This is a genomic window from uncultured Pseudoflavonifractor sp. (assembly GCF_944387275.1).
GTDB classification, from domain to species: Bacteria; Bacillota; Clostridia; order Oscillospirales; family Oscillospiraceae; genus Pseudoflavonifractor; species Pseudoflavonifractor intestinihominis.
The window spans coordinates 1-43,207 of record NZ_CALXEG010000027.1 but is presented as its reverse complement, the minus strand read 5'-3'; the positions used below and the strand labels follow the sequence as shown (position 1 = coordinate 43,207).

Genomic DNA, 43,207 nt, shown 5'->3' with positions numbered 1-43,207 from the left:
CCCAGAGCTGGAGCCCCCCTTTGTCTGTCTGTGCGTCTCCGGGGGGACCACCGCCATCGTGGATGTGAGGGACTACACCGAGATGGAGGTGCTGGGCTCCACCCGGGACGACGCGGCGGGGGAGTGCTTTGACAAGGTGGCCCGGGTGCTGGGCATCGGCTACCCCGGCGGCGCCCCCATGGACCGGCTCTCCCAGGGCGGGGACGACAGCAAATACCCCTTCCCCTCGGTCCATGTGGACGGCGCGCCCCTGGATATGTCCTTCTCGGGGCTGAAGACCGCTGCCATCAACCTGATCCACAACGCCCAGCAGAAGGGGGAGGAGCTGGACCTGCCCGCTCTGGCCGCCTCCTTCGGCGCGGCGGTGAGCCATATGCTGGTGCCCAGGGCCATGGAGGCCGCCCGGATGAAGGGGTACGGCAAGGTGGCCGTGGCGGGGGGCGTGGCGGCCAACAGCCGCATCCGGGCCGACCTGGAGCGCTCCTGCCGGGAGAGCGGCGACAAGCTCTACCTCCCCCAGCTGAGCCTGTGCGGCGACAACGGAGCCATGATCGGCTGCCAGGGCTATTACGAATACTGCGCCGGGAAGCGGGCGGGCATGGATCTGAACGCCTACGCCACCCGGGACATTGGAAAGGGCTGAGCAATCAGCCCTTTCTTTTTGCATAAGAGGGACGGAAACAATGCAGAAAAGAAAAATAATTAAATTATGTAAACCAAATGGGGTGAAAGGCGGTGCAAAACTGATGTGCAAAACTAAGTGGATAAGTGGAATAACTCTGAAAAATAAGGGGGAAACCGGTGTGAAAAACCCGGTGGAAAATGTGCATAACATCTAGTAGACGGCATTATTGGATGGTGTTACGTTAACAGAAGAAGCCCGCAGAAACGACAAAACAGCCTGGGGAAAAGCGGGGAGGAGCGGTCAAAAGGGAGAAAGGAGGAGGCGAAAAAACGGGGAGTACCGGGAACTTTGGCGGTATGGCTGGAAAAAAGAAGAATCCTGAGCGGAAAAAATGCAGGTTGTCTGGCAGAATGCAGAGTAAATATACCGTTAGTATATTAACAGCGGAAAAGAAAACCGGAGATTGACGGAGAGACGAAAATGTGGTATGATTACTTGTCGTCAGCAGACAGGAAAAGAGAATATGCTGGTATAGCTCAGTCGGTAGAGCAGCTGATTCGTAATCAGCAGGTCGTGTGTTCGAGTCACATTACCAGCTCCAGCAAGAGGACTTCCGCCGGGATGTCCTCTTGTTTTTTGCTTTGATGCGGCGTTTTCAGAAAGAGAAAATGCTCAGATCGGGATGGAGAAATTTCCGCTTCTGTGATATGATGAAAAGCCGCAGAGACAGGCCGCAGCACCGGCCTGCACATAAAAACAGCACAGCCGTCAGAAAGCCCAGGTGGAAAGCAATGCAGACAAGCCCAATTTCCGAGCGGGAGAACATCTTTCAGAATCTCCCCGTCCCATCCGCCCTGCGGAAGATGATCGTCCCGGCGGTGACCAGCCAGCTGATCGTCCTGATCTACAACATGGCGGACACCTTTTTTGTGGGGAAGACCAACAACCCCTACATGGTGGCGGGCGCATCCCTGATCCTGCCCGTGTTCAACATCACCCTCTGCCTGGCCGGACTGGCGGGCATCGGCGGCGGCTCCCTGATCTCCCGCCTGCTGGGCCAGTCCCGGGAGGATGAGGCCAGACGGGTCAGCGCCTTCTGCCTATACCTGGGGCTGCTGATCGCGGCGCTCTTCGCCGCGGGCATCGGGATCTTTATGGAGCCCGTTCTGCAGCTGCTGGGCGCGGGAGACAACACCTATCAATACGCCAGGCAGTACGTCACCTGCGTCATCGTCATCGGCGGCATCCCCACGGTGCTCTCCAATGTGCTGTCCAACCTGATCCGAAGCATCGGCCGCTCCAAGGAGGCCAGCGCAGGCATCATCCTGGGCGGACTGCTGAACATCGCCGCGGACTGCTGAACATCGCCCTGGACCCCCTGTTCATGTTCGTGCTGCTGCCCGACGGGCAGGAGGTGCTGGGGGCCGGTATTGCCACCTGCCTGTCCAACTGTGTGGCCTTCCTCTTTTTTGTGGGTGTGCTGGTGCGGATGGGCCGGGACAGGGCCATCACCTTTTCCTTGAAGGTGGGGCTGCCCAGTAAGGAGAGCGTCATCGCCGTGTTCGGCGTGGGCATCCCATCGGCCATCACCACCTTCCTCTTTGATCTGGACTATGTGATCATCGACAAGCTGATGGTCTCCTATGACGACCTGGCCCTGGCCGCCGTGGGCATCGTGCTGAAGGTGGAGCGCTTCCCGCTGAACGTGGGCATCGGAATTTGCCAGGGCATGATGCCGCTGGTGGCCTACAACTACTCCGCGGGAAATGAAAAGCGGATGAACGACGCCATCCGCCTCTCCCGCACCCTGGGCCTGGTGATCGCGGGCATCAGTATCGTGCTCTACGAGCTGTTTGCCGTCCAGTTCTCCCACCTGTTCATCGCCGACGTCCAGACCGTGAGCCTGGCCTCCCAATTCCTGCGCATCCGTGTGCTGGCCACGCCCCTGATGTTTATGAGCTTCTTCACCGTCTACCTGTTCCAGGCCTTCGGAAAGGGGCGGATCTCCCTCTTCTTGGGCGTGACCCGGTGGCTGGTGTTCAACATCCCCATGCTGTTCCTGCTCAATACCATCTTCGGCATGTTCGGCCTGGTCTGGTCCCAGGCCGCGGCGGATACCCTGACCGTGCTCCTGTCCCTCTATGTGTACTGGAGATACCGCCCCGCTGTGGGAAGCCTTCAGCGGAAGATCGACTGATCGGATGAGACGCCCCCTGCATCGAGCTTCGATGCAGGGGGCGTTTTGCGTCGAGGCGGCAGTCCCGGCAGCGAGAAGGGCGGATTGCGGTTGGAATACGCCGGCGCACGGTTGCAATTCCATTTCTGGGCGAATATTCCTTTGAAAGAAAAAAGAAAAAATATGATTTGTTTACTTTATATGGAAGTTACTTTTTACGATGATGCATTTTACATAAAATTCAAGATAGAAAATATATGTGTAACTTCCTTAATATAGAAAAAACACGAAAAAATTTTTTTAATATGCTAGCATGGTAGAGTGTTAGCCCTTGAAAGTACGGAAAAATTTTGCTATAGTAAACAGGTCGGGATTGCCTGCTAGTCAATATCCTGGAAAGGAGGACTCCCTTTTGCTGCAGAGACCAGGTGCAGTAGGCGGCAATCCATATTTTCTTTGGGTTGGAAGATTCACAAGGAGGGAAAAGAATGAAACGATGTAAAAAATGGCTGACGTGTCTGCTTGCGGTAGTCATGGCCGTCAGCTGCCTGTGTGTGCCTGCGATGGCTGTGGAGACCGAGAAGGTCCCCGCGGTGCAGCTCACCACGGCTGACTGGTACGAAGAAGGAAGCCAGGTGGAGGTGGCCATCAACGCTCTCGTCAGCGGCATGGTCGCCGACGGCAGACTGACTGTCAAGTATGACGCGGACAAGCTCTCCTACGCCTCCGCCGAGCTGGACAGCACCTGGGCCGAGCAGGCCAAAACGGTGCTCTCCGTCAACACTGACGTGCCCGGCCAGGTGACCCTGGCCTTTGCCGGCACGGAAGCCGTGGATGCGGGCGCGTTCATCACGGTTTGCTTCAACTCCGTGGCCGGCGGTACGACCACCATCTCTCTGGCCGGTGAGGCCGGCGGGGACTATATCTCCGGTCTGAATACCGGTGATGGCGGGTACACCCTGGCTGCAGAGGTGTCCACCGCCATCGGAGACCTTTATTCCCCGGTGCCCGGCGGATGGCCTTCGGATGACTCCGAGATTCCTGACGACGACACGCCCACCGGCGGCCAGCCCGGCGACAAGTGCGACGGCGGTGCCGACTGCCCCAGCCACAACTTCACCGATGTGAGCGTCGACTCCATCTACCATGAGGGCATTGACTTTATGGTGAAGAACGGCTACATGAACGGCGTGTCCGCCACCTCTTTCGCGCCTACCATGACCATGAACCGCGGCATGATCGTCACCATCCTCTACCGGATGTCCGGTGCGCCCGCTGTGACCGGCAGCAATCCCTTCACAGACGTGAAGAGCACGGACTACTGCTATGACGCAGTGCGCTGGGCTGTGGAGAGCGGCATCACCAAGGGCGTGTCCGCCACGGAGTTCAACCCCAACGGCCTGCTGACCAGACAGGAGATCGCCGCCTTCCTCTACCGGTATGCGGAGCTCGTGGGCTATGACACCACCAAGTCCGGCAATATCCAGCTGTACCAGGATGCGGATCAGGTGTTCGACTGGGCCCAGGATGCCATGAAGTGGGCGGTTGGCTCCGAGATCATCAAGGGTGCCAGCGCCACGCAGCTCAAGCCCGCGGACAATGCCACCCGTGAGCAGATCGCCGTTATGGTCTGGCGTCTCGTGACCGCCAACCAGGGCTAAGAAAGGCAGGTAGAGCGATATTATGAAGAAAAGAATCCCAGCCTTACTGCTGGCGCTGGTCATGACGTGCAGTACGCTGCCCATGTCCGCCATGGCGCAGGATATCAGCTTTGCTGCATCCAGAGAAGCGGTCACCGACGACTCCGTGGGTCCCCTGTCTCTGGCCGGCGTCGCCGAGGACAGTGACACCGCGCAGGTGGATACCCTCAGCGAGGACAACGCCCAGGACGACGTGAACGTGACCGCCGAAGAGGTGGACAACGACGCGAATACCGTGGGTCTGGACGTGGACGGGGAGAGCCCCGCCAAGACGCAGGAGCCCGAGGCGGACGACCTGGTCACCTTCGTGGTCAACCTGAAGCAGGACTCCCTGCTGGACGCCGGCTTCTCCGTGGAGGAGATCTCCGAGGGGACCAGCGAAGTGGAGTCCTACCGTGAGGAGCAGGAGGCCGTCCTGGACGACTTCATCGACGAACTCACCGCCGCCTATGGCGACGAGGAGGGCTTCTCCATCGGCTATACTTACACTGCCACCACCACAGGCCTCTCCGTGACCACCGCCTATGGCAACAAGAGCGAGATCGCGCAGATGCCCCAGGTGTCCCTGGTCTATGTGGCGCCCATGTTCCAGGTGCCCGAGGATCAGGAGAGCCTGTCTCCCATGACCACCAATGCCACTACCATGATCGGCTCCAATATCCTCAATGAGTCCGGCTACACCGGCAAGGGCATGCGGATCGCCATCCTGGATACCGGCATTTACATGGACAGCCCCAACTTTGCCCCGCTGAGCGATGACCAGCTGGACGATCCCCTGACCGTTGCGGAGCTGCAGTCCGTGTGGAACGATCTGAACGCCTCCCAGGGCAATGGCAACCCGGCCCTTACTTACCGCAACACCAAGATCCCCTTCGCCTATAACTACAACGACGGGAATCTGGATGCCTCCCACAACGGCACCGGCAGCGACCACGGCACCCACGTGGCCGGTATTGCCGCCGCCAACAAGATCGAGTCGGGCACCGGCTCCGACGTGGTGGGCGTGGCGCCCGAGGCCCAGCTGCTGGTCATGAAGGTCTTCGGCGGCGACGGCGCCGGCTGGGACGTGGTCATGGCCGGCCTGGAGGACTGCGTGTATCTGGATGTGGACGCGGCCAACCTGTCTCTGGGCTCCGCCGCCGGCTTTACCGACGCTGACGCCGACATGACCGCCATCCTCACCGCCCTGGAGGAGGCCGGCGTGCAGGTGGTCATCGCCTCCGGCAACGACACCAACAGCGCCCTCCAGAACCTCCACGGCTACAACATGTCCAAGATCACCGACCCCGATAACGGCCTGACCGGTTCTCCCGGTACCTTCTCCGCCGCCCTCTCTGTCGCCTCTGTGGACAACGACAAGAACACCATGATGTACTTCACCGTTGGCGACAAGAACATCGGCTACACCGACAACGGCAACCCCAACACGCTGGCGCGCCTGCTGAACACCAGCGGCCAGGCCGACTACGACTTTGTGGTCATCGACGGCTTCGGCGAGAGCGCCGAGGAGTTTGCCGCGGCTGAGGGCAAGATCGCCGTGGTCTCCCGCGGCGGCGGCGTGGCCTTCACCGACAAGCAGCAGAATGCTCAGGACGCCGGCGCGGTGGCCCTGATCATCTACAACAACGTGGCCGGCGCCCTGAACATGGGCATCAACACCGGCAGCGACTTCATCCCCTGCGTGTCCATCTCCAATACGGACGGCGCCTACCTGGCTGAGATGGGAGAGGGCACCCTGACCATCTCCGGCGAGTCCATGTCCTTCCAGCTGCCCAAGACCATCAGCGACTTCTCCTCCTGGGGCCCCACCCCTGACCTGAAGCTCAAGCCCGAGATCGCCGGCGTGGGCGGCAACATCTACTCCACCCGTGATCCCGAGTACGTCTCCTCCGGCTATGGCTACATGAGCGGTACCTCCATGGCCACACCCCAGATCTCCGGCGCTGTGGCAGTGCTGCGGCAGTATCTGGAGGAAAAGTATCCCGACATGTCCAAGAAGGACCTGCGCGTGCTGGAGGCCCAGCTGCTGATGAGCACCGCCGATCCCATTACCCTCAACGACCTGCCTGTCTCTCCCCGTGCTCAGGGCGCCGGCCTGGCCAATCTGGTGGAGTCCACCAGCACTGAGGCCTATCTGGCCAGCACCAGCAACAGCGAGAACCGGCCCAAGGGCGAGTTCGGCGACGATCCCGAAAAGACCGGCGTCTACTCCTTCCCCTTCACCGTGACCAACATCTCCGATGAGGCCCAGACCTACACCGTGGGCTCCGATGTGCTCACCGAGACCATTGCCTATGACGAGTACATCGCCAACACCGCTTACGGCCTGGCCTCCAAGGTGACTGTGACCGCCAACAACGCCGACTACCTGGACTACGACTTCAACGGCGACGGCAAGGTCACCACCGCCGATGCCCGGATGCTTCTGCGCCATGTGGAAGGCGTGGAGGCCATTCCCGACACCAACCCCTGCTATGGCAACCTGGACGTCACCAGCGACGGCGTGGTGGACGAGAAAGACGTCTCTGCGCTGACCGACCTGTGCGCTGGCAAGATTCTGGTTCCCGCCGGCAAGACCGTGAACCTGACCGCCCACATCGTCCTCACCGACGCGGACAAGGCGTACATGAACCAGTTCCCCAACGGCATCTATGTGGAGGGCTTTGTCTACCTCTATAATCAGGACGCCGAGGGCGTGGATCTGAACATGCCTTTCCTGGGCTTCTACGGCGACTGGTCCGCCGCTCCTGTCTTTGACGACGTGGACAATCCCAGCCTGTACGGCCGCACCGTGTACACCTTCAACCAGACCGTGCTGGGCACCAACCCCTACATCCGCAGCAGCAGCCGCACCGGCGAGGAGTACAACACCTTCTCCTACGCCAATCCTCTGGCTGAGCTGGACTTCGGTATGCTCCGTAACGCCAAGAAGCTCAGCTTCACCGTCACGGACAGCACCGACAGCAGCAAGCAGTACTTCAATTTCGAGACGGATTACGCCACCAAGAGTTACTACAACTCCACCTACGCGTTCATCTTCCCCTTCTACATCTATAACGCCGACGAGACGGAGAACTATGTCTGGCGCGGCCTGGATGCCGACGGCAATCAGCTGCCCGACGGCACCAAGGCGATCTACACCGTGAACGCCTGGCTGGACGACGGCGACGACATCGTGGACGACACCTGGTCCTTCCCCGTCACCCTGGATTCCGTCAAGCCTCAGATCCTCAACAGCGACAGCCTGCAGGATGCGGTCAACATCAACAAGGAGACCGGCGAGATCTCCCTGACCCTGGAGATGCAGGACAACACCAACCTGGCCGCCGTCCTCTTTGTGGACGAGGACAACAACCTGCTGGGCCGCTACGAAGTGGCCAACGAGCCCGGCGAGTCTGTCACCGAGACCTGCAACATCACCGGCTTCGGCCCCGACTTCACCATCGTGCTGGCGGACTACGCCTGCAACGAGCTGGAGCTGAGTGTGTCCCTGGAGCTGGGCGAGTACGCCGGCAAGAAGCCCGCGCCCAAAGCGCTGGATTCCGGCCGCCTGTACGGCAGCGAGGCCTCCGGCCTGTCCACCCTGGAGCAGGGCTGGTTCAGCATTGACAAGAACGACCTTACCGACCTGCGCAACGAGACCGGCGAGACCACCACTTACTTCTCCGCCGAGTACGTCAACGGCCGCATCGTGGCCCAGCGCAACAACGGCGACCTGGTCCTGCTGACGCCCTACAGCTCCTACTGGGAGACCTACACCATCGAGAAGAGCTCCAAGAGCGAGGGCCAGCCCGGCTTCGTGACCTACTACGACATGGCCCTGGACTATGTGGGTCAGGACGACGGCGACTATGTCTCCGTTGACCGCCTGTACGCGGTGGGCTGGACCTATGCCGGCGACACCGACGGCGACACCAAGGACGACGGCATCAACGGCCTGTACCGTCTGGACTTCTACACCAACGGCTATTTCAGCGCCAGCACCATCGCGGAGCTCACCGGCCTGAACGACGGCCAGGAGATCGTGACCCTGGCCTGCGACGACAACGGCCAGCTCTACGGCATCTCCACCGACGCCATCTTCTACAAGATCGACAAGGCCACCGGCGAGTGTACCGAGGTGCGTGCGCTGACCGAGTTCAGCGGCAAGCCCAACTACACCGGCCTGAACGTGGTCCAGTCCATGTGCTTTGACCACGAGCAGGACCTGATCTACTGGGTCGCCCACAGCCAGACGCCTACCGGCGGCACCTACATCGACGTCTGCTACGTCTACACCATCGACCCCGCCACCGGCGAGATGACCGAGCTGGGTACCTACGGTCCCACCGCCGCCTCCGCTCTGTTCATCCCCACCGACATGGAGTCCGACCTCATCAACTTCACCGACGCCAAGGCCACCAATGTCAGCCTGAGCCCCTATGAGACCTGGCTGTTGGAGGGCCGCAGCATGCGCATGGAGGCTCAGTGGACGCCCTGGAACGCTCAGACCCACCCGATCACCTGGGACAGCAGCAACAAGGACGTGGCCACGGTTTCCGCCAGCGGCTATGTGACCGCCCTGTCCGCGGGCGACACCACCATCTCCGCCACCACCCAGATCTATGACTGGGAGGGCAACCTGGTTGACACCACTGTTACCTCCACTGTCCACGTGGTTGCCTCCAGCGACGAGATCTTCGGCTACATTGTCACCGACGACAACAACAACGCCAACCAGTTCAAGTGGGTGACCTACAGCGATCAGACGCCCAACACCATCACCCATCTGTCCGCTCCCACCACCAGCGTCATCAGCGACGGCGAGGTCGTCACCAGCCCCGCTCTGTGGCAGGGCGGCGCCTACTATGACGGCTATGTCTACACCGTCACCATGGAGCAGTGGACCGAGGACAACTTGATCTACTCCGGCACCTCCCTCTACAAGACCCAGGTGACCAAGGGCGCCACCCCCGCTGAGACCGTCTTCGGCGAGCCCGAGAAGGTGGGCAACACCCTGGACATCGAAGTGGGCAACCTGGGCTTCGACTACAACACCGGTCGGCTCTACGGCGTGGACCTCACCCACAACGGCCTGTGCATCGTGGATCGGAGCACCGGCTCCGTGGATCCCCTGGTGGAGTTCTATGATCCCGACGGAAACTTCAACACCCTGATGACCGCCATGACCGTCATCTGCAAGGGCGATGACACCATCATCCTCTGCGCCGACATGGACGGCAAGCTCTACACGGTCAACCCCGACACCGGTGCGCTCAGCTGCGTCTACCAGGGCAACGGCCAGGAGTACTGGTACTACGCTGCCATGGGCTACGACTACAACACCGGCAACATCTACTGGAACCCCAGCATGGACTCCGGCAACAACCCCCTGAACCTGGTGGTTCTCCAGGAGAACGAGTGGGAGCCTGGCACCTACACCGCCCAGGTCACTGACATCGGCGATGTGGCCAGCAAGTACGGCGTGGAGCAGGTCGTCATCTTCACCATCCCCGATGACGAGCTGGAGGCCAAGACCATCCCCGTGGAGGGCATCTCCATCACCAACGGCGACAGCATCACCAACCTGGCGGGCGCTCAGGTCCAGCTGAAGACCCAGACCGAGCCTCTCCATCCCACGGTCCAGACCCGTACTTGGGAGTCCAGCAACCCCGACGTGGCCTCCGTGGACAAGTTCGGTATGATCACCTGCAAGCAGCCCGGCACCGCCACCATCACCGTGGAGCTGGAGGGCTTCACCGACACCATCGACGTGACCGTGCTCCCCTCCGCTGGTAATCTGGACGCCTTCGTGGTCTCCGACCAGGGCGGCAGCGGCTACTTCGACTTCTGGCTGAACGTCAACGACTATGCGCCTTCCTCCATCGAGCTGGCCGACAGTAAGATCGGCGTCTACAGCATGCGCACCGGCGCCTACTTCGACGGCGACTACTATGTCTACGACTCTGTGGGCAACTTCCTGCGCATCAACGCCGAGGACCACAACCAGTTCACCACCCTGGGCACCGTCAGCGACGTGGTCAGCGCCATGGCCTACGACTACACCACCAACACCATGTACGCTGTCACCCCGGCCACGCAGGCCTACAACAGCCAGACCGGCAACTACGATCTGGTCTGTGGCAAGCTGTGCACCGTGGACCTGAGCAACGGCGAGCTGACCGAGGTCGCCCAGCTGGACGCTCCCGTCTTTGCCCTGGCCGCTGACAACAACGGCACCCTGTACGGCATCGGCGGCATGGTCTTCAGCGACGACACGACCATCCCCACCAAGCTGGTCACCATCGACACCGCCACCGGCGCGTGCACCGAGATGACCGAGTACACCGACAGCCTGGCGTCCATGTACATCTGCGCCGACCCCTACATGGGTTCCTACCGGCCTCAGATGACCTATGACGCCGCCACCAACCGCCTGTACCTGGCGGCCACCGGCAAGGAGCTCACTCCTTACGGCTACTACGACAACGCCTCCTACGGCCTGGTGATGATCCAGCTGGGCGACAACGCCGCTGTGACCAACCTGGGCAAGATGGCTCTGGTGATCAGAGACCAGGCCAAGGTGGGCATGCTGTTCATGGGCCTGCTGTGCGCGGTGCCCGATGCCAGCGAGCTGCCCGAGAGCGAGGCCATTGCGGTTGAGATCAACAAGGACTACGCCGCCTGCGTCGTCAACGGCCAGACTCAGCTGCGCGCTGAGGTCAAGCCCTCCGGCGTGGACCAGACCGTTGCGTGGAGCACCAGCGACGATCAGATCGCCACGGTGGACGAGAACGGCATGGTGACCGGCGTCGCGCCCGGCGTTGTCACCATCACCGCCACTCAGGGCGATCTGAGCGACACCTGCCAGGTGACCGTGGCGGCCGCCACCAGCGGCTCCGTGGCCTACACCGTGACCCCCTCCGAGGGCCTCATCTCCTTCGACCCCGAGGCTCCCTATGAGTACACCGTGGTGGACAGCACCGTCAACGGCAACGTGGTGGGTATGGACATCAGCGGCGACACCATGTACTACATGGTGGAGGACCCCGACTATCAGTTCCCCTGCATCTACCGCTATGACCTGAACACCGGCATGAACACCTTCCTGGGCTGCATCATCACCAGCATCGTGAACTACTCCGATATGGCCTATGATGATGTGAACGACATCCTGTACGTGACCTCCGGCAACTACATCGAGCAGTATGCCCTGTCCAACCTGGGCACGGATCCTCTGCTGTACACCGCCGAGCAGCTCCTGCCTGACACGCCTCAGGCTCTGACTGTGGTGGACGGCACCCTGTACGTGGTGGTGCGTGAGAACACCGTTGCCGAGGGTACCTTCACCTCCCTCATGGTGGTGGACTTCAACGCCTCCGGCATGAAGTACCACTACGTGAAGCGGCACCTGGGTGTGGACACTGCCAACAACGTCTGTGAGATGGACTACAACCCCTTCACCGGCACGTTCATCTTCAGCGACGGCAAGAACTGCCTGTACTCCATCAGCCTGGACGGCGAGACCATCATCCCCATCGACTGCGTGGGCGACGTGCTGGAGATCAAGGGCATTGCCATCGGCAGCACCAGTACTGCCACTGAGCCGGATACCGGCGACGACAGCGACAACGGCGAGGCCAATGTCACCGACGAGACCGGCGCCGCTGGTGAGACCAGCGAGACCGAAGAGACCGTCTCCACCGGTGAAACCGGCAAGACCGACGAGACCGGCAGCACCAGCGAGACTGGCGAGACCGGCAGTGTGGAAGACACTGGGGATGCTGAGAATGCGGGCTGATTGATCAGCACCGATCTCATGATCCCAGCCTGACACAGCAAAAAAGGACAGACCGCCCAAACGGGCGGTCTGTCCTTTTTATGTGTACCGGAATACCAAGTTTGAAAAGCCAGGAGGCGAGGCAGACGGAACTGCTTCGTTTCCTGGCTTTTGTCGTGCTGATGCGCTGCTTAGAGCAGAGAGAGCGGTTTATTTACTGCGGGGGAAGGGGGCTACTGGAAAACGGCCGCCGAGACATCCACCGAGTGGCCGCAGCGGTTGTCAATGTCAATGCCGTTGCCGGAGAACACCGAGCCGTCAAAGTAGATGGTCATGTCGGTGGGCACATTCTCCAGCAGCACGGCGGTGCCGTTGTTCAGGAACTGGTTGTCCTCGTACAGGTCATGGGAGGCGGACTGGCCGGTGGAGTTGAAGTGGAAGCCCACCTGGTTGTCGGTGAAGGTGCACCCGGTCACGTTGACCCAGGCCTCGCCGTAAGCCAGCACGGCGGTCTTGTAGCCGGTAAAGGTGCAGCCCACGGGCCAGCACTTGGCGGGGGCGGAGATGCCGATGTCCGTGCCGTCCCCCACAAAGTCCATGTCATAGAAGTAGTTGATCCAATAATAATTCCCGCTTCCGAGAGTGACGCTGCCGCGGAGGACGGTGCGCGCCGCGCTGTCAGTGGAGCCGTAGAAGTCGATGGAGCGGCCGGGCAGCTCCAGATCGCCCTCATAGGTCACGGCGGGCAGGTAGACCTCCACCTGGTCGTTGGCGGCGGTCTCGCCGGCGATCTGGTCCAGCAGGGCCTGGAGCTCCTCGATGGTGTCCATGGGGTAGTCCTGCCAGTTGTAGACATGGGTGATGATGGGGGTGATGTGGATGTTCTGCCGCACCCGGATCACGTCGCCGTTCTTCATCTGAACGGTCCACACCACCTGGGGCTCGCCGGAGCTGCCGGTAAAGTCCAGGTAGGACACCATGGCGGCGTCAGGGGAGTAGTCGTCGTGGCTGGGGACCGTGGCCGTGAGGGGAGAGGCGGCGTTCTCGTCCTGGACCACCTCCACGGTGACCTGCTCCACCAGAGGTTCAAATTCAGTCCAGGCGTCCGCGCCGGTGGCGGCGTCGTTGACGTACCAGCGGGAGGGCCAGCGGTAGTTGTCATCCGGGCCGCCCTGCTGATAGATGTCCGGGGCGCTCTGGCAGCGGTCGTTGGGCCAGGCCACCAGCAGCTGATAGGTCCTGTCTTCACTGGCATAGTACACCTCGCCCACACCGTCGTACTCCTGGGGGACATAGGCGCCGAAACGGTTCCACAGGATGGCCGCGGCGGCAGCGATGACAATCAGCGCCGCCAGGCACAGCAGGAGCACCCTGCGGAGGGGAACCGGTTTTCCGGCCTTTTTCCGGGAATGGACATCCCGGGCACAGTGGGGGCAGAAGGCGGCGTTCTCTGGCAGGTCCGCGCCGCAGTGGGGACATTTGCGTTCCATGGTATTTACTCCTTGATATCAAAGGTGGCCTGGGACAGGTCCAGGGGCTGGTCGCAGCGGTTGTCGATGTCGGTCTGGTTGTTGGAGAATACCGAGCCCTGGAAGTCCATGGTCACGTCGGTGGGGACGGCCTCCAGCAGCACGGCGGTGCCGTTGTTGGAAAAATGGTTGTCGTTGAACAGGGAGTGGTTGACGTACTCTCCGGTGCTGTTGAAGTCAAAACCCACCTGGTTGCCGTCAAAGCGGCAGCCGATGACGTTGACCCAGCAGGTGCCATAGGCCAGCACGCCGGTCTCCCAGTTGGTAAAGGAGCAGTTGGTGGCCCGGAAGAAGGCAGAGGTGGACACGCCGCAGCCCGTCCCGCTGCCTACGAAGTCCAGGTCCTGAAAATACATGATGTCACTGTTGGGACAGGTGACAAAGACGGTGCCGGTGAAGGTGGTGCGGCTGCCGTCGGCATCCGTGGAGCCGTACACGTTGAAGGGGCGGGCCTGGATGGTGAGCTCGCCCTCATAGGTCACGGCGGGCAGATGGAGGTTCACCACGGTGGGCAGGGGGACGTCCTTCTCGATCTGGTCCACCAGGGCCTGGAGGTCCTCCATGGTGTCCATGGGGTAGTCCTCCGGGTAGTAGTCCCTGATCTCAATGAGTTCCGGCTCATAGGTCTGCCGCAGGCGGATGGTGTCCCCGTTCTTCATGTGAAGGGTCCAAACCAGCTCCGCCGGGGTGCTCTCTCCGGTGAAGTCCAGCAGGGAGATGAGGGCGGCGTCGGGGAGGGCCTCATTATAGGCGGGCTGGGAGCATACCATAGGGGAGGGGCTGTCCTCCTGGTGAATGAACTCAGCGGAGGCCGACTCAACCAGCTCCAGAAAGGCCTGGTTGGCGTCCTCGCCGGAGCCGCTGTTGTTGATGTACAGCCGGGAGGGCATCCGGTACTGGCCGTCCGCCTCACAGGAGACGGTCAGCTGGGGCTGGGGGGTGAAGCGGTCGGCGTTGGAGCCCAGCAGCACCTGATAGACGGTGCCGTCCCCGGCGGTGTAGATCACCTGGCCGTACTCGTCGTAGGTTTTGGGCTTCAGCTTCAGCCACAGCCCGCCGGCCACGGCGGAGACAATGACCAGAACCAACAGGACGGTCAGCGCCTTCCTCAGCATGGGCACCGGCACCTTGGCTGCCTTGCGGCGGTGCACGGTCGTGGCGCAATGGGGACAAAAAGAGGCCTCCTCCGGCAGGTCCGCGCCGCAGTGGGGACATTTTTGTTCCATGGCTTATCCTCCGTTTCCCTGGTAGTCCAGCATGGTGTAACCCAGCAGATTGTAGTCCGCGTCCAGCAGCAGATAGCACATCCAGCGGCCCTCGTTGGGCAGGAATTCCTCCAGCCGCTCGATCTCTCGGCACTGCTGTTCCATATCCGGGTCGTGGAACTGAAGCCACAGGCGGTAGATCTGGGAGTCATCCTTCCGCAGCACCGGGCCCCGGCCCGTGTTGTAGCCCTTCAGGAACCACACCACCCCTGAGGTCTCCAGCTCCTCCGGGGGGATGTAGGTGGAGAAGAGGTTCTGCCATTCGTTCTCGAAGGCGGCGCTCTGCTCCAGGTAGAGGTCAGTGAAGTCGTAGTCGCACAGCGTCACGTCCAGCTGCCACTGGCCATCTCCCGGGTTGGCGGCCGGCCCCACGGAGTAGCCCATCAAGTGGGTGTTGCTGTCAAAGAGCAGCAGATGCAGGCTGTCGCCCCCGGCGTTGCGGGCGTTGAACTGGCCCCACTCCCCGTCGGAGCCGCTGGTACCCTGGGAGGACACCAGCGCGGCCATCTGGAAGCAGCTGACCAGGTAGTCGTCGATGTTGTCGCTGGTCAGGGAGGTGGTGCCGAAGTTGATATAGGTCACCTTGGGGAAGAACTCCCGCATCAGCTCGGCGGTGACCTTGACCATGCCGTCCTCGTCCTCGGTGAGCACCACTTGATGGACCTCCCCTTCGGGCAGGCCGGTGGGGGCGCTGCTGCGGAGAAAAAGGGCCAGCAGCCCGGCGGCAACTGCCAGGAGCACAAGCACAAGGACTGCGATTTTCAGCCTTTTCCGCCACAGGTGGGCGGGAACCTGGGCCGGCCTCCGGGTCCGGACGCTCTGGGCACAGTGGGGGCAGAAGGAGGCGTCCGCTGGCAGGGGGGCACCGCAGTGGGGGCAAAGGTGTTCCATGGCAAATCCTCTCTCTGTTCCGCGTCTCTGCGGGTTATTCAAAGGTGGCGTAGGCGATGTCCACCGGGTGGCCGCAGGGGTTGTCGATGTTCACATCGTTGCCGGTGAAGCGGGAGCCGATGAAATTGATGGTCCTGTCGGCGGGTACCTGCTTGAGGAGCACGGCGGTGCCGTTATTGCGGAAGGTGTTGTACTCAAAACGGGTATAGTTGGCGTAATCCCCGGCGCTGTCAAAGCAGAAGCCCACGGTGTTGTCCTCAAACCAGCAGCCCACCGGGTCGCACCAGTCGTCGCCGGTGACCAGTAGCCCGGTGTCCCAGCCGGAGAACAGACAGTTCTCCACCCGGCTCTCGGCGGAGACGGTGAGCCCCACGCCGGAGCCGCTCCCCCGGAAGTCGATATTCTGAATAAAGGATACCGGCTTTTTCTCTGGGGCCATCACCACCGGCCCGGTGAAGGCGGTGCGCATGTTCTTCTCATCCACGCTGCCGTAGAGGCTGACGCCCCGGCCCCGGATGGTGAGCCCGCCCTGGTAGTGGACCGGGGGCAGGTGGAGATACACCATGGCGGAGGGGGAGACCGTTTCGGCGATCTGGTCCACCAGGGCCTGGAGCTCCTCGATGGTGTCCATGGGGTAGTCCTCCGGGTAGTAGTCCAGGGTCTCCACCTGTTCCAGGTACAGCTTCTGCCGCAGGCAGATGGTGTCCCCGTTTTTCATGTTGAAGGTCCACACCAGCTCCGCCGGGCTGCTCTGGCCGGAGAGATTCACCACGGTCACCAGGGCCGCGTCGTCGTAGGTCTGGTACATGGGCTGGGAGCAGGTCATGGGAGAGGGGCTGTCCTCCGGTTGGATGAGCTGGGCGTAGAAGGTGTCCACCAGTTGGAGGAACATCTGGCTGGCGTTGTGTCCGCTCTCCACGTGGGTGATGAACAGGTTGGAGGCCCGCTCATAGGCCACATACTTCTCCGCCTGCACTGTATATTCCGGCTGTGGGCCGGAGGCGTTGCTCTGGAAGGTGAGGTAGAGATGGTAGGAATTGCCGCCGTTGGAGTATATCACCTCGCCGTAGGCGTCGTAGACATCGGGGGTGACGGCCCGGTACAGCGCCGCCCCCAGCAGAAGGCCGCCTGCCGTCAGCAGCACAAGTCCCGCCAGCAAGAGAGCCCGCCGGACCTTTTTCCGCCACATGCGGGCCGGTACCGCCACTTCCTTCCGGGGACGGACAGCCTGGGCGCAGTGGGGGCAGAAGGAGGCCTCCTCCGGCAGCGCCGCGCCGCAGTGGGGGCACGGCCTGGTCCTGCCGCTCATGCTACAGGGCCTCCATCAGCCGCAGCACGTTCTTGTACCGCCGCTGGGGGTTGACGTGGGTGCACCGGTCCACAATGTGCCCCATCCGCCCGCCTGCCAGCTTCCTGGACGGGTGCTCGCCGGTGAGCATCACGTTGATGAGGATGCCCAGGGAGTAGATGTCGGTGCGGATGTCCGACTGGGACAGGCCGTACTGCTCCGGGGCGGCATAGCCGGTGGTGCCCAGGATCTGGGTGTCGTTGTCGTGCTCGGGCTTGTGGAGCCGGGCGGCGTCAAAGTCGATGAGCACCGCCTCATTTCCCCGCAGGATGATATTCTCCGGCTTCACGTCCCGGTGGACCGCGCCGATGGAGTGGAGCACCCACAGGGCCCGGCAGACCTGGGTCACGATTTTCCTGGTCTCCTCCGGGGAGAAGAGGGCGCCTTTGAGGAGAAAGCCCAGGGTGTCCCCCTGAATGAACTCCTCCAGCACCAGATTTTCTCCGTCCTGCTCCGCCACCTCATAGATGGTGGGCAGATTGGGGCAGGTGTAGTCCAGCAGGGCGCGGTAGACCTCGGAATTGCCTGTAAAATGCCGCAGAATGAACTTCTGGCCGGTGGTTTTGTGGCGGATCAGGCGTACACTGCCCCGGGGACTCTCCTTCAGAACCCGGACAAGCTGATACTTCTCGCGCAGAATATCGGACAGCCAAGTATAAATGGAAATCACCCCAAAATCTAAAACACTATGCAGTGGGCATATTGTATCCTCATACCAAATGTTGTAGATTTAGTATATACGATTTACATTTGGAAGTCAAAGAGGAGTGAGAAGCGTGGAGGAGAAGACGACGGACGACCTGAGCCAGGAGCTGATGAGCAAAGACGATATCGACTCCTATATCAAGGAGAACCGCTTCTATTTTTTAGATCGGAGCATTCCTGAGCTGCTCAATACGCTCTATGATAAAAAGGATATCTCCAAGGCGGCCCTGGCCCGCAAGGCGGGGATGAGCGAGGTATACCTGCACCAGGTCTTCTCCGGGCGGCGGAAGCCCTCCCGGGACAAGCTGCTCTGCCTGTGCGTGGGACTGGGCGCAACGCTGGACGAGACCCAGCGCCTGCTCCGGCAGGCGGCCCTGGCGGAGATCTACCCCAAAAACAAGCGGGACGCCATCATCGGTTTCGGCATCACTCACCATATGGAGCTGAGCGAGATCAACGACAAGCTCTTTGCCGAAAACGAGAAGACCCTGTTTTAAGCAGCCCAGGACGGGAATGCCGGGCTGTTTAGAAAATCCAGCATGATTACAGGAGGAACGTGCGAATGAAACAGAAGAAGTTCATTTCCATGCTGGCGGCAGGCGCGCTGTGCCTGTCGCTGCTGCCCACGTCGGCCTTTGCCGCCGAGAGCATGGACAACTTCAAGACCGAGCGGGACTACCCCGCCGGCCAGTTCACCGATGTGGTAGCCGGCAGCTGGTACGCCGGGAGCGTGGAGACCGCCTACGAGCTGGGCCTGGTGGAGGGCACCAGCAAGACCACCTTCTCCCCCAACGACCCCATCACCATCAGCTCCACCCTGGCCCTGGCCTGCCGCCTATACAGCACCTACTACGGCGACAACGCCACCTTCACCGGCGGCACCATCTGGTACCAGCCCTATGTGGACTACGCCATTGCCAAGGGCATCATCACCTCCGGCCAGTTCACCGACTACAACGCCAACGCCACCCGCCGGCAGTTCGCCGCCATCATGGCCAAAGCCCTGCCCGCAAGCGCCCTGAAGTCCATCAACACGGTTGAGGACGGCGGCATCCCCGACGTGGCCTCCGGCAGCGCCAACTACAGCGACATTTACACCCTCTACCGGGCGGGCATCCTCACCGGCAGCGACAAGGCGGGCACCTTCCTGCCCGAGACCACCATTGACCGGGCCTCTGTGTCCGCCATCCTCTCCCGCATGGCCATGCCCAGCCAGCGCCAGTCCATCACGCTGAAGAAGGTGGAGGTGGCCGCCACCGCCATCAGCCTCAACCGCAGCACCCTGAGCCTGAAAAACGGCGAGACCTTCCAGCTCAACGCCACCCTGACCCCTGCCAACGCCAGCACCAAGGTGACGTGGAGCGTCAGCAACGACGTGGTGTCCGTCACGGACGACGGCAAGGTCACGGCCAAGCGGGCCGGCTCCGCCATCGTGACCGCCACAGCGGGCAACGTCAGTGCCAAGTGCTCGGTGACGGTCACCGACGTGGCCATCACCCGGGTGGACTTCACCGACTCCAGCGTGGATATGCTGGAGGGCGACAGCCGCAAGCTGTCCGTCTCCGTGGCCCCCTCCAACGCCAGCGTCAGCTCCCTCACCTGGAGCTCGGACAATACCAGAGTGGCCACAGTGTCCCAGGACGGCACCGTTACCGCCGTGGGCGAGGGTACCGCCAAGATTACCGCAAAGGCTCCCAGCGGCAAGTATGACACCTGCTGGGTCTATGTGGACAAGAAGGCCAGCGTCAGCGTGCCTCTCCTCAACCATGAGTACGGCCCCATGAACCTGACCAGCTATTACAGCAGCGGCAAGGTGATGGACACCAACAACATCACCTCCCTGGTCTTTACCAGCGTGGAGTACACCTCCAGCGGAGATAAGTATGAGGTGAAGGCCAGCATTCAGGGCCGGACCACCCGCAGCAACTGCACCGTTGAGCTGTATTTCTACGACGCCAACAACCGCGTCCTGGGGCAGGAGACCATGATCGAGCGGGTGACGGCCAATATGGATTACAACATCCAGGCTCACACCTATATCGACACGGATATCCTGGATAACGCCGTCAGAATGGAGTTCTACTACTACGGCACCCCTGCCGACTACAACGGCGGCGGCTCCGGCGGGTCTACCGGCGGAAATGAGGGCGGCTCCACCGGAGGCGACGAGGGCGGTTCCGGCACTGAGACCCCCGACTATGATTATCCCTATGATACCTATTACGGCTTTGAGGGCATCCCCTCCTTCGACGAGTTCACCAGCAGCAGCCGCACACAGATGGACTACACCGAGGGTAAAAAGGCTGGCTATATGTACGCCTCTGCTACCACAGCGGAGTTCGATTCGTACCGGGCGGCGCTGAAGGAATGCGGCTTCTCGGAGTCCCAGGTGGCCGGTATGTACTTCTACAGCAAGGGAACCCATGGCACCAACGACTACTGGGAGGTCCGGTGCGGCACGACGTCTTCTCCCTATGGAGAGGTGTCTGTAATGGTCTCTATCTCCCACATCAAGTCCACCAACGAGTGGTAAACAGCCTAACAGTGTGCCCCCGCCGGCCGGCGGGGGCACAGTTCTTCTATACTGCATGCAAAAAGCGCCGCCCGTCCCACAGGGGACAGACGGCGCTTTATACTACCGGTTAAATTGGGGGATTACACCCAGCCCTGAGCCATCATAGCGTCGGCAACCTTGATGAAGGCGGCCACATTGGCGCCCAGGACATAGTCCTCGGGGGTCTTGCCGTACTCCTGGGCGGCGGCGGACATGTTCTTGTAGATGTTGGACATGATGTCCTTCAGACGGCTGTCAACCTCCTCGAAGGTCCAGGACAGGCGCAGACTGTTCTGGCTCATCTCCAGGGCGGAGACGGCCACGCCGCCGGCGTTGGCGGCCTTGCTGGGCACGAACAGGATGCCGGCCTCGGCGAAGGCGTCCATGGCCTCCAGGGTGGAGGGCATGTTGGAGCCCTCGGTGACCATCCAGCAGCCGTTCTTCAGCAGGCTCTTGGCGGCATCCAGGTCGATCTCGTTCTGGGTGGCGCAGGGCAGGGCGATGTCGCAGGGGATGGTCCAGATGCCCTGCCAGCCCTCGTGGTACTCGGCCTGGGGGTGGGTCTCCACGTACTCGCGGATACGGCCGCGGCGGACTTCCTTGATCTCCTTGATGGTGGCCACGTCCACGCCGTTGTTGTCCACGATGTAGCCGTTGGAGTCGCACATGGCGATGACCACGGCGCCCAGCTCGGTGGCCTTCTCAGCGGCGTAGATGGCCACGTTGCCGGAGCCGGACACGATGACCTTCTGGCCCCGGAAGCTCTTGCCCTTGTGGGACAGGACCTCGTTGGCCAGGTACACCACGCCGTAGCCGGTGGCCTGGGTGCGGGCCAGGGAGCCGCCGTAGCTCAGACCCTTGCCGGTGAGCACGCCGCAGTACTGGCCGGTGATGCGCTTGTACTGGCCGTACAGGTAGCCGATCTCGCGGCCGCCCACGCCGATGTCGCCGGCGGGCACGTCGCAGTCGGGGCCGATGTGGCGATAGAGCTCAGTCATAAAGCTCTGGCAGAAGCGCATGACCTCGTCGTCGCTCTTGCCCTTGGGGTCAAAGTCGCTGCCGCCCTTGCCGCCGCCGATGGGCAGGCCGGTGAGGGAGTTCTTGAAGATCTGCTCAAAGCCCAGGAACTTCATGACGCTCTGGTTGACAGTGGGGTGGAAGCGTAGGCCGCCCTTGTAGGGGCCGATGGCGCTGTTGAACTGGACGCGGAAGCCACGGTTGATCTGGTACTCGCCCTTGTCGTCGATCCAGGGCACACGGAAGGTGATGATTCGCTCGGGCTCGGTCAGCCGCTCCAGGAGCTTGGCCTTCTGATACTCGGGGTGGCGCTCCACGATGGGGCGCAGGGAATTGAGCACCTCAGTGGCGGTCTGCAGGAACTCCGGTTCGTGGGGGTTCTTCGCCTTGACGTCCGCCAGTACCTGACTCACATAATCCATGATGTTTACCTCCTGATCTGTAGAGCGGCCTCCTTAAATATATATGGAGCCGCGTCTGAGATATATCTGCGGTAGCCCGGGGCGCCCTCCGCCGCTGAGAAAATGGACGGCGCTGCCCTGCGCACTACATTGGAAATAGTATACTGTCTTACCCCCGGTATCTGTCAATAGTTTTTTGCAGGATTTTTCAAAAAACTTGCGTAAAAAACCGTTCAGCCCGTAGGAATCCATATGTCGGGGAGAAATCAGGCAAGTTTTGTCCTTGGGGGCTGCACTTCTCAGAACAGATTGATGAATGCGTTGATCTCGGAAAAGAGCTTTTTGTTCTGGCTCCAGATGAGGCAGACCCGGGGGCTGAAGTTCAGATCCTCCAGGTGGCGGATGACCAGAGAGGAGTCCGTGTTGATAACGGCGGAGGTGTAGGGTGCGATGGCGATGCCGATGCCGGCCTGCGCCCAGCTGAGGGAGGACTGAATCCCATCGTTCTCGCATATGATGTGGGGCGTAAAGCCGTGCTTGCGGCAGGCGGTGACCAGCATCTCCCGGTAGCGGCGGTGGGTCACCAGCGGCTTGCCCTGAAGATCCTCCAGGGGAATGGTATCGCTGTCGTTTCCCTCAAAGAAATAGGGCTTGGCCAGGGCCACGAAGTGGTCCGCCTCACCGGGCGGGAGGAGCGGGTTGCGGATGGGCACCACGTGGAAGGTGGTCACATTGAACGGCTCGCGCACAAAGCCGATGTCTGCCTCGTTCTCCCGCAGTGCGGACAGGACGGATTCCGTGCGCCCCTCCACCACCTGAAAGTTTACATAGGGGTAGGCGCTGCAGAAGTGGGCGATTTTCTCAGGAAGAATCTGGCTGTTGATGGAACCAATGGTGGCGATGCGGATGATCATGTTCCGTTCCTGAGAAATAAGCTGGATGTCCCTGGACGTCTCCTCCAGCAGAGCCAGGATGGCCTGGGCACGCTCCCGCAGAAGAGTCCCCGCAGGCGTAATTTCAAGATGGCGCTTGTCACGGATGAAGAGGGGGGAACCCAGCTCCTCCTCCAGCAGCTTGAGCTGAAGGCTGACGGGCGGCTGAGATACATTTAGGCTCTGCGCCGCGCGGGTAACGCTGCCCATCTTGGCAATTTCAAGGAAATATTCCAGCTGTTTTAGTGTCATTGCACAAATCAACCCCTTGATAATCTGCTATATTGAACAATAGACATATATAAAAAATATATAACAATCGGCTTTTAGAAGGATAAAAGTATTTGTCATGCCATAGGGAGAATGTTATAATATAGGCAATGAAGCGGATATAGTTTTCGTTTAAAATGCCGAGCAACCTTTATTACACAAATATTTAGGGAGCATAAAAATTAGACATTAGAGCAAAACGATATACAATTTTGCCGCATCACCCTATATTATAAATATATAGAAGCGGAAAAGCAAGGCTTATAGAGAAAAATTCCAAAAATTTGTACTGGCAGCTTGCCTGCCGCAGAAGAACCTTCTGGTTGCGAAACGTATTCCCCAAATACGTTTTTCAATAACAGCCGGCGACAGGGGCGGCTGCGGTGCGCACCGCACCGCCCCACCCTCAGGAATCCCCATCTACAGAATATGATATGAGAGGGAGGAAAAGTATGACCGAGCAGAAAAACACGCAAGAACTGACTGGCATTAGGAAGTACTTCAAAGAACAAAACATCGAGATTTCCTGGAACCGCATCGGCATTCAGGCTCTGGGCGGCATGGCTCACGGCTTGTTTGCCTCGCTCCTCATCGGCACGATCATCAATACCGTTGGTACCTTTATCCCGGGCGTAGTCGGCGAGTTCCTGATGAGCATCTCCGGCCAGACCTCCGCCGTACAGGGTGCGGCCATGGCTCTGGCCATCGGCTATGCCGTCAAGTGCGATCCCTACGTCCTCTATTCCCTGGCCACGGTCGGCTACGCCACCAACGCGTTGGGCGGCGCCGGCGGTCCTCTGGCCGTGTACTTTGTTACTCTGATTGCCATCTTCTTCGGCAAGCTGGTCTCCAAGCGTACTCCTGTCGACCTGATCGTTACCCCGGCTGTCACCATTATCGTCGGCGTTCTGGTCGCGCAGTTCCTGGCTCCGCCCATCGGCGCGTTCGCTTCCTGGCTGGGCACCATCATCATGTGGGCCACCGAACAGCAGCCCTTCTTCATGGGCATCCTGGTGTCCGTAATCGTGGGCATCGTTCTGACCCTCCCCATCAGCTCCGCTGCCGTGTGCGCGGCGCTGAGCCTGACCGGCCTGGCCGGCGGCGCGGCTGTTGCCGGCTGCTGCGCTCAGATGGTGGGCTTCGCTGTGTGCACCTATCGTGAGAACAAGATGAACGGCCTTGTGTCCATCGGCCTGGGCACCTCCATGCTGCTGGTTCCCAACCTGATGAGCAAGCCGATCCTGTGGCTGCCGCCCACGCTGGCCGCCGCCATCACCGGCCCCATTGCTACCTGCATTTTCAACCTGCAGATGAACGGTTCCCCCATCTCCTCCGGCATGGGCACCAGCGGTCTGGTTGGCCCCATCGGCGTCATCACCGGCTGGTTCACCCCCTCTGCTGAGGCTGTTACCAACGGCGCTGCCGCCATCGCCCCGGGTGCGATGGACTGGATCGGCCTGATTCTGATCTGCATCGTTCTGCCCGCTATCCTTGCCCTCGTGATTTCCGAGTTCATGCGTAAGCAGGGCTGGATCAAGGAAGGCGACTACAAGCTGGTCTAATTCCTGAGACGCCCCGGACGGCTACATATTGCAAACCGCAGCCGGGGCGCCCAGCACGACGGGCACCCCGGCTGATATATCAGGGTTTTCCCTGCACCTGAGGCGATACCCGATCCCTCCGCAGGCGGGACCGGTAGAGCAAATATTTTTCCCAGCACGTCATGAAAAATGGTAAAACGCCGATTTAGCACCGGCTAAAAGATGAAAGGAGTTTTTCACAATGAGCATGACAGTCATTAAGAACATCGGCACCATCCTCAGCGGTGACATCAACAAGCCTGTTCTCGAGGGTGACACCATCCTGATTGCCGACGGCAAGATCAAGGCCATCGGCGGCGACGCTCTGGCCGCTATCTCCACCGCCGAGATCGCTGCCGAGGTGGAGAAGGGCACTGTCATCGACGCTGCCGGCGCCACCGTCGCTCCCGGTCTGTTCGACACCCACGTCCACACCAGCCTGGGCGACTATGCTCACCGCCAGTTCGCCAGCAACTTCATCGAGGGCGAGCTCCACGGCGGCGTGACCACCATCATCTCCGCCGGTGAGTGCCACACCCCCGGCCGTCCCAAGGATCCCGCCGGCACCAAGGCTCTGGCCATCCTGGCTCACAAGTCCTTCGACGCCCTGAAGCCCGGCGGCGTGAAGGTCCACGGCGGCAGCGTCATCCTGGAGAAGGGCCTCACCGAGGCGGACTTCGCTGAGATGGCCAAGGAAGGCGTCTGGACCGTCGGCGAGATCGGCCTGGGCAGCGTGAAGCAGCCCGAGGATGCCGCTCCCATGGTCGAGTGGGCCCACAAGTACGGCATGAAGGTGCAGATGCACACCGGCGGCACCTCCATCCCCGGCTCCTCCACCGTCACCGCCGCCCAGGTCATGGCCACCAAGCCCGACGTCATCTCCCACATCAACGGCGGCCCCACCGCTATCCCCCTGCACGAGGTGGACAAGCTGATGGACGAGACCACCTTCGCCATGGAGATCGTCCAGTGCGGCAACCCCAAGGTCACTGATTACGTCGCCCGCCGCGCCAAGGAGAAGGGCCAGCTGGGCCGCATCATCTTCGGTAACGACGCCCCCTCCGGCACCGGCATCATCCCCCTGGGCATCCTGCGCAACATCTGCCAGGTGGCTTCCATCTCCGGCATCCCCGGCGAGATCGCCATCTGCATGGCCACCGGCAACGCCGCCCGCGTGTATGACAAGCTGAACACCGGTATGATCGAAGTGGGCCGCGAGGCCGACCTGATCTTCCTGGACGCCCCCATGGGCTCCGTGGCCAACACCGCCGTCGAGGCTTTCGAGTGCGGCGATATCCCCGGCCTGAGCATCATCATGGTGGACGGCGTGGTCAAGGCTGCCAAGAGCCGCAACACGCCTCCCTGCAAGCGTCCCGCCAAGGTCCTGTAAGCGGAAAAATTGACATGAGCCTGCCGCCCCGCAGAGGGATTTGGGGCGGCAGGCCTATCATACAGAGGAGGCTCAACATTACATGGTCATTGTGAACCTGGAAGCCTGCAAGGGCTGCATGATCTGCCAGAAGAACTGCCCCCTGGACGCGGTCCATGTGGTGGAGCGCAAGGCGGTTGTGGATGCCGAGAAGTGCTGCGAGTGCGGCGTGTGCACCCGCGTGTGTAAGTTCGGCGCCATCTCCAAGCCCGCTGAGATGAGCGAGAACTGCGCCGTCTGCTCCCACTGCTCCGTGCAGTGCCGTGTCCCCCTGGGCCACACCGGCGCCTGCAAGCGCTACACCAACGTCAACGGCGAGCTGGTGCGTAACCGCAAGCTGGAGATGACCCCCAACAGCCAGGTGGTCTACCCTGACAAGCGCCTGGAAGGCCCCCTTACGACTGCCGTGGGTGCCGGAACCAACTACCCCTGCATCCGTCCCGCACCCCACATCGTCTCCGGAGTCCGGGACGGCGTGGAAGTGGTGACCGTGGTGACCGAGGCTCCCCTGAGCTACTCCGCCGTTGTGGTCAAGCTGGACACCAACACCTACATCGGCGAAGAGGGCGATCCCGTCTACCGTGACGGCAAGCTGGTGGGCATGGTCAACACCGAGGAGTACGGCTCCAAGATGATCGCCGTGGGCGGTGCCAACAAGCTGACCGGCCCCGACGGTTTCATCGTGGCCCGCACCATCACCGAGCTGGCCAACGGCGAGCAGGTGGAGCTCTCCGTCAACAAGAAGATCAAAGTCGTCGTGCAGCAGGGCAAGCCCCCCATCATCAACGGCGTGCAGGAGTCCAAGATGCGCATCGGCTGCGGCAGCGCTACCGTGGGCCTGTTTGCCAAGAAGATGAAGGAGGCCGTTGACGAGTGCATCGTCATCGACCACCACGTGGTGGGCCTGTTCACCGAGCACCTGGCCGGCGCCGACGTGGGCATGGAGTGGTCCGGCGTGATCCCCAACGCCCGCAAGTCCTCCCGCGGCCGTTACTTCGGCGAGCACGGCACCGGCATCGGCGGCACCACCATCGAGACCCCCCGCGACGCCATCAAGAGCGTGGACATGACCCGCGCCCACGCCGGCATGCAGATCCTGGTGCTCAACACCACCGGTGAGATCCGCGCCCTCTTTGAGGTCCAGGCCGACGGCGACGTGAAGGAGATCCCCATGACCGACAAGGCCACTGCTCTGGCTGACGACATCATGAACAACTGTGAGCAGTCCCTGACTAGCGTCATGTACACCGGCGGTACAGGCGGCAGCGCCCGCGGCGGCGTCTGCTCCAAGCCTCTGGCCATCACCAAGGCTGTCCACGAGGGCAAGGCCGTCCTCACCATCGGCGGTGCCCCCGCCTACATCCTGCCCGGCGGCGGCATCGACTTCATCGTGGACGCCGGCAAGATGGTCAACCACGGCGTGACCTGGGTGCCCACCCCCGCCACTGTGGCGCCTGTGGAGTACACCATGACCAAGGCCGACTATGAGGCCATCGGCGGCCATATGAACTGCATCCAGCCTGTCGACGAGCTCCGCAAGGAGATTGGCGAGTAAATGACGGCTGAAAAGGACTGGGTCCGGGAGCTGGCTCCGGGACAGGTGTACTTCGATTACGGCCCCGTTTCCATGGTGGTCACCGCGGTGCGGAACGGAGCGGGCGACAGCGCATTGTGCGCAGCGGCTGCGGAGATTGTGGAGAACAACCTGCGCACCCTGGGCCAGTCGCTGGACATGCTCCGCCGCTACCCCGCCCACGTGGACCCGAAAGCGCTGACGGGCACGGCCCGCCAGATGGCCGACGCGGTGCTTGCCACCGGGGACCCCTGGCTGACGCCCATGGCGGCAGTGGCCGGAGCCATGTCCGACGCCGTGGCCGACTTCCTCTGGGAGCGGGGGGCGGAAAAAGCCACCGCCAACAACGGCGGCGACGTGGCCCTCCGCCTGGCCCCCGGTCAGAAGCTGGATATGGGCATCCTGTATGATCTGAACCGGAACGGAGTGGACCGGGTGGTCCGCATTCTTCCGGAGCACGGAATCGGCGGGGTGGCCACCAGCGGACTGGGCGGCCGGAGCCTGACCACCGGCATTGCCAGCAGCGTGACGGTGTTCTCCGCCCGCTGCGCCAGGGCCGACGCCCTGGCCACCCTCCTGGCCGACCGCTCCTACATCGAATCGCCCGCCGTCCACACCTGCCTGGCGGCAGAGGTGGACCCGGACAGCGACATCGCCGACCTGACCGTGGTCACGGCGGTGGATGCACTGACGGACGGGGAGAAGCGAAAGGCACTGGATCAGGTGCTGGCTGAGGCTGAGCTCCAGTACCGGCGCGGCGGCCTGCGGGCCTGCGTGGCGGCGGTGCAGGGTATGACAGCTACCTTTGACCCGGAAAAGATCCTCAACGACAGATGACCCGAGCGGCAGGACGCCTGCGGGGCGCCCCGACCGGCCGAGACATTCTAATAAAAAATACATCCAAAAATTTTAAAGGAGTGTTTTGCCATGAAAGAGCCCAAAATCCGCAAGATCGTAACCAACCTGGAAGAGGTGTTCTATGAGGGCGGCGCTGACATGCCCATCGAGAACGGCGGCAAGAAGTCCATCAAGACCGTCTCCGTGGCTGCTGTCATCAAGAACCCCTATGCCGGCAAGTGGCAGGAGGATCTGAGCGAGCTGACCGAGTACGGTGAGTACCTGGGCGATCTGCTGGCCCGCAAGGGCGCCGAGCTGCTGGGCGCTGAGAACGTTGAGACCTACGGCAAGGGCTGCATCGTGGGTACCGACGGCGAGCTGGAGCATTCCTCCGCTATGCTGCACCCCAAGGCAGGCAAGCCCATCCGCGCGGCCATCGGCGGCGGCAAGTCCATCATCCCCTCCAACGAGAAGGTCGGCGGCGTCGGCGCTTCCCTGGACATCTCCCTGCACTACAAGGATGCCGCTTTCGTGCGCACCCACTACGGCTCCTTCGAGGTCCGCATCCCCGACGCCCCCAAGGCTGACGAGATCGTCATGGCCGTTGTCCTGGCCGACGGTGGCCGTCCCCACGCCACTGTGAACGGCGTCGGCCGTATCGGCGGCCTGCAGAAGTCCGAGGCCAAGTGCGAGGACGGCATGCACTAAGCTGCACAGTAAACCAGAAAAAATTTGAGAAAGGCCCCCGACCGACCCGTTGGAGCTGGTCGGGGGCCTTTTCCCAAATGAAATTCAAAACGGAATGACGGAATTCAACATGAGAGATCACAACAGTTCAGACCGTTGAGAATGCCGGTTCCCCCGGCAGAATCCGGTTTCAGGCTGCGGAGCCATCGTTCCCAACGGTCTGAACAAATTTGAGTGAACGATTGATCTGAACAGAGGGAATCAACAAACCGAAATAGAATGGAGTGCATGAAAATGAAGATTGGTTTCATCGGTCTTGGCGCAATGGGTCGGCCTATGGCCAGCAATCTGCTGACTGCCGGTTATGAGGTGCACGCTTTCGACGTGGTGGAGGCCGCGGTGAAAGAGATGGAGGGCAAGGGCGCCATTGGCCACCCCTCCGCCGGTGAGATGGCCGGTCACGTCGATGTCATCATCTGCTCTCTGCCCAACGCCAAGATCGTGGAAGGCACCATGTGCGGCAAGAACGGCGTGTTTGAGAACTGCAAAGAAGGCACCATCATCATCGACATGAGCTCCGTGGCGCCCAACACCACCAAGGGCATGGCCAAGAAGGCCGCCGAGAAGGGCATCCACTACATCGACGCCCCCGTCAGCGGCGGCGTGTCCGGCGCTGCCGCCGGCACCCTGACCATCATGGTGGGCGCCGACGACGAGACCTTCGACAAGGTCAAGCCCATCTTCGACGTGCTGGGCAAGAATATTTACCACGTGGGCGAGGCCGGCGGCGGCGACGCCATCAAGATGGTCAACAACCTGCTGCTGGGCTGTAATATGGCCGCTCTGGCCGAGGCCCTGACTCTGGGCGTGAAGTGCGGCCTGTCCGTGGAGACCATGAAGCAGGTCATCTCCGTGTCCTCCGGCCGCAGCTACGCCCTGGACGCCAAGCTGGAGAAGTTCATCATGGCCGGCCAGTTCACCGGCGGCTTCGCGGTGGACCTGCAGTACAAGGACCTGGGTCTGGCCCTGGAGGCCTCCCGGGACGAGAAGGTGCCCCTGCCCATGACCGCCGCCGCCGTTCAGGTGTACGAGATGGCCAGAGCCAAGGGCCAGGGCCGCGAGGATATGTCCTCCATCGTCAAGGTCTGGGAGGACCTGACCGGCGCCAAGATCCACGGCGAGGCCGATCCGCAGAAAGGAGCCTGAATCCAATGAAGCCCTTTACTTATCACGCCCCCACCACAGTGGCTGAAGCTGTGGAGATGCTGGACAAGTACCAGAACAGCTGCGCTGTGGTCGCCGGCGGCACCGACGTGGTCATCGAGCTCAACGAGCGCCACAAGACCCCCGAGCACGTCATCAGCATCAGCAAGCTGGACGAGCTGCGCTACGTGAAGGAAGAGGACGGCATGGTGAAGATTGGCGCCCTTACCACCTTCACCGATCTGGAGAATAACCCCTACGTAAAGGAGAAGCTGCCCGCCCTGTACGAGACGGCCATCCACGTGGGCTCTCCCCAGATCCGGAATCTGGGCACCATCGGCGGCAACGTGGTCAACGCCTCCGTGGCCGGCGACTCCCCCACCACCCTGGTGACCTATGGCGCCTCCGTGGTGCTGCGCAGCGCCAAGGGCGACCGGATCATGACCATTGAGGACTTCAACAAGGGCCCCGGCAACTGCGCCATCCGGCCCGACGAGCTGATGGTGGAGGCCCGGTTCCCCGTCATCGGCCCCGACGAGGCCGTGGGCTACTTCAAGATCGGCAAGCGCAAGTCCCTGGCCATCGTGGTGCTGGCTGTCAGCATCTACGTCAAGCGTACCCACGACAACAAGGTGGAGGACTGCCGGGTTGTGCTGGGCGCCGTGAGCAAGCACCCCATGCGCTCCCCCGAACTGGAGGCGCTCCTCAAGGGCAAGCAGCTGGAGGCGAGCGTGCTGTACGATACCCTGCCCGCCTTTACCGACGCCGTCCAGGCCGCCATCCCCACCCGCCCCTCCGTGGTCTACAAGCGTGAGGGCGTCCGCGGCGCGGCCCGCCGGTGCTACGACCAGATTCTCAGCCAGCTGGGCCTGGCCTGAGCAGGAGGGAGCCGATACTATGGAACAGATTTGTATTAATTTTAACCTGAACGGCCATGACGTGTCTGTGATGGCCGACCCCAATAAGCGCCTGGTGGACTTCCTGCGTGAGGACATGGGCATGACCAGCGTGAAGGAAGGCTGCGGCGAGGGCGAGTGCGGCGCCTGCACTGTGATCTATAACGGCAACGCGGTCACCTCTTGCCTGATGCTGGCCGGCCAGGTGGACGGTGGCAGCGTCATCACCCTGGAGGGCGTGACCAAGGAGGACGGCACCCTGGACGTGATCCAGCAGGCCTTCGTGGACGCCGGCGCTGTCCAGTGCGGTTACTGCACCCCCGGCATGGTCCTCTCCGCCAAGGCCCTGCTGGATAAGAACCCCCACGCCACCAAGGCTGAAATTCAGCGGGCCATGTCCGGCAACCTCTGCCGCTGCACTGGCTACGCCAAGATCGTCAAGGCCGTTGAGATGGCTCGCGACGCGAAAGGAGGCGCCAACGCATGAAACCTGAGACCGCTGTGAAGGAGAAGAGCAATCTGAGCGTCTCCGCCGCTGACAAGCGGGAATATTCCGTCCTGGGCAAGAGCGTGGTCAAGAAGGACACCATGGAGAAGATCATGGGCACCGCCAAGTTCGCGGCTGATATGGAGCTGCCCAACATGCTCTATGGCGGCGTGTTCCGCAGCACCATCTGCCATGGCGTCATCAAGAGCTTCGACGCCTCCGCCGCCCTGGCCATCCCCGGCGTGGTGACCGTCCGCACCTCCAAGGACATCCCCGGCAAGAACCGGATCGGCATCATCATCAAGGATGAGCCCGTCCTGGTGGACGACAAGATCCGCCGCTACGGCGACGCCATCGCCGTTGTGGCCGCCGAGACCCCCGAGCTGGTCCAGGAGGCCCTGGACGCCATCAAGGTGGAGTACGAGGAGTACGAGCCGGTGCTGAGCATGGAGCGTGCCGCCGAGCCCGACGCCCCCATTGTCCACGGCACCACCAATGTCCACCAGAAGAAGCACCTGGAGCACGGCAACGTGGACGAGGCCTTCAAGCAGTGCGACATCATCATTGAGAACGACTACGAGACCCCCATGCTCTCCCACATGTTCATCGAGCCTGACGCGGGCCTTGCTACTTATGAAAACGGCATCATGACCGTTTACAGCTCCACCCAGAACCCCCACTACGACCGCGGCGAGATCGCCGGCATGCTGGGCTTCCCGGAGAACCGGGTGTCCTCCATCCAGGTGACCACCGGCGGCGGCTTCGGCGGCAAGCTGGACATCTCCGTCCAGTGCCACGCGGCCCTGCTGTCCTACTACACCGGCCGCCCGGTGAAGATCGTCCGCACCCGCATGGAGTCCACCATGGTGTCCTCCAAGCGCCACCCCATGAAGATGCACTACAAGACCGGCGCCACCAAGGACGGCAAGATCCTGGCCGTCCAGGCCACCCTGCTGGGCGACACCGGCGCCTACGCCTCCTACGGCCCCGCCGTTATCACCCGTGCCGTGGTCCACGCCGCCGGCCCCTATGAGGTGCCCAACGTGCGGATCGACGCCACTTTCTACTACACCAACAACCCCATGGCCGGCGCCTTCCGCGGATTCGGCGTGCCCCAGGTGGCCACCGCCCACGAGGGCCAGATGAACGCCCTGGCCAAGGCCCTGAACATGGACCCCATCGACATCCGTATCCTCAATGCCCACCGGCCCGGCAGCGTCACCCCCACCGGCCAGGTGCTGGGTGAGGACGTGGGCTTCATCAAGTGCCTGGAGGCCGCCCGGGAGAAGGCCAAGGAGGTCCTGCCTCCCTGCGTGCCCACCGCCCCCAACAAGCGCCGCGGCCGCGGCTACGGCTGCATGTACTACGGCATCGGCAACACCGGCCTGCCCAACCCCGCCGGCGCCTTTGTGGAGGTTCTGCCTGACGCCAGCGTCAACCTGATGGTGGGCTGCGCCGATATCGGCCAGGGCTCCACCTCCGCCATGGCCCAGATCGCCGCCGAGGAGCTGGGCGTGGAGTACGAGGATGTCCGCGTCACCTCCGCCAACACCCAGGTCACCCCCGAGGGCGGCGCCACCTCCGCCAGCCGCCAGACCTTTATCTCCGGCTCCGCCACCATGCTGGCCGCCCGGATGGCCAAGAAGACCCTGTCTGAAGTGGCCTCCAAGTTCCTCAACGTGCCCGAGGAGAAGTTGGTGTTCAAGCACCGCGAGATCTACTCCGCCGACGACGAGAGCGTCAAGATGACCTATACCGAGCTGATGGGCGAGATGAAGCGCCTGGGCAAGCTGGCCCTGGGCTGCGGGTCCTACAACCCCAGAACCACCGGCCTGAACCCCGAGAACATGTTCGGTATCCCCTTCGAGGTGTACTCCTACGCCGCCACCATCGTGGACCTGGAAGTGGACGTGGAGACCGGCCTGGTGGACGTGCTCAACGTCATCTCCGCCCACGACGTGGGCACCGCCGTCAACAAGCAGGCCGTTGAGGGCCAGATCGAGGGCGGCGTGGCCATGGGCATCGGCTTCGCCCTGCTGGAGAAGGTGGAGACCAAGAACGGCCGCATCACCAACCCCGTGTTCTCCAAGTACCTGCTGGCCACCGCCATGGACGTGCCCGAGATCTACCCCATCGTGGTGGAGAGCGGCACCGGCGAGACCGGCCCCTTCGGCGCCAAGGGCGTGGGCGAGCCCGCCCTGATCCCCACTATCCCCGCCACCGCGGACGCTGTGGAGAACGCCCTGAATATCCGCTTCGGCAAGCTGCCCATCCAGCACCTGGACATCATGCGGGAGCTCTATAAGAAATAAGCACGGAGGTTTTTCCATGAACTGCATTGAAAAATACCTTGCCAGAGCTGCCGGGGTGGAGGAGGCCCACGCGGGAGACGACCTGTCCTGCCGGGTGAGCTACGTGGCGGCTCACGACGTGACCGCCCCCATCGCCATCAAGATGTTCCAGGAGATCGGGGTCAAGAAGGTCTTTGACCCCGACCGGGTGGTCCTGATCGTGGACCACATCTACCCCGCCGCCAGCGAGAAGGCCCGCAACAGCGTGTGGGCCATGGACGACTTCGCCAAGGAGTTCGGCGTCCACCTCTACCAGCGGGGCGAGGGCGTCATCCACCAGCTGATGTATGAGAAGCACCGGGCCAACCCCGGCGACCTCATCGCCATCGCCGACTCCCACACCGGCACCTGCGGCGGCTACGGCGTCATGGGCGTGGGCGTGGGCTCCACCGAGTTGGCCGCCGCCATGGCCACTGGCAAGCTGGACCTGGAGGTGCCCCAGGTGGTCCAGATCCACCTGACCGGCAAGAAGCCCGCCAACGTGTTCGGCAAGGACCTGATCCTGTATCTGGGCAGCGTCTTCGGCACCGACTACCTGGTGGACAAGGCCCTCCTCTTCACCGGCGAGGGCATTGAGGACTTCTCCGTTGCCGAGCGCATGACCGTGTGCAACATGGGCATTGAGATCGGCAGCATGATCACCATCTTCGGCACCACCGCCCTGGAGCCGGACACCGCCGAGGTGCGGGAAGTGGACCTGAGCAAGCTGGAGCCCCAGATCGCCCGTCCCTTCTCTCCCGCCAACGTGGTCCCCGTCCGGGAAGTGGCCGGTACCCCCGTCACCCAGGTGGTGGTGGGCTCCTGCACCAACGGCCGTATCAACGACATGGAGCAGGTGGCCAAGGCCTTCAAGGGCAAGAAGGTCAATCCCAACGTGAACACCCTCATCGTCCCCGCCTCCCGCGACGTGCTGGACGAGATGGAGGCTCGCGGCTGGTGCAAGATCATCCGGGACGCCGGCGCCACGGTGCTCAATCCCGGCTGCGGCCCCTGCTTCGGCGCCCACGAGGGCCTGACCAGCGAGCGGGACGTGGTGGTCTCCACCACCAACCGCAACTTCCCCGGCCGTATGGGCAGCATGAAGGCCAACATCTACCTGGCCTCTCCCGCTACCGCCGCGGCCACCGCCCTGGCGGGCAAAATCACCGTTCCGGAGGTGGAGGACTGACATGAATACCATCAAGGGCAGAGTCATCGTCCTGGGCGACGATGTGGACACCGATCAGATTCTCCCCGGATACGCCATGGCTGAGCCCATGGACCAGCTGGGCAAGTTCGCCATGGCCGGTCTGGCCGGCCTGGATTTCAAGTCCGTGTTCCAGCCTGGGGACATTATCGTGGCCGGCCGCAACTTCGGCTGTGGTTCCTCCCGAGAGCAGGCCCCCATCGCCCTCAAGCAGGTGGGCGTGGCCCTGGTCATCGCCAAGGGTTTTGCCCGTATCTTCCGACGCAACTCCATCAACATCGGCATGCCCGTGTGGGTGGCTGATGTGGCGGACTGCCTGAAGACCGGCGACGTCATCGAGGCCGACCTGGAGAAGGGTACCGTCACCGTCAATGGTGAGGTCAAGCAGTTCAACCCCCTGTCTGAGAACGTGCGCAAGACCCTGGAGTACGGCGGCCTGATCCCCCGTGTCCGGGCCGAGCTGGGAATCGAGGGGTAATATCATACCCGACCGGCCCTGCCCACAGGTGGGGCAGGGCCGGTGCCATAGAGTTCAGATTACAAGAGAATCGAAAATCGGGAAACAAGGTGATATGATAATGAAAGACCCGCAGGAGAGAACAAAAAAGATCATCAAGGAAGACATCGAGACCATCCGCGCCTATGCCGACTGCTTCGACGTGGAGATGCCCGACCTGGACGAGAACGGCGAGGTAGTGGGCCTGCCCGCCCCCTATCCCCGCGAGGTGGCCGGCGTTGTCCGCAGCGGCTACCGCATCTATGAGCTGGGCCAGAAGGCGCTGGAGACCGGCGTGCCCTGCCTGAACCCCATCCTGGGCCGCAACACCGCTGAGGAGACCTGGAAAGAGTCCTGCGAGATGTACAAGTACGCCGAGATGTACGACGACACCGTCTTCCACTTCGTTCACTCCGAGGCCACCCGCCACATTGATCCCCTGAAGGGCCGCGAGCTCATCGAGCAGTCCCGCGGCAAGGGCGGCATCACCCCCAAGGGCGAGCGTGAGTTCATCCAGATGGGCGGCGGCTCCAAGCACCCCGTGCGTATCAACGCCACCGGCGATACCGCCCACATCAACATCCTCAACGCCCTGATCGCCGGCTTTGACGGCACGGATATCGGCCCTGTCATCCACGTCCACTTCGGCGGCCGCGGCATCCACGACTTCCGCACCAAGGTGGTCAACGGCTACAAGGCCATCCAGATCTGCGGCGAGAACAAGATCTTTGCCCAGCTGGACACCCACAAGCACATCAACAACATCGGCGGCACCGACGGCATGGGCATCGCCATGTGCCTGCTGGCCGAGGGCCTGGCGGTCCACGGCGGCCTGCCCTGGGAGCTGAGCGGCATCCAGATGAACGTGGGCGGCAACAACCTGTACCGCGACCTGGCCATCATGCGGGCCTTCCGCCACAACATGCTCTCCAAGAGCCTGATCGTGGTGCCCGAGACCTTCCAGAACCCGCCCGGAAACCTGGTGGCCGAGCAGGCCCACTTCGCCCGTATGGCCATCTCCGCCAAGCTGGGCGGCGCCAACTTCTACCGTCCCAAGGCCGCCGAGAGCGTGGGCATCCCCACCGGCGACTCCATGGGCCAGGCCATCTGGGCCAGCGAGGACGTGTTCCGCCGCACCTATAACCCGGGCATCGAGTCCCCCAAGATCGACGAGTACGAGAACATGATGATGGACGAGGCCTTTGCCGTGCTGGAGGCCGTGCTCCACCTGCCCAGCCGCAGCCTGAAGCCCGGCTGCCTGACCGAGGACTTCTGGCGTCAGTGGACCGACGAGGAGCTCATCGACCTCATCGTGGACGGCGGCAAGAGCGGCAAGATGGATACGCCTCGCGCCGGCGGCTGGGATCTGAAGCGGTTCGTCAAGACCAACCGCGATCCCGACGGCATCACCCGCTATGTGGAGGGCTACACCCCCCTGGGCGTGGATCCCACCCGCTGCCCCATCACCAAGGAGCATGTCACCGTCCACGTGGATAAGCCCCCCACGCGGAAGGAGAAGATCGTTCTGGCCACCGTGGGCGCCGACGCCCACGTCAACGGCATCAACACCATCCGTGAGACCTTCCAGGACGCCGGTTTCGAGGTCATCTACCTCCGCGGCATGAACCTGCCCGAGACCGTGGCCGAGGTGGCCGCTGAGGTCAAGGCCGACGCCGTGGGCGTGAGCAACCTGCTGGGTCTGGGCGTCACCCTGTTCCCCCGTGTGGAGGCCCGCCTGAAGGAGCTGGGCATCCGGGACAAGGTGGTTGTCTGGGCCGGCGGCCGTATCGCTGAGAAGGAAGAGGAGCACCAGTACTACGAGGATAAGATCAAGAAGGAAGGCGTGGGCTTCATGGGCGTGGACGCCTTCTTCGGCCCCGACTCCACTCCCGAGCAGTGCCTGGAGACCATCACCAAGCTCATCGAAGAAAAGAAGAAGTAAATTTTCCACTCCTCCCGGCGGGCGCGTTCCCGCCGGGAGCGGCAGTACAGCGAAAAAGCCGTATAGGAGGTAATCATCATGGATCAGTTCAGAATCCCTTGCGTGATCATGCGCGCCGGTACCAGCAAGGGCATTTTCCTAAAGCAGAACGATCTGCCCGCGCCCGGTCCCGAGCGTGACAAGATCATCCTCGGCATCTTCGGTTCTCCCGACAAGCGCCAGATCGACGGTCTGGCCGGCGCTGATCCCCTGACCAGCAAGCTGGCCATCGTCGGCCCCGGCTCCGTGCCCGGCGCCGATGTGGACTACACCTTTGCCCAGGTGTCCATCACCGACGCCAAGGTGGACTGGAACGGCAACTGCGGCAACATCTCCTCCGGTGTTGCCCCCTTCGCCATCGACGAGTCCATCGTCAGCTGCCATGAGGGCCTCAACGAGGTCACCATCTGGCAGACCAACACCCAGAAGCTGATGAAGTCCTACGTCATGGTGGAGAACGGCAAGGCCAAGGTCACCGGCGACGCGGAGATCGCCGGCGTGCCCGGCACCGCCGCCCCCATTCAGATGGATATGTCCGGTACCGCCGGCGCTGCCACCGGCAAGCTGCTGCCCACCGGCAACCCCGTGGACGTCATCGAGACCAGCCGCGGCCCCATCGAGGCCTCTATCGTGGACTGCGCCAACCCCGTGATCTTTGTGCGTGCCGAGAGCGTGGGCATGAAGGGTACCGAGGATCAGCAGGAGATCGACGGCAATCCCGAGCTGCTGAAGTACCTGGAGGAGATCCGCGGCATCGCCTGCGTCAAGTGCGGCATGGCCAAAGACCTGGAGGACGCCACCAAGAACTCCCCTGCCTTCCCCATGGTCGCCTTTATCACCGAGGCCCAGGATTACTACTATCCCCCTGAGAACAAGACCATCAAGAAGGAAGATGTGGATCTGGTCTCCCGCCTGATGTTCATGCAGGTGCTGCACAAGACCTATGCCGGCACCGCCACCGTCTGCACCGGCGTGGCCGCCAAGATCAAGGGCACCCTGGTCAACCAGGTCCTGCACAACGACAATCCCCCCGAGCTGGTGCGCATCGGCCACCCCGCCGGCATGATCCCCTGCTACTCCGAGGTGGATGAGAACAACAACGTCAAGAAGGCCGCCATTGTCCGTACCGCCCGCCGCCTCATGGAGGGCTATGCCCTGCTGGAAAAGGCCAAGTATCAGTACTGATTCTCCCTCGCCCGCCCGGTGCCGTCGGCGCCGGGCGAGGACCAAAAAGGATACCAGAATATGCTTGCAAATATTATCGTATTTGATGTAGGCAGCACCTACACCAAGGCGGCCGCCTTCCGGCTGGAACGGGGAAAGTTCACCTTCCTGGGCCGGGGCCAGTCGCCCACCACCCTCCACGACATCATGGAGGGTGCAGGCAAGGCCGAGGAGGCCATCCGGGCCCAGGGGGTGGAGTTCGACGAGCTGTGCAAGCGGTACAGCTCCTGCTCCGCCGCCGGCGGACTGCGGATGGTAGCTCTGGGCTATATGCCCCGGGTCACCGCTAAAGCCGCCAAGGAAGTGGCTATGACCGCCGGCGCCCGCGTGATGCAGGTGGTCTCCTCCGAGGAGCCTCTGGACTACCGGAAGGAAGTCCTCATGGAGATCAACCCGGATATCATCCTGCTCTCCGGCGGCACCGACGGCGGCGACGAGAGCTGCGCCATGGAGAATGCAGAGATGATCTGCTCCCTCCACAGCAAGGCCACCGTCATTGTGGCGTGCAACAAGTACGCCCAGATGCCTGTGGCGGAGATGTTCGACCGCAACGGGATCCGGTACGTCCGGGTGCCCAACATCATGCCCACCATCCACGACCTCAACGTGAAGCCGGCCCGCGAGGCCATTCACGAGGAGTTCATCAAGCAGATCACCCGGGCCAAGGGCCTGCTGGAGTTCCGGGACAGCCTGGCCGACACCACTGTGGTGCCCACGCCGGGCGCGGTGCTGCTGGCCAGCGAGCTGCTGGCCCGGGGCACCTACGACCAGGACGGCATCGGCTCCCTGATCCTCATCGATCTGGGCGGCGCCACCACCGACATCCACTCCGCCCTCCCCGAGCTGGAGAAGCTGGCCATTGAGGAGCGGGGCCTGGTCATCAACAACGAGAAGCAGTTCTCCTACCGCACCGTGGAGGGCAACCTGGGCCTGCGTGTCAGCGCCACGGGCATCCCCGAGGCGGTGGGCCCCAACGCCATCATCCGAGCCATGGACCTGGACTGTGAGGTCACGCCCGACGAGGTGCTGGCCTTTGCCTCCAAGCTGGAGGCCCACCCCGAGTACATCCCTCAGGGGGAGAAGGAGCAGTCCCTGGAGCGGGCCATGGCCACCTGCGCCATCTCCACCGCCCTGCGGCGGCACGCCGGCCACTACGCCGAGGCTGCCGACCCGGTGATGGGCATCATGGCGGGCGCCGCCATGGGCCGCGACCTGCGGAACGTGGAGAAGGTGCTCTGCGTGGGCGGTATCTTCGTCCACTCGGACAAGGAGAAGGCCGTGGGCCTGGTGGAGCGCTGCTTTGAAAATCCGGGCATCTCTCTGCTGCCCCTCAATCCCCCCAAGATCATTCTGGACCGGAGCTACCTGCTCTACGCCATGGGCGTGCTGGGCAAGCACTACCCCGACGCCGCCCTGAATTTCCTCAAGGAATATGTCGATCAGGCTTAAAGCCAATCTTTAGATTTGGAGTGAATTAACATGAACGGAGCTACTAAAATCCGCGAGCTGTTTGCCACCAAGAAGACCATCGTCGCCCCCGGCGCCCACGACATGCTCACCGGCAAGATTATCGGCAAGCTGGGCTTTGACGCCGTGTACATGACCGGCTACGGCCAGTCCGCCAGCCACCTGGGCAAGCCCGACGTGGGCCTGATGACCATGAGCGAGATGGTCATGCGCGCCGGCAACATGGTGGAGGCCGCCGGTGTGCCCGTCATCGCCGACGCCGACACCGGCTTCGGCAACGCCGTCAACGTGATGCGCACCGTCCGCGAGTACGAGAAGGCCGGCGTGGCTGTCATCCAGCTGGAGGATCAGGTCATGCCCAAGAAGTGCGGCCACATGGTGGGCCGTGAGGTCATCTCCAAGGATGAGATGGTGGGCAAGATCAAGGCCGCTGTGGATACCCGTCAGGGCGACATGATGATCATGGCCCGTACCGACGCCCGCACCGTCTTCGGCATCGAGGAGGCCCTGGAGCGCGCCCACGCCTACAAGGAGGCCGGCGCCGACATTCTGTTCGTGGAGTCCCCCGAGTCCGAGGAGGAGATGCGCCGCATCAACACCGAGCTGCCCGGCGTGCTCACCCTGGCCAACATGGTGGAGGGCGGCCGCACTCCCATGTTCACCAACGCCAAGCTGTCTGAGTTCGGCTACAACCTGATCATCTATCCCACCGCCTCCGTCTATGTCACCACCAAGGCCATGGTGGACCTGTGGGAGGGCATGCGCCGGGACGACACCACCGAGAAGCTCATGGACACCATGATCCCCTTCGCTCAGTTCAACGAGATCGTGGGCCTGCCCGAGATCCGCGCCATCGAGGCCAACTACGCCACCGGCCGCGTTGTGAAATAATCTAACCGGCAACCGAAGCAGTCCCCCTAAGAATGCGGCGGTTCCGGTGCGCCCGGCGGATCGTTTCCCCAGCCCGGCGCGCCGGGCCGCCGCATCTTTTTCATTTAAACAGCAACGGCCCTGCGGGGAGATAAAAGGAGAGTACGCCTATGTCTGATATTAGAGCTGCCATTCAGGAGAAGATGCCCCTGACCGTCAGCGAGATGATTTCCGTCGCCAAGGAGTACGACGCCCGGGTAGTGGACGTGGTCCTGCTGGAGACTGAGCTGCGCACCGGCCTGAGCCGGGAAGAGATCCTCACTGGGATCATGAACGAGTACGCCCACAACCTGAAGGCCGTGGAGATCGGCGTGAAGGACGGCGAGAGCATTCTGCTGGGCACCGTGGCCTCTCAGCTGGCCGCCCAGCCCGGCCCCAAGTGCTTTGAGGACTCCTTCCTGGACGACGCCCTGCTCTACACCCTGGGCGCCCAGGTGGGCAACCACTGCATCGGCCTGCGTCCCTGCGCCGGTACCGGCGACTCCTGCCCCTACTCCGGCTTCATCAAGACCATGATGGTCCACGGCTACGACGAGAAGACCATCGCCGAGATCGCCGCCCTGATCCTGAAGATCGGCAGCCTGTTCCGTGTGGGCAAGGTCACCACCGGCTGCAACATGGAGGGCTTCGGCGCCGGCTCCGCCTGCATCGCCGCCGCCACCGTCGCTTTGGGTGGCGGCACCCCCGAGCAGATGGAGAAGGCCATGGTCCTGGCCCTGTCTCCCACCATCGCCGTGCCCTGCACCCCCCGTGTGCTGGTGCCCGCCCTGTGCACCACCCACGTGGGCGGCGCTATCCTGATGGGTATGTATGCCGGCAAGCTGTGCATGAAGGTGGATATGACCGTCAACGTGCCCTTCGACGTCATGCTGGCCATGGCCGCCGAGGTCCATGTGGAGTCCGGCCACTACATCGTGCCCACCGTGGTGGAGTACATGGAGCCCTTCTTCAAGCGTAAGCCCGCCGTCGAGTCCCTGGTCCGCCAGGAGGTCAAGGACGCCGAGGCCAAGAAGATGGCCGAGACCATGGACAAGGCCGCCAAGAAGGCCAAGGCTCTGGCCACCGGCGCGGCCGACATCCTCCACACCCTGGGCGACGCCGTGGTCGGCGGCAGCAGCCAGGCCGTGGGCAGCCCCACCAACGCCGCCCGCATCTGCCATGAGCTGGCCAAGGGCAAGATCAAGAAGGTCCGGGTGGAGCTCTATCCCGAGCTGTTTGCCCGCCGCTCCATCAATATCCCCGGCGTGCTGATGGGCGCTGTGTACGGCGCCTCCACCGCCGACTACCAGATGTACAACAAGTCCGTCCAGATGACCAAGGACGACGGCATCGAGGTGGAGATCGTGGAGGGCACCGAGCATGCCATCCAGCGCATCACCATCACCACCGACGAGATGACCTGCATGGTGGATACCCTCAACCGTGGCGGCGGCCGTCTGGTCCTGCGGGACGCCAGCCCCTCCCTGGCCGAGGCCGAGGCTGCGGCCAAGCGGCTGGGCATCGTGCTGGTCCAGCCCTGAAATACGGCGGCTATCCCCGCGGGAGGGGGCAAAACCCGCTCCCGCGGGATATCCATACCCGCGCCCGGGGCGCGGTACATAATCTGAGAAAGTGAAATGAGGGAACTATTTTGGCAAAGATTGTACGCAAGGAAGTGCTGAATCCCAGCGTGACGCTGCTGGAAGTGGATGCGCCCAAGATTGCCCGT

The 43,207-nt window shown here is 62.3% G+C and carries 30 protein-coding genes, 1 tRNA gene and 1 pseudogene; 24 read left to right on the top strand and 8 right to left on the bottom strand.

What is annotated here, in order from left to right; translation table 11 throughout:
• The 6 genes from Q0K23_RS08195 to Q0K23_RS08170 all read left to right on the top strand — a co-directional run.
• On the top strand, positions 1-643 hold a 643-nt coding region (locus Q0K23_RS08195), incomplete at its 5' end, for a tRNA (adenosine(37)-N6)-threonylcarbamoyltransferase complex transferase subunit TsaD (protein WP_367179042.1).
• A gap of 507 nt (positions 644-1,150) precedes the next feature.
• Positions 1,151-1,226 (top strand) — tRNA-Thr (locus tag Q0K23_RS08190).
• Between the two features lie 190 nt (positions 1,227-1,416).
• Positions 1,417-1,986, top strand: coding sequence for an MATE family efflux transporter (locus Q0K23_RS08185; RefSeq protein WP_294520519.1), 570 nt, complete (start codon positions 1,417-1,419; stop codon positions 1,984-1,986).
• Positions 1,987-2,009: 23 nt separating this feature from the next.
• Positions 2,010-2,822: an MATE family efflux transporter gene (locus Q0K23_RS08180; RefSeq protein WP_294520516.1), complete on the top strand. Its 813-nt coding sequence runs from the start codon at positions 2,010-2,012 to the stop codon at positions 2,820-2,822.
• 467 nt (positions 2,823-3,289) lie between these two features.
• On the top strand, positions 3,290-4,462 hold the full coding sequence (locus Q0K23_RS08175; protein ID WP_294520512.1) for an S-layer homology domain-containing protein: 1,173 nt from the start codon (positions 3,290-3,292) through the stop codon (positions 4,460-4,462).
• 22 nt (positions 4,463-4,484) lie between these two features.
• Positions 4,485-12,281: a S8 family serine peptidase gene (locus Q0K23_RS08170; protein ID WP_294520509.1), complete on the top strand. Its 7,797-nt coding sequence runs from the start codon at positions 4,485-4,487 to the stop codon at positions 12,279-12,281.
• A 212-nt stretch (positions 12,282-12,493) separates the two neighbouring features.
• Here the strand turns inward: Q0K23_RS08170 and Q0K23_RS08165 are convergent, their stop codons facing one another.
• The 6 genes and pseudogenes from Q0K23_RS08165 to Q0K23_RS08145 all read right to left on the bottom strand — a co-directional run bounded on the left by Q0K23_RS08165 (position 12,494) and on the right by Q0K23_RS08145 (position 17,963).
• Positions 12,494-13,750 (bottom strand): zinc ribbon domain-containing protein, encoded by a 1,257-nt coding sequence (locus Q0K23_RS08165; RefSeq protein WP_294520506.1) that lies wholly within the window; start codon positions 13,748-13,750, stop codon positions 12,494-12,496.
• Between the two features lie 5 nt (positions 13,751-13,755).
• Complete coding sequence (locus tag Q0K23_RS08160; RefSeq protein WP_294520503.1) at positions 13,756-15,015, bottom strand: zinc-ribbon domain-containing protein; 1,260 nt, start codon at positions 15,013-15,015, stop codon at positions 13,756-13,758.
• A 3-nt stretch (positions 15,016-15,018) separates the two neighbouring features.
• A complete protein-coding gene (locus Q0K23_RS08155; RefSeq protein WP_294520500.1) occupies positions 15,019-15,795 on the bottom strand; it encodes a hypothetical protein in 777 nt (258 codons plus the stop codon).
• A gap of 81 nt (positions 15,796-15,876) precedes the next feature.
• Positions 15,877-15,945, bottom strand: a pseudogene (locus tag Q0K23_RS12725) (zinc-ribbon domain-containing protein); the annotation flags it as partial.
• A 34-nt stretch (positions 15,946-15,979) separates the two neighbouring features.
• Complete coding sequence (locus Q0K23_RS08150) at positions 15,980-17,254, bottom strand: zinc-ribbon domain-containing protein (RefSeq protein WP_294520497.1); 1,275 nt, start codon at positions 17,252-17,254, stop codon at positions 15,980-15,982.
• A 1-nt stretch (position 17,255) separates the two neighbouring features.
• Positions 17,256-17,963 (bottom strand): serine/threonine-protein kinase, encoded by a 708-nt coding sequence (locus Q0K23_RS08145; protein ID WP_294520494.1) that lies wholly within the window; start codon positions 17,961-17,963, stop codon positions 17,256-17,258.
• Between the two features lie 106 nt (positions 17,964-18,069).
• Between Q0K23_RS08145 and Q0K23_RS08140 the strand changes: the two genes are divergently transcribed.
• Together Q0K23_RS08140 and Q0K23_RS08135 are read left to right on the top strand one after the other, a co-directional pair.
• Entirely contained in the window at positions 18,070-18,495 is a 426-nt protein-coding gene (locus Q0K23_RS08140; RefSeq protein WP_294520490.1) for a helix-turn-helix domain-containing protein, read from the top strand.
• A 65-nt stretch (positions 18,496-18,560) separates the two neighbouring features.
• Positions 18,561-20,531 carry an Ig-like domain-containing protein gene (locus Q0K23_RS08135; protein WP_294520487.1) on the top strand — a complete coding sequence of 657 codons (1,971 nt, stop codon included), beginning with the start codon at positions 18,561-18,563 and terminating at the stop codon, positions 20,529-20,531.
• Between the two features lie 122 nt (positions 20,532-20,653).
• Here Q0K23_RS08135 and gdhA read toward each other — a convergent pair whose 3' ends face one another.
• A complete protein-coding gene (gene gdhA, locus Q0K23_RS08130; RefSeq protein ID WP_294520484.1) occupies positions 20,654-21,991 on the bottom strand; it encodes an NADP-specific glutamate dehydrogenase in 1,338 nt (445 codons plus the stop codon).
• A gap of 278 nt (positions 21,992-22,269) precedes the next feature.
• Positions 22,270-23,154: a LysR family transcriptional regulator gene (locus Q0K23_RS08125; protein WP_294520481.1), complete on the bottom strand. Its 885-nt coding sequence runs from the start codon at positions 23,152-23,154 to the stop codon at positions 22,270-22,272.
• Between the two features lie 470 nt (positions 23,155-23,624).
• On the opposite strand from Q0K23_RS08125, the gene Q0K23_RS08120 reads away from it, so the two are divergent.
• The 16 genes from Q0K23_RS08120 to Q0K23_RS08045 all read left to right on the top strand — a co-directional run bounded on the left by Q0K23_RS08120 (position 23,625) and on the right by Q0K23_RS08045 (position 43,019).
• A complete protein-coding gene (locus tag Q0K23_RS08120; RefSeq protein ID WP_294520478.1) occupies positions 23,625-24,734 on the top strand; it encodes a PTS transporter subunit IIC in 1,110 nt (369 codons plus the stop codon).
• 220 nt (positions 24,735-24,954) lie between these two features.
• The gene (locus Q0K23_RS08115; RefSeq protein ID WP_294520475.1) at positions 24,955-26,142 is read left to right on the top strand and encodes an amidohydrolase family protein; all 1,188 of its coding nucleotides are present in this window, start codon (positions 24,955-24,957) and stop codon (positions 26,140-26,142) included.
• Positions 26,143-26,224: 82 nt separating this feature from the next.
• Entirely contained in the window at positions 26,225-27,736 is a 1,512-nt protein-coding gene (locus Q0K23_RS08110; RefSeq protein WP_294520472.1) for a DUF362 domain-containing protein, read from the top strand.
• The gene (locus Q0K23_RS08105; RefSeq protein WP_294520469.1) at positions 27,737-28,591 is read left to right on the top strand and encodes a hypothetical protein; all 855 of its coding nucleotides are present in this window, start codon (positions 27,737-27,739) and stop codon (positions 28,589-28,591) included.
• A gap of 90 nt (positions 28,592-28,681) precedes the next feature.
• A complete protein-coding gene (locus Q0K23_RS08100; protein ID WP_294520466.1) occupies positions 28,682-29,299 on the top strand; it encodes an amino acid synthesis family protein in 618 nt (205 codons plus the stop codon).
• Between the two features lie 258 nt (positions 29,300-29,557).
• The gene (locus Q0K23_RS08095) at positions 29,558-30,484 is read left to right on the top strand and encodes an NAD(P)-dependent oxidoreductase (RefSeq protein ID WP_294520463.1); all 927 of its coding nucleotides are present in this window, start codon (positions 29,558-29,560) and stop codon (positions 30,482-30,484) included.
• A gap of 5 nt (positions 30,485-30,489) precedes the next feature.
• On the top strand, positions 30,490-31,359 hold the full coding sequence (locus tag Q0K23_RS08090) for a xanthine dehydrogenase family protein subunit M (RefSeq protein ID WP_294520460.1): 870 nt from the start codon (positions 30,490-30,492) through the stop codon (positions 31,357-31,359).
• A gap of 19 nt (positions 31,360-31,378) precedes the next feature.
• Positions 31,379-31,864: a (2Fe-2S)-binding protein gene (locus Q0K23_RS08085; RefSeq protein WP_294520457.1), complete on the top strand. Its 486-nt coding sequence runs from the start codon at positions 31,379-31,381 to the stop codon at positions 31,862-31,864.
• Positions 31,861-34,176 carry a xanthine dehydrogenase family protein molybdopterin-binding subunit gene (locus Q0K23_RS08080; protein WP_294520453.1) on the top strand — a complete coding sequence of 772 codons (2,316 nt, stop codon included), beginning with the start codon at positions 31,861-31,863 and terminating at the stop codon, positions 34,174-34,176. The genes Q0K23_RS08085 and Q0K23_RS08080 overlap by 4 nt, the downstream gene beginning before the upstream one ends.
• 16 nt (positions 34,177-34,192) lie before the next feature.
• A complete protein-coding gene (locus Q0K23_RS08075; protein WP_294520449.1) occupies positions 34,193-35,383 on the top strand; it encodes an aconitase/3-isopropylmalate dehydratase large subunit family protein in 1,191 nt (396 codons plus the stop codon).
• 1 nt (position 35,384) lies between these two features.
• A complete protein-coding gene (locus tag Q0K23_RS08070) occupies positions 35,385-35,879 on the top strand; it encodes a 3-isopropylmalate dehydratase (protein ID WP_294520444.1) in 495 nt (164 codons plus the stop codon).
• Positions 35,880-35,979: 100 nt separating this feature from the next.
• Entirely contained in the window at positions 35,980-37,839 is a 1,860-nt protein-coding gene (locus tag Q0K23_RS08065) for a cobalamin-dependent protein (RefSeq protein WP_294520441.1), read from the top strand.
• Positions 37,840-37,917: 78 nt separating this feature from the next.
• Positions 37,918-39,063: a 2-methylaconitate cis-trans isomerase PrpF family protein gene (locus Q0K23_RS08060; protein WP_294520438.1), complete on the top strand. Its 1,146-nt coding sequence runs from the start codon at positions 37,918-37,920 to the stop codon at positions 39,061-39,063.
• 60 nt (positions 39,064-39,123) lie between these two features.
• Complete coding sequence (locus Q0K23_RS08055) at positions 39,124-40,551, top strand: glutamate mutase L (RefSeq protein ID WP_294520436.1); 1,428 nt, start codon at positions 39,124-39,126, stop codon at positions 40,549-40,551.
• Between the two features lie 30 nt (positions 40,552-40,581).
• Complete coding sequence (locus Q0K23_RS08050; RefSeq protein ID WP_294520433.1) at positions 40,582-41,460, top strand: oxaloacetate decarboxylase; 879 nt, start codon at positions 40,582-40,584, stop codon at positions 41,458-41,460.
• Between the two features lie 149 nt (positions 41,461-41,609).
• Positions 41,610-43,019: a serine dehydratase gene (locus Q0K23_RS08045; protein ID WP_294520430.1), complete on the top strand. Its 1,410-nt coding sequence runs from the start codon at positions 41,610-41,612 to the stop codon at positions 43,017-43,019.
• Positions 43,020-43,207: the final 188 nt, after the last annotated feature.

Excerpts from the sequence above, each read along its gene's own strand:
- Q0K23_RS08185 (WP_294520519.1), top strand. The coding sequence starts at position 1,417 with ATGCAGACAAGCCCAATTTCCGAGCGGGAGAACATCTTTCAGAATCTC.
- Q0K23_RS08180 (WP_294520516.1), top strand. The coding sequence starts at position 2,010 with ATGTTCGTGCTGCTGCCCGACGGGCAGGAGGTGCTGGGGGCCGGTATT.
- Q0K23_RS08175 (WP_294520512.1), top strand. The coding sequence starts at position 3,290 with ATGAAACGATGTAAAAAATGGCTGACGTGTCTGCTTGCGGTAGTCATG.
- Q0K23_RS08170 (WP_294520509.1), top strand. The coding sequence starts at position 4,485 with ATGAAGAAAAGAATCCCAGCCTTACTGCTGGCGCTGGTCATGACGTGC.
- Q0K23_RS08165 (WP_294520506.1), bottom strand. The coding sequence starts at position 13,750 with ATGGAACGCAAATGTCCCCACTGCGGCGCGGACCTGCCAGAGAACGCC.
- Q0K23_RS08160 (WP_294520503.1), bottom strand. The coding sequence starts at position 15,015 with ATGGAACAAAAATGTCCCCACTGCGGCGCGGACCTGCCGGAGGAGGCC.
- Q0K23_RS08150 (WP_294520497.1), bottom strand. The coding sequence starts at position 17,254 with ATGAGCGGCAGGACCAGGCCGTGCCCCCACTGCGGCGCGGCGCTGCCG.
- Q0K23_RS08135 (WP_294520487.1), top strand. The coding sequence starts at position 18,561 with ATGAAACAGAAGAAGTTCATTTCCATGCTGGCGGCAGGCGCGCTGTGC.
- gdhA (WP_294520484.1), bottom strand. The coding sequence starts at position 21,991 with ATGGATTATGTGAGTCAGGTACTGGCGGACGTCAAGGCGAAGAACCCC.
- Q0K23_RS08125 (WP_294520481.1), bottom strand. The coding sequence starts at position 23,154 with ATGACACTAAAACAGCTGGAATATTTCCTTGAAATTGCCAAGATGGGC.
- Q0K23_RS08120 (WP_294520478.1), top strand. The coding sequence starts at position 23,625 with ATGACCGAGCAGAAAAACACGCAAGAACTGACTGGCATTAGGAAGTAC.
- Q0K23_RS08115 (WP_294520475.1), top strand. The coding sequence starts at position 24,955 with ATGAGCATGACAGTCATTAAGAACATCGGCACCATCCTCAGCGGTGAC.
- Q0K23_RS08110 (WP_294520472.1), top strand. The coding sequence starts at position 26,225 with ATGGTCATTGTGAACCTGGAAGCCTGCAAGGGCTGCATGATCTGCCAG.
- Q0K23_RS08105 (WP_294520469.1), top strand. The coding sequence starts at position 27,737 with ATGACGGCTGAAAAGGACTGGGTCCGGGAGCTGGCTCCGGGACAGGTG.
- Q0K23_RS08100 (WP_294520466.1), top strand. The coding sequence starts at position 28,682 with ATGAAAGAGCCCAAAATCCGCAAGATCGTAACCAACCTGGAAGAGGTG.
- Q0K23_RS08095 (WP_294520463.1), top strand. The coding sequence starts at position 29,558 with ATGGAGTGCATGAAAATGAAGATTGGTTTCATCGGTCTTGGCGCAATG.
- Q0K23_RS08090 (WP_294520460.1), top strand. The coding sequence starts at position 30,490 with ATGAAGCCCTTTACTTATCACGCCCCCACCACAGTGGCTGAAGCTGTG.
- Q0K23_RS08085 (WP_294520457.1), top strand. The coding sequence starts at position 31,379 with ATGGAACAGATTTGTATTAATTTTAACCTGAACGGCCATGACGTGTCT.
- Q0K23_RS08080 (WP_294520453.1), top strand. The coding sequence starts at position 31,861 with ATGAAACCTGAGACCGCTGTGAAGGAGAAGAGCAATCTGAGCGTCTCC.
- Q0K23_RS08075 (WP_294520449.1), top strand. The coding sequence starts at position 34,193 with ATGAACTGCATTGAAAAATACCTTGCCAGAGCTGCCGGGGTGGAGGAG.
- Q0K23_RS08070 (WP_294520444.1), top strand. The coding sequence starts at position 35,385 with ATGAATACCATCAAGGGCAGAGTCATCGTCCTGGGCGACGATGTGGAC.
- Q0K23_RS08065 (WP_294520441.1), top strand. The coding sequence starts at position 35,980 with ATGAAAGACCCGCAGGAGAGAACAAAAAAGATCATCAAGGAAGACATC.
- Q0K23_RS08060 (WP_294520438.1), top strand. The coding sequence starts at position 37,918 with ATGGATCAGTTCAGAATCCCTTGCGTGATCATGCGCGCCGGTACCAGC.
- Q0K23_RS08055 (WP_294520436.1), top strand. The coding sequence starts at position 39,124 with ATGCTTGCAAATATTATCGTATTTGATGTAGGCAGCACCTACACCAAG.
- Q0K23_RS08050 (WP_294520433.1), top strand. The coding sequence starts at position 40,582 with ATGAACGGAGCTACTAAAATCCGCGAGCTGTTTGCCACCAAGAAGACC.
- Q0K23_RS08045 (WP_294520430.1), top strand. The coding sequence starts at position 41,610 with ATGTCTGATATTAGAGCTGCCATTCAGGAGAAGATGCCCCTGACCGTC.